Annotated in this window: 65 protein-coding genes and 2 tRNA genes (1 of these 67 only partly in view); 62 read left to right on the top strand and 5 right to left on the bottom strand. The window is 40.5% G+C overall.

The window, feature by feature from the left end:
* From rplP to AC27EF_RS05600, 33 genes are all read left to right on the top strand, one after another.
* Positions 1–204 carry the 3' portion of a 50S ribosomal protein L16 gene (gene rplP, locus AC27EF_RS05760; RefSeq protein ID WP_412232033.1) on the top strand. Its footprint begins 234 nt before the window's first position, so 204 of the gene's 438 nt are visible here — the last part of the coding sequence; its start codon lies beyond the left edge, outside the window; it ends in the stop codon at positions 202–204.
* Complete coding sequence (gene rpmC / locus AC27EF_RS05755; RefSeq protein ID WP_412232032.1) at positions 194–397, top strand: 50S ribosomal protein L29; 204 nt, start codon at positions 194–196, stop codon at positions 395–397. Before rplP ends, rpmC begins: the two co-directional genes overlap by 11 nt.
* 27 nt (positions 398–424) lie before the next feature.
* Positions 425–679, top strand: a complete 255-nt coding sequence (gene rpsQ, locus AC27EF_RS05750) for a 30S ribosomal protein S17 (RefSeq protein ID WP_412232030.1) — start codon at positions 425–427, stop codon at positions 677–679.
* Between the two features lie 30 nt (positions 680–709).
* Positions 710–1,078, top strand: a complete 369-nt coding sequence (rplN, locus tag AC27EF_RS05745; protein WP_412232029.1) for a 50S ribosomal protein L14 — start codon at positions 710–712, stop codon at positions 1,076–1,078.
* 12 nt (positions 1,079–1,090) lie between these two features.
* Complete coding sequence (gene rplX / locus AC27EF_RS05740; protein WP_216436296.1) at positions 1,091–1,402, top strand: 50S ribosomal protein L24; 312 nt, start codon at positions 1,091–1,093, stop codon at positions 1,400–1,402.
* A gap of 22 nt (positions 1,403–1,424) precedes the next feature.
* On the top strand, positions 1,425–1,964 hold the full coding sequence (gene rplE, locus AC27EF_RS05735; protein ID WP_487109507.1) for a 50S ribosomal protein L5: 540 nt from the start codon (positions 1,425–1,427) through the stop codon (positions 1,962–1,964).
* A gap of 11 nt (positions 1,965–1,975) precedes the next feature.
* A complete protein-coding gene (locus AC27EF_RS05730) occupies positions 1,976–2,161 on the top strand; it encodes a type Z 30S ribosomal protein S14 (RefSeq protein WP_008393389.1) in 186 nt (61 codons plus the stop codon).
* Between the two features lie 24 nt (positions 2,162–2,185).
* Positions 2,186–2,587 (top strand): 30S ribosomal protein S8, encoded by a 402-nt coding sequence (rpsH, locus tag AC27EF_RS05725; RefSeq protein ID WP_487109505.1) that lies wholly within the window; start codon positions 2,186–2,188, stop codon positions 2,585–2,587.
* Positions 2,588–2,791: 204 nt separating this feature from the next.
* Positions 2,792–3,334 carry a 50S ribosomal protein L6 gene (gene rplF / locus AC27EF_RS05720; protein WP_487109503.1) on the top strand — a complete coding sequence of 181 codons (543 nt, stop codon included), beginning with the start codon at positions 2,792–2,794 and terminating at the stop codon, positions 3,332–3,334.
* Positions 3,335–3,348: 14 nt separating this feature from the next.
* Positions 3,349–3,717: a 50S ribosomal protein L18 gene (gene rplR / locus AC27EF_RS05715; RefSeq protein ID WP_487109501.1), complete on the top strand. Its 369-nt coding sequence runs from the start codon at positions 3,349–3,351 to the stop codon at positions 3,715–3,717.
* Positions 3,718–3,731: 14 nt separating this feature from the next.
* Complete coding sequence (gene rpsE, locus AC27EF_RS05710) at positions 3,732–4,241, top strand: 30S ribosomal protein S5 (RefSeq protein ID WP_487109499.1); 510 nt, start codon at positions 3,732–3,734, stop codon at positions 4,239–4,241.
* Between the two features lie 13 nt (positions 4,242–4,254).
* Positions 4,255–4,437: a 50S ribosomal protein L30 gene (rpmD, locus tag AC27EF_RS05705; protein WP_487109497.1), complete on the top strand. Its 183-nt coding sequence runs from the start codon at positions 4,255–4,257 to the stop codon at positions 4,435–4,437.
* 26 nt (positions 4,438–4,463) lie between these two features.
* Positions 4,464–4,907, top strand: coding sequence for a 50S ribosomal protein L15 (rplO, locus tag AC27EF_RS05700; protein ID WP_487109495.1), 444 nt, complete (start codon positions 4,464–4,466; stop codon positions 4,905–4,907).
* A 1-nt stretch (position 4,908) separates the two neighbouring features.
* Positions 4,909–6,225, top strand: coding sequence for a preprotein translocase subunit SecY (gene secY / locus AC27EF_RS05695; protein ID WP_487109493.1), 1,317 nt, complete (start codon positions 4,909–4,911; stop codon positions 6,223–6,225).
* An 86-nt stretch (positions 6,226–6,311) separates the two neighbouring features.
* Positions 6,312–6,956: an adenylate kinase gene (locus AC27EF_RS05690; protein ID WP_487109491.1), complete on the top strand. Its 645-nt coding sequence runs from the start codon at positions 6,312–6,314 to the stop codon at positions 6,954–6,956.
* Positions 6,957–6,958: 2 nt separating this feature from the next.
* On the top strand, positions 6,959–7,714 hold the full coding sequence (gene map / locus AC27EF_RS05685) for a type I methionyl aminopeptidase (protein ID WP_487109489.1): 756 nt from the start codon (positions 6,959–6,961) through the stop codon (positions 7,712–7,714).
* Positions 7,715–7,724: 10 nt separating this feature from the next.
* Positions 7,725–7,943: a translation initiation factor IF-1 gene (infA, locus tag AC27EF_RS05680; RefSeq protein WP_006568508.1), complete on the top strand. Its 219-nt coding sequence runs from the start codon at positions 7,725–7,727 to the stop codon at positions 7,941–7,943.
* 70 nt (positions 7,944–8,013) lie between these two features.
* The gene (rpmJ, locus tag AC27EF_RS05675; protein ID WP_075760134.1) at positions 8,014–8,127 is read left to right on the top strand and encodes a 50S ribosomal protein L36; all 114 of its coding nucleotides are present in this window, start codon (positions 8,014–8,016) and stop codon (positions 8,125–8,127) included.
* Between the two features lie 272 nt (positions 8,128–8,399).
* Positions 8,400–8,768 carry a 30S ribosomal protein S13 gene (gene rpsM, locus AC27EF_RS05670; protein ID WP_412232002.1) on the top strand — a complete coding sequence of 123 codons (369 nt, stop codon included), beginning with the start codon at positions 8,400–8,402 and terminating at the stop codon, positions 8,766–8,768.
* A gap of 106 nt (positions 8,769–8,874) precedes the next feature.
* On the top strand, positions 8,875–9,267 hold the full coding sequence (gene rpsK, locus AC27EF_RS05665) for a 30S ribosomal protein S11 (protein ID WP_008393375.1): 393 nt from the start codon (positions 8,875–8,877) through the stop codon (positions 9,265–9,267).
* Between the two features lie 19 nt (positions 9,268–9,286).
* On the top strand, positions 9,287–9,880 hold the full coding sequence (gene rpsD / locus AC27EF_RS05660; protein WP_487109486.1) for a 30S ribosomal protein S4: 594 nt from the start codon (positions 9,287–9,289) through the stop codon (positions 9,878–9,880).
* A gap of 42 nt (positions 9,881–9,922) precedes the next feature.
* Complete coding sequence (locus AC27EF_RS05655) at positions 9,923–10,879, top strand: DNA-directed RNA polymerase subunit alpha (protein ID WP_487109484.1); 957 nt, start codon at positions 9,923–9,925, stop codon at positions 10,877–10,879.
* A gap of 64 nt (positions 10,880–10,943) precedes the next feature.
* A complete protein-coding gene (locus AC27EF_RS05650) occupies positions 10,944–11,480 on the top strand; it encodes a bL17 family ribosomal protein (RefSeq protein ID WP_487109482.1) in 537 nt (178 codons plus the stop codon).
* Positions 11,481–11,660: 180 nt separating this feature from the next.
* Positions 11,661–12,512 (top strand): energy-coupling factor transporter ATPase, encoded by an 852-nt coding sequence (locus AC27EF_RS05645; RefSeq protein WP_487109481.1) that lies wholly within the window; start codon positions 11,661–11,663, stop codon positions 12,510–12,512.
* Positions 12,497–13,360 (top strand): energy-coupling factor transporter ATPase, encoded by an 864-nt coding sequence (locus AC27EF_RS05640; protein ID WP_487109479.1) that lies wholly within the window; start codon positions 12,497–12,499, stop codon positions 13,358–13,360. The genes AC27EF_RS05645 and AC27EF_RS05640 overlap by 16 nt, the downstream gene beginning before the upstream one ends.
* On the top strand, positions 13,353–14,168 hold the full coding sequence (locus AC27EF_RS05635; protein ID WP_487109477.1) for an energy-coupling factor transporter transmembrane component T family protein: 816 nt from the start codon (positions 13,353–13,355) through the stop codon (positions 14,166–14,168). The genes AC27EF_RS05640 and AC27EF_RS05635 overlap by 8 nt, the downstream gene beginning before the upstream one ends.
* Positions 14,165–14,923 (top strand): tRNA pseudouridine(38-40) synthase TruA, encoded by a 759-nt coding sequence (truA, locus tag AC27EF_RS05630; RefSeq protein ID WP_487109476.1) that lies wholly within the window; start codon positions 14,165–14,167, stop codon positions 14,921–14,923. Before AC27EF_RS05635 ends, truA begins: the two co-directional genes overlap by 4 nt.
* Positions 14,913–15,854, top strand: a complete 942-nt coding sequence (locus AC27EF_RS05625; RefSeq protein ID WP_487109475.1) for an AEC family transporter — start codon at positions 14,913–14,915, stop codon at positions 15,852–15,854. The genes truA and AC27EF_RS05625 overlap by 11 nt, the downstream gene beginning before the upstream one ends.
* 159 nt (positions 15,855–16,013) lie before the next feature.
* Complete coding sequence (rplM, locus tag AC27EF_RS05620) at positions 16,014–16,448, top strand: 50S ribosomal protein L13 (protein ID WP_487109474.1); 435 nt, start codon at positions 16,014–16,016, stop codon at positions 16,446–16,448.
* 21 nt (positions 16,449–16,469) lie between these two features.
* Positions 16,470–16,862 (top strand): 30S ribosomal protein S9, encoded by a 393-nt coding sequence (gene rpsI, locus AC27EF_RS05615; RefSeq protein WP_487109473.1) that lies wholly within the window; start codon positions 16,470–16,472, stop codon positions 16,860–16,862.
* 356 nt (positions 16,863–17,218) lie between these two features.
* On the top strand, positions 17,219–18,664 hold the full coding sequence (locus AC27EF_RS05610; protein WP_487109472.1) for a 4Fe-4S dicluster domain-containing protein: 1,446 nt from the start codon (positions 17,219–17,221) through the stop codon (positions 18,662–18,664).
* Positions 18,665–18,817: 153 nt separating this feature from the next.
* The gene (locus AC27EF_RS05605) at positions 18,818–19,981 is read left to right on the top strand and encodes an FprA family A-type flavoprotein (protein WP_487109471.1); all 1,164 of its coding nucleotides are present in this window, start codon (positions 18,818–18,820) and stop codon (positions 19,979–19,981) included.
* A gap of 91 nt (positions 19,982–20,072) precedes the next feature.
* Positions 20,073–20,714, top strand: coding sequence for a CatA-like O-acetyltransferase (locus AC27EF_RS05600; protein WP_487109469.1), 642 nt, complete (start codon positions 20,073–20,075; stop codon positions 20,712–20,714).
* Here the strand turns inward: AC27EF_RS05600 and AC27EF_RS05595 are convergent.
* On the bottom strand, positions 20,694–21,275 hold the full coding sequence (locus AC27EF_RS05595) for a TetR/AcrR family transcriptional regulator (protein ID WP_487109468.1): 582 nt from the start codon (positions 21,273–21,275) through the stop codon (positions 20,694–20,696). The genes AC27EF_RS05600 and AC27EF_RS05595 overlap by 21 nt on opposite strands.
* Positions 21,276–21,421: 146 nt before the next feature.
* On the opposite strand from AC27EF_RS05595, the gene glgB reads away from it, so the two are divergent.
* A complete protein-coding gene (glgB, locus tag AC27EF_RS05590) occupies positions 21,422–23,236 on the top strand; it encodes a 1,4-alpha-glucan branching protein GlgB (protein ID WP_487109466.1) in 1,815 nt (604 codons plus the stop codon).
* 136 nt (positions 23,237–23,372) lie between these two features.
* Here the strand turns inward: glgB and AC27EF_RS05585 are convergent, their stop codons facing one another.
* Positions 23,373–23,999: an SdpI family protein gene (locus AC27EF_RS05585; protein ID WP_487109465.1), complete on the bottom strand. Its 627-nt coding sequence runs from the start codon at positions 23,997–23,999 to the stop codon at positions 23,373–23,375.
* The gene (locus tag AC27EF_RS05580; RefSeq protein WP_487109463.1) at positions 23,983–24,267 is read right to left on the bottom strand and encodes an autorepressor SdpR family transcription factor; all 285 of its coding nucleotides are present in this window, start codon (positions 24,265–24,267) and stop codon (positions 23,983–23,985) included. The genes AC27EF_RS05585 and AC27EF_RS05580 overlap by 17 nt, the downstream gene beginning before the upstream one ends.
* Before the next feature lie 165 nt (positions 24,268–24,432).
* Here AC27EF_RS05580 and trxB point away from each other — a divergent pair, with 165 nt between their 5' ends.
* From trxB to AC27EF_RS05530, 10 genes are all read left to right on the top strand, one after another.
* Entirely contained in the window at positions 24,433–25,353 is a 921-nt protein-coding gene (gene trxB, locus AC27EF_RS05575; protein WP_487109462.1) for a thioredoxin-disulfide reductase, read from the top strand.
* A gap of 373 nt (positions 25,354–25,726) precedes the next feature.
* Positions 25,727–26,257 (top strand): ribosome hibernation-promoting factor, HPF/YfiA family, encoded by a 531-nt coding sequence (gene hpf / locus AC27EF_RS05570; protein ID WP_487109461.1) that lies wholly within the window; start codon positions 25,727–25,729, stop codon positions 26,255–26,257.
* Between the two features lie 269 nt (positions 26,258–26,526).
* The gene (secA, locus tag AC27EF_RS05565; RefSeq protein ID WP_487109460.1) at positions 26,527–29,094 is read left to right on the top strand and encodes a preprotein translocase subunit SecA; all 2,568 of its coding nucleotides are present in this window, start codon (positions 26,527–26,529) and stop codon (positions 29,092–29,094) included.
* 11 nt (positions 29,095–29,105) lie between these two features.
* A complete protein-coding gene (gene prfB, locus AC27EF_RS05560) occupies positions 29,106–30,221 on the top strand; it encodes a peptide chain release factor 2 (RefSeq protein WP_487109459.1) in 1,116 nt (371 codons plus the stop codon).
* A gap of 13 nt (positions 30,222–30,234) precedes the next feature.
* Positions 30,235–30,870: a SanA/YdcF family protein gene (locus AC27EF_RS05555; RefSeq protein ID WP_487109458.1), complete on the top strand. Its 636-nt coding sequence runs from the start codon at positions 30,235–30,237 to the stop codon at positions 30,868–30,870.
* Between the two features lie 105 nt (positions 30,871–30,975).
* Positions 30,976–31,416, top strand: coding sequence for an ACT domain-containing protein (locus tag AC27EF_RS05550; protein ID WP_487109457.1), 441 nt, complete (start codon positions 30,976–30,978; stop codon positions 31,414–31,416).
* Between the two features lie 26 nt (positions 31,417–31,442).
* Positions 31,443–32,645 (top strand): cofactor-independent phosphoglycerate mutase, encoded by a 1,203-nt coding sequence (locus AC27EF_RS05545; RefSeq protein ID WP_487109455.1) that lies wholly within the window; start codon positions 31,443–31,445, stop codon positions 32,643–32,645.
* 88 nt (positions 32,646–32,733) lie between these two features.
* On the top strand, positions 32,734–33,936 hold the full coding sequence (locus AC27EF_RS05540) for an aspartate kinase (protein ID WP_487109454.1): 1,203 nt from the start codon (positions 32,734–32,736) through the stop codon (positions 33,934–33,936).
* Between the two features lie 233 nt (positions 33,937–34,169).
* Entirely contained in the window at positions 34,170–34,649 is a 480-nt protein-coding gene (locus AC27EF_RS05535) for a deoxycytidylate deaminase (protein ID WP_487109453.1), read from the top strand.
* 15 nt (positions 34,650–34,664) lie between these two features.
* On the top strand, positions 34,665–36,824 hold the full coding sequence (locus AC27EF_RS05530; RefSeq protein ID WP_487109452.1) for a Tex family protein: 2,160 nt from the start codon (positions 34,665–34,667) through the stop codon (positions 36,822–36,824).
* A gap of 31 nt (positions 36,825–36,855) precedes the next feature.
* Here AC27EF_RS05530 and ymfI read toward each other — a convergent pair whose 3' ends face one another.
* Entirely contained in the window at positions 36,856–37,584 is a 729-nt protein-coding gene (gene ymfI, locus AC27EF_RS05525) for an elongation factor P 5-aminopentanone reductase (RefSeq protein WP_487109451.1), read from the bottom strand.
* A gap of 146 nt (positions 37,585–37,730) precedes the next feature.
* On the opposite strand from ymfI, the gene AC27EF_RS05520 reads away from it, so the two are divergent.
* From AC27EF_RS05520 to uvrA, 9 genes are all read left to right on the top strand, one after another.
* Entirely contained in the window at positions 37,731–38,981 is a 1,251-nt protein-coding gene (locus AC27EF_RS05520; RefSeq protein ID WP_487109450.1) for an LCP family protein, read from the top strand.
* Positions 38,982–39,060: 79 nt separating this feature from the next.
* A complete protein-coding gene (locus AC27EF_RS05515) occupies positions 39,061–39,888 on the top strand; it encodes a YitT family protein (protein ID WP_487109449.1) in 828 nt (275 codons plus the stop codon).
* 95 nt (positions 39,889–39,983) lie between these two features.
* Complete coding sequence (locus AC27EF_RS05510) at positions 39,984–41,069, top strand: PucR family transcriptional regulator (RefSeq protein ID WP_487109447.1); 1,086 nt, start codon at positions 39,984–39,986, stop codon at positions 41,067–41,069.
* 4 nt (positions 41,070–41,073) lie between these two features.
* Positions 41,074–41,754, top strand: a complete 681-nt coding sequence (gene ftsE / locus AC27EF_RS05505; protein ID WP_487109446.1) for a cell division ATP-binding protein FtsE — start codon at positions 41,074–41,076, stop codon at positions 41,752–41,754.
* The gene (gene ftsX / locus AC27EF_RS05500) at positions 41,744–42,652 is read left to right on the top strand and encodes a permease-like cell division protein FtsX (RefSeq protein WP_487109445.1); all 909 of its coding nucleotides are present in this window, start codon (positions 41,744–41,746) and stop codon (positions 42,650–42,652) included. The genes ftsE and ftsX overlap by 11 nt, the downstream gene beginning before the upstream one ends.
* A gap of 11 nt (positions 42,653–42,663) precedes the next feature.
* Positions 42,664–43,824: a murein hydrolase activator EnvC family protein gene (locus AC27EF_RS05495; RefSeq protein WP_487109443.1), complete on the top strand. Its 1,161-nt coding sequence runs from the start codon at positions 42,664–42,666 to the stop codon at positions 43,822–43,824.
* A 25-nt stretch (positions 43,825–43,849) separates the two neighbouring features.
* A complete protein-coding gene (locus AC27EF_RS05490) occupies positions 43,850–44,983 on the top strand; it encodes a S41 family peptidase (RefSeq protein ID WP_487109442.1) in 1,134 nt (377 codons plus the stop codon).
* A gap of 137 nt (positions 44,984–45,120) precedes the next feature.
* On the top strand, positions 45,121–47,109 hold the full coding sequence (gene uvrB / locus AC27EF_RS05485; protein WP_487109441.1) for an excinuclease ABC subunit UvrB: 1,989 nt from the start codon (positions 45,121–45,123) through the stop codon (positions 47,107–47,109).
* 8 nt (positions 47,110–47,117) lie between these two features.
* On the top strand, positions 47,118–49,976 hold the full coding sequence (gene uvrA / locus AC27EF_RS05480; protein ID WP_487109440.1) for an excinuclease ABC subunit UvrA: 2,859 nt from the start codon (positions 47,118–47,120) through the stop codon (positions 49,974–49,976).
* Positions 49,977–50,073: 97 nt separating this feature from the next.
* Here uvrA and AC27EF_RS05475 read toward each other — a convergent pair whose 3' ends face one another.
* Positions 50,074–50,616: a stage V sporulation T C-terminal domain-containing protein gene (locus AC27EF_RS05475; protein ID WP_487109439.1), complete on the bottom strand. Its 543-nt coding sequence runs from the start codon at positions 50,614–50,616 to the stop codon at positions 50,074–50,076.
* A gap of 116 nt (positions 50,617–50,732) precedes the next feature.
* Here AC27EF_RS05475 and AC27EF_RS05470 point away from each other — a divergent pair, with 116 nt between their 5' ends.
* The 9 genes from AC27EF_RS05470 to AC27EF_RS05430 all read left to right on the top strand — a co-directional run bounded on the left by AC27EF_RS05470 (position 50,733) and on the right by AC27EF_RS05430 (position 56,241).
* Entirely contained in the window at positions 50,733–51,308 is a 576-nt protein-coding gene (locus tag AC27EF_RS05470) for a YcxB family protein (protein ID WP_487109438.1), read from the top strand.
* A gap of 11 nt (positions 51,309–51,319) precedes the next feature.
* A complete protein-coding gene (gene tsaE / locus AC27EF_RS05465; protein ID WP_487109436.1) occupies positions 51,320–51,745 on the top strand; it encodes a tRNA (adenosine(37)-N6)-threonylcarbamoyltransferase complex ATPase subunit type 1 TsaE in 426 nt (141 codons plus the stop codon).
* The gene (gene tsaB / locus AC27EF_RS05460; RefSeq protein WP_487109435.1) at positions 51,746–52,456 is read left to right on the top strand and encodes a tRNA (adenosine(37)-N6)-threonylcarbamoyltransferase complex dimerization subunit type 1 TsaB; all 711 of its coding nucleotides are present in this window, start codon (positions 51,746–51,748) and stop codon (positions 52,454–52,456) included.
* Positions 52,443–53,177, top strand: coding sequence for a ribosomal protein S18-alanine N-acetyltransferase (rimI, locus tag AC27EF_RS05455; RefSeq protein ID WP_487109434.1), 735 nt, complete (start codon positions 52,443–52,445; stop codon positions 53,175–53,177). Before tsaB ends, rimI begins: the two co-directional genes overlap by 14 nt.
* Positions 53,178–53,187: 10 nt before the next feature.
* Positions 53,188–54,102, top strand: a complete 915-nt coding sequence (locus AC27EF_RS05450) for a ribonuclease Z (protein ID WP_487109433.1) — start codon at positions 53,188–53,190, stop codon at positions 54,100–54,102.
* Positions 54,103–54,117: 15 nt separating this feature from the next.
* Complete coding sequence (gene tsaD / locus AC27EF_RS05445) at positions 54,118–55,146, top strand: tRNA (adenosine(37)-N6)-threonylcarbamoyltransferase complex transferase subunit TsaD (protein ID WP_487109432.1); 1,029 nt, start codon at positions 54,118–54,120, stop codon at positions 55,144–55,146.
* Positions 55,147–55,149: 3 nt separating this feature from the next.
* Positions 55,150–55,938, top strand: a complete 789-nt coding sequence (ispD, locus tag AC27EF_RS05440) for a 2-C-methyl-D-erythritol 4-phosphate cytidylyltransferase (RefSeq protein ID WP_487109431.1) — start codon at positions 55,150–55,152, stop codon at positions 55,936–55,938.
* Between the two features lie 101 nt (positions 55,939–56,039).
* Positions 56,040–56,125: transfer RNA gene (locus AC27EF_RS05435), tRNA-Ser, on the top strand.
* Between the two features lie 27 nt (positions 56,126–56,152).
* A tRNA-Ser gene (locus AC27EF_RS05430) sits at positions 56,153–56,241 on the top strand.
* Positions 56,242–56,517: the final 276 nt, after the last annotated feature.

Raw genomic sequence — 56,517 nt, 5'->3', positions numbered from 1 at the left:
GCTGAGACTCGAATGGGTAAAGGTAAAGGTAACTTAGAGTATTGGGTAGCAGTTGTAAAACCAGGACGTGTTATGTTTGAAATTTCCGGTGTAAGTGAAGAAATTGCGAGAGAAGCATTGCGTCTTGCTGTACACAAATTACCAATCAAGTGTAAGATTGTTTCTCGTGAAGCTTTAGAAGGCGGTGACAACAGTGAAAACTAAAGATTTTGTAAAAGAATTAAATAATAAGTCATTAGACGAATTAAACAATGAGCTAGTAGCTGCGAAAAAGGAATTATTCAACTTAAGATTCCAGAATGCAACAAACCAACTTGAGAATACAAGCAGAATTAAAGAAGTAAGAAAAAATATTGCACGTATTCAGGGTGCGATTACAGCAAAGGCAAACGCTTAGCATTAATTTCGAAAGGAGGAATTTGTTGTGGAAAGAAATTTAAGAAAAACCCGTGTAGGGAAAGTTGTTAGTGATAAAATGGATAAGACAATCGTAGTTGCCATCGAAGACAACGTAAAACATCCTTTATATAAGAAGATCGTTAAGAGAACTTACAAATTAAAGGCTCATGATGAGAAAAACGAATGTAACATTGGAGATAGAGTAAAGGTTATGGAAACAAGACCTCTGTCTAAAGATAAGAGATGGAGACTTGTAGAAATTATCGAGAAAGCAAAATAATTTTGCTTGGTTGGAAAGGAGAAGAAAGGCATGATTCAGCAGGAGTCAAGACTTAAAGTAGCCGACAACACAGGAGCAAAAGAAATCCTTTGCATTCGTGTGTTAGGTGGTTCTACCAGAAGATATGCTAACATCGGTGATGTGATTGTCGCTACCGTGAAAGATGCAACACCAGGCGGTGTTGTAAAAAAAGGTGATGTAGTCAGAGCAGTTGTTGTTCGTACAAAGAAAGGTGCCCGTCGTAAAGATGGTTCTTATATTCGATTTGACGAAAATGCTGCTGTAATTATCAAGGATGATATGAATCCAAGAGGAACTCGTATCTTCGGACCAGTGGCAAGAGAGCTTAGAGACAAGAAATTTATGAAGATTGTTTCATTAGCACCAGAAGTATTATAAGGAGGAAACACTGTGTCAGCAATTAGAATTAAAAAAGGCGATTTAGTTAAAATTATCGCTGGAAAAGATAAAGACAAAGAAGGAAAAGTAATTGCTGTTGATCAGAAAAAGGGTACAGTTGTAGTAGAAGGTGCCAATATGATCACAAAGCATACTAAACCGAGTCCTGCCAACCAGCAGGGCGGAATCGTAAGCCAGGAAGGCCCAATGGATGTTTCCAATGTAATGTATGTGCATAATGGAAAAACAACAAAAATTGGCTATAAAGTAGTTGACGGTAAAAAAGTTCGCGTTGCTCGTGCAACAGGCGAAGTAATTGACTAATTGAGAGAGGAGGTTTACGCAGGTGAGTAGATTACATGAACAGTATAGCGATCAGATAAAAGATGCTATGATGAAGAAATTTGAATACAAAAATATTATGCAGGTACCAAAACTCGAGAAGATCGTAATCAATATGGGTGTTGGTGAAGCAAAAGAAAATAAAAAGCTTTTAGAATCTGCAGTTGCTGATCTTGAAAAAATTTCAGGACAGAAGGCTGTTGTAACAAGAGCTAAAAAATCTGTTGCGAACTTTAAGTTAAGAGAAGGTATGCCAATTGGATGTAAAGTGACATTGCGCGGTGAGAGAATGTATGAGTTCGCAGATCGTCTAATTAACTTAGCATTACCTCGAGTACGTGACTTCCGAGGAGTGAATCAGAACTCTTTCGATGGAAGAGGTAACTATGCCTTAGGTATCAAAGAACAGTTAATTTTCCCGGAAATCGAATACGATAAAGTGGATAAGGTCAGAGGAATGGATATCATCTTCGTTACAACTGCGAATACAGATGAAGAAGCTCGTGAATTATTAACTTTATTTGGTATGCCGTTTAAGAAATAAGGAGGTTTCCCATGGCTAAGAAGTCAATGGTTGCAAAACAGAAAAGAAAAGCAAAATTCTCTACAAGAGAATACAGCCGTTGCAGAATCTGCGGACGTCCACATGCGTATTTAAGAAAATATGGTATCTGCAGAGTTTGCTTCCGTGAATTAGCATATAAAGGACAGATTCCAGGTGTCAAAAAGGCAAGCTGGTAAGATTAAGGAAGGAGGAACACAAAAATGACAATGAGCGATCCAATTGCAGATATGCTTACAAGAATCCGTAACGCAAATACTGCGAAACATGATACAGTAGAAATTCCTGCTTCTAAGATGAAGACAGCGATTGCTGAAATCTTATTAAAAGAAGGTTTTATCAAAGCTTATGACATCAAAGAAGAAGGTTCATTCAGCACGATTGTGATCACACTGAAATATGGTGCGGATAAAAATGAAAAGATCATTACAGGACTTAAGAGAATTTCAAAACCAGGTCTTAGAGTTTACGCAGGAGCAGAAGAGCTTCCAAAAGTATTAGGAGGACTTGGAATTGCAATTATCTCAACCAACAAAGGACTGTTAACAGATAAAGAAGCAAGACAACAAAACGTGGGTGGCGAAGTATTAGCATTTGTATGGTAGGCATTGAGCACTTGGCGCGAACGAGTGGAAACGAAGTTCGAGGTTAGTGCGAAAGCCGTTACCGAGACTCAGTGAAAGTGACCGATTAGGGAACTTGAACGCTTAGTCGAGTGTAACTACCTTATAAAACAAGACACTAATATTCACTGTTCTGAAAACAGAGGGGACTTTCCTGTCCCTTCCGACAATTTAAGGAGGTAACCTATGTCTCGTATAGGTAGATTGCCAATCGATATCCCTGCAGGAGTAGAGGTAAAGATTGAAGAAGGAAATAAAGTGACTGTGAAAGGTCCAAAGGGAACATTGGAAAAATGTTTGCCAGCTGAAATGACAATCAAACAGGAAGAAAATCAGATTGTTGTTACAAGACCAAATGATTTAAAGAAAATGAAATCACTGCATGGTCTGACAAGATCATTAATTGCGAATATGATTACTGGAGTATCTGAAGGATACGAAAAGAAGCTTGAAATCAACGGTGTTGGTTACAGAGCACAGAAAAAAGGAAAAGAAATCACTTTTAACCTTGGTTTCTCACATCCAGTTGTTATGACTGATCCAGAAGGAATTGAAACAGTCATGGAAGGTCAGAATGTCATTATTGTAAAAGGTATTGACAAAGAAAAAGTTGGACAGTACGCTGCTGAAATCAGAGAACTTAGAAAACCGGAACCTTATAAAGGAAAAGGTATTAAGTATGCTGATGAAGTTATTAGACGTAAAGTTGGTAAAACCGGGGCAAAATAAAGGAGTGATATAGGATGATTAAAAAAGAATCAAGAAGTAAGATTCGCGCGAAAAAACATTACAAACTTCGCAATCGAATCAATGGAACAAGCGAGAGACCTCGTTTAAGTGTATTTAGAAGTAATGATCATATGTACGCTCAGATTATTGACGACACTGTTGGAAATACATTAGTATCTGCTTCAACAACTCAGAAAGACGTAAAAGCGGAACTTGAGAAAACAAATGATGTTGCCGCAGCCAGCTTCTTAGGAAAAGTAATTGCTGAGAGAGCATTGGCAAAAGGTATTACAGAAGTTGTCTTTGACAGAGGCGGATTTATTTATCATGGTAAAATTGAAGCATTAGCAGATGCAGCTCGTGAAGCTGGTCTGAAATTCTAATAGGAGGAAGTCAAATGAAGCATACACTTATCGATCCTAGTCAGTTAGAGCTGGAAGAAAAAGTTGTATCCATCAAACGTGTCACCAAAGTTGTAAAAGGTGGACGTAATATGAGATTTGCAGCACTGGTTGTTGTAGGAGATAAAAATGGTCATGTAGGTGCCGGGTTAGGAAAAGCTGCTGAAATTCCGGAAGCAATCCGCAAAGGAAGAGAAGCAGCGGCAAAAAGCCTGGTAGAAGTACCGATTGATGAAAAAGGAACAACACCACACGATTTTACCGGTCATTTCGGCGGAGCATCTGTATTATTGAAGACATCTCCAGAAGGTACTGGTATTATCGCCGGAGGACCTTCTCGTGTCGTTCTGGAACTTGCAGGATATACAAACATCCGTTCAAAATCTTTAGGTTCTAACAACAAACAGAATGTTGTATTAGCAACAATCGAAGGATTAAAGAACTTAAAGACTCCGGAACAGGTAGCAAAACTACGTGGTAAATCTGTAGAAGAGCTCTTAGGATAGGAGGAATTTTGAAATGGCAGATAAATTAAAAATTACTTTAGTAAAATCAACAATTGGTGCAATTCCAAAACATAAAAAGACCGTGGAAGCTTTGGGACTTAAAAAGCTTCATAAGTCAGTTGAGCTGCCGGATAATGCAGCAACACGCGGAATGATTCACCAGGTACAGCATTTAGTAAAAGTAGAAGAAATTTAATATATTCGGCAAGGAGGTGTAACGGAATGGAATTATCAAACTTACGCCCTGCAGAAGGATCTAAGCACAGCGATATGTTTAGAAGAGGCCGTGGACATGGTTCAGGAAACGGAAAGACTGCAGGTAAAGGACATAAAGGACAGAAAGCTCGTTCAGGCGGCGGAGTAAGACCTGGATTTGAAGGCGGACAGATGCCTTTATACAGACGTATTCCAAAGAGAGGTTTCACATGCAGAAATTCTAAAGAAATCATTGGAATCAATGTGTCTGCATTGGAAAGATTTGAAGACGGAGCAGAAGTAACGGTAGAAGCTTTAATCGAAGCGGGAATCGTAAAAAATGCCAAAGATGGTGTGAAGATCTTAGGAAATGGTGAATTAACTAAGAAATTAAATGTAAAAGCAAATGCGTTTAGTGCTAGTGCCAAAGAGAAAATCGAAGCACTTGGAGGAAAAGCTGAGGTGATCTAGTATGTCAAACGCTGTAGTTAATGCGTTTAAAAACAAGCAATTAAGAAAAAAGCTGATATTTACGACACTGGTTTTAATTGTTGTACGTTTTGGATCACAGTTGCCGATTCCGGGGATTGACAGCGCTCAGATCAGCGCCTATCTAAAGAGTACATTAGGTGATTCATTTAACCTTCTGAACTCTTTTACCGGAGGCTCCTTCATGCAAATGTCCGTGTTTGCATTAAGTGTTACTCCGTATATTACATCTTCCATTATTATGCAGTTGATGACGATCGTGATTCCTGCATTGGAAGAAATGCAGAAGGACGGAGAAGACGGCCGAAAAAGAATGGCAAAAATTACTCGCTATGTCACGGTTATCCTTGCGGTTATTGAGGGAGCCGGACTGGCGGTCGGTTTTGCCAGACAGGGTGCTTTAGGCACCGATTATACAACGTTTTCCATTGTGACTATGATAATTGCTTTGACCGCAGGAGCAGTCTTAGTTATGTGGCTTGGAGAGCGAATTACAGAGAGTGGAGTTGGAAATGGTATTTCCATCATACTGCTTGTAAATATTGTTTCCGGAATGCCGGGAGACTTTACTTCCCTTTATAATCAATTTATGAAAGGGAAGCAGATTGGTCCCGCATTGATCGCAGGCTGTGTAATTGCGGCGATCATTTTGGCGATGGTATTGTTTGTTATTGTATTATCTGATGCAGAGAGACATATTCCGGTGCAATATTCAAAGAAGATGCAGGGGAGAAAGCTGGTAGGCGGACAATCCAGTAAGATTCCGCTGAAAGTTAACACAGCAGGTGTGATTCCGATCATCTTCGCTTCATCCATTATGCAGTTTCCGATTATGCTGCAAAATGTGCTGAATTATGAGAATAATGGATTTTTCGGAAAAGTATTGACAAGTTTAAACTCATCGACCTGGTTTGATGCATCTCATCCGAAGAGATCTCTGGGACTTTTGATTTATATTGTTCTGGTTGTTCTGTTTGCATATTTCTATACATCGATTACATTTAATCCATTGGAAATCTCAAACAACATGAAAAAGCAGGGAGGCTTTATCCCAGGAATCCGACCGGGAAAACCTACAGTTGATTACTTGAATAAAATATTAAAATATATTATATTTATAGGAGCTGCAGGGCTGACAATTGTGGCGGTTGTACCATTCTTCTTTAACGGAGTATTTGGTGCCAGTGTTTCATTTGGTGGAACTTCAATTATCATCGTAGTTGGAGTTATTCTTGAGACAATTAAGCAAATTAAATCACAGTTGTTGGTACAGAATTATTCTGGTTTTTTAAGTGAGTAAGTATAAGAAAAGCTGTAGTCTGACTACAGCTTTTCTCGCTTATTGCCATAACAATATAATAAATATTCATAAAAGGAGGATTTGTAATGAAAATTATTATGTTAGGAGCTCCGGGAGCCGGGAAAGGCACTCAGGCAAAGCAAATCGCGACAGCCTATCATATTCCGCATATTTCCACAGGTGATATTTTCAGAGCAAATATCAAAGAAGGAACGGAATTAGGGAAAAAGGCTCAGGAATATATGGATCAGGGACTCTTGGTGCCGGATGAACTGGTTTGTGATTTGGTTGTAGACCGCATTCAGAAAGAGGACTGCAAAGAAGGATATATTCTGGATGGTTTTCCGCGTACAATTCCACAGGCCAATGCATTGGATAAGGCGCTTGAAGAAAATGGAGAAAAAATTGAATTTGCAATTGATATTGAAGTTCCGGATGAACATATTATTAAGAGAATGTCCGGGAGACGTTCCTGCAAGGACTGCGGATCAATTTTCCATATTGTATACAATCCTCCGAAGAAAGAAAACCATTGCGATGCCTGCGGCGGAGAACTAGTTTTGCGGGATGACGATAAGGAAGAGACGGTAAAGAAAAGACTGGATGTCTACCATGAGCAGACAGCTCCGTTGATTCAGCATTACAAAGAAGCAGGCTCTTTATATGAGATTGACGGAACACAGGATATTGATGTTGTTTTTGAAAAGATTAAAAATATTTTAGAGGCATAAAAATGGCAGTGACAATAAAATCAAAAAAAGAAATTCAATTCATGCGTGAAGCTGGAAAGATGTTAGAGGATGTGCACAACCGATTGGCAGAGATCATTCAGCCGGGAATTTCTACTTTAGAGATTGATCAGTTTGGGGAGAAGGCAATCCGCGATTTGGGCTGTATTCCGAATTTTTTAAATTACAATGGATATCCGGCGTCAATCTGTGTGTCTGTAAACGATGAAGTCGTACATGGAATTCCTAAGAAAGACCGTATTTTACAGGAAGGCGATATCGTAAGTCTGGATGCAGGACTGATTCATGAGGGATATCACTCCGATGCGGCGAGAACCCATGCGGTTGGAAAGGTATCTGCGGAAGCAGAGCGATTGATTCAAATTACCAGAGAAAGTTTTTTTGAGGGGATTAAGTTTGCCCAGCCTGGAAATCATTTATTTGATATCTCAGAGGCAATTCAAAAGTATGTAGAAAGTCATGGTTATTCTGTGGTAAGAGACTTGGTTGGACATGGAATTGGAACACAGCTCCATGAAGATCCGCAGATTCCAAACTTTAAACAAAGGCGGAAAGGAATCAAGTTAAGACCCGGTATGACGCTTGCCATTGAACCGATGGTAAATGAAGGGGCATATGATGTGGTATGGCTGGACGATGATTGGACCGTTGTTACAGAAGACGGAAGTCTGGCGGCTCATTATGAAAATACGATTGTAATTACAGAAGATGGTTGTGAAATATTGACATTATCTGAATAGGAGGATGAAAATGGCAAAATCAGAGGCAATTGAAGTGGAAGGAATTGTATTGGAGAAACTCCCCAATGCAATGTTTAAAGTAGAAATTGAGGGAGGACACGTGATTTTAGCTCATATCAGCGGGAAACTGAGAATGAACTATATTAAGATTCTTCCTGGGGACAAAGTAACGCTGGCCCTGTCACCGTATGATTTATCCAAAGGAAGAATTATTTGGAGAGATAAGTAAAAAAGTCTTGAAAAATATGAAATAGAGTGATATAATCATATCCGAACGTTTTTTGAAAGGAGATATTCAAGTGAAGGTTAGAGCATCTGTAAAACCAATTTGCGAAAAATGCAAGGTTATTAAAAGAAAAGGATCTATCAGAGTAATCTGTGAAAATCCGAAGCACAAACAGAGACAGGGATAATCACAATATCTTGAATTCAAGAGGACTGTGATGATCCTTTGTTTTGTGTATTGACCTGTTTGTCCAGAGACAAATCAGGTGTGACTTATGGTGTCTGCACATCATAAGCTTATTTTGGCGGCTGCAGTGTGAGTACAGGTACGCTCATGCTGATTATTTATAGATAGAAAAGACAGTTTAAGGGAGAGACATATATATCATTTCACCGTACGCGGATATATGGATTAACCTTAAGAAGCAATGTAATTATTTATTTTGGAGGAAGAAAAAACATGGCTCGTATTTCAGGTGTTGATTTACCAAGAGAAAAGCGTGTAGAGATTGGTCTTACTTATATTTATGGAATCGGTCTTTCCAGCGCAAAACGTATTTTGGCAGAGGCAAATGTAAACCCTGATACCCGTGTTCGCGATTTGACAGATGACGAAGTAAAAAGACTGAGCGCAGTCATCAACGAAACACAGGTTGTAGAAGGTGATTTAAGAAGAGAAATTGCTCTTAATATCAAGAGATTAAAAGAAATTGGATGCTACAGAGGAAAGCGTCATAGACAGGGACTTCCTTGCCGTGGACAGAAAACAAAGACAAATGCAAGAACACGCAAAGGACCGAAGAAAACAGTAGCGAACAAGAAAAAATAAGATAATATATGATACGCCCGGCTGTATGGACAGTCTGGCGGCATAAGATTCGCAGTATCGGCAATCTTTTTGGAATTGAAATGAAGAAAGAAAGGTATACGTAATTATGGCTAAAGTTACAAAGAAAAGTGCAAAAAAACGTGTAAAGAAGAATGTACAGCACGGACAGGCACATATTCAGTCATCTTTTAATAATACAATCGTTACATTAACAGATGCACAGGGAAATGCTCTTTCTTGGGCAAGTGCAGGTGGATTGGGATTCAGAGGATCTAAAAAATCTACACCATATGCAGCGCAGATGGCAGCTGAAACTGCAACAAAAGCAGCATTGGTGCATGGTTTAAAATCCGTCGATGTTATGGTAAAAGGTCCTGGTTCAGGAAGAGAAGCAGCAATCCGCGCTTTATCAGCAGCAGGATTGGAAGTTACAAGCATCAGTGATGTAACACCTGTTCCACATAACGGATGTCGCCCGCCAAAACGCAGAAGAGTCTAATTGAGGAGGATATATAAAGATGGCAGTAGATAGAACTCCAGTCTTAAAGAGATGCAGATCCTTAGGTTTAGATCCTGTCTTTTTAGGAATTGATAAAAAATCAAATAGAAGTTTAAATAGAGCAAACAGAAAGAAAAGTGAGTACGGACTTCAGCTTTGTGAAAAGCAGAAAGCGAAATTTATCTATGGTGTATTAGAGAAACCTTTCCGTAACTACTATGCAAAAGCAGAAAGAATGAAAGGTCAGACTGGTACAAACCTGATGACGTTATTAGAGCTGCGTCTGGATAATGTGTTGTTCCGTCTCGGATATGGAAGAACAAGAAAAGAATGCAGACAGATTGTTGACCATAAGCATGTATTGGTAAATGGAAAACAGGTAAACATCCCTTCTTATCAGGTAAAAGCAGGCGATGTTATTGAAATCAAAGAAAAACACAGAACTTCTCCGAGATACAAAGAGATTTTAGAAGTCACAGACGGAAGAATGGTTCCATCTTGGTTGGAAGCAGATCACGATAATTTTACAGGAACAGTGAAAGAGCTCCCTACAAGAGATGAAATCGACGTACCGGTAAATGAAACATTAATCGTCGAGTTATATTCTAAATAATCATAACCCTCAAGTCAAAACTAAGCCAAAAGGAGGGCACGCATGTTTGAATTTGAAAAACCAAATATTGAGATTAATGAGATTTCAGAAGATAATCGTTATGGACGTTTTGTTGTAGAACCTTTGGAAAGAGGATATGGTACAACTTTGGGCAATTCCCTGAGACGTATCATGCTTTCTTCTCTGCCGGGAGCAGCAGTAAGTTCAGTGAAGATCAAAGGTGTTCTGCATGAATTCAGTTCCATTCCGGGTGTAAAGGAAGATGTACCTGAGATCATCATGAATATCAAATCACTGGCAATTAAAAACAACAGCTCATCCGCTGAATCAAAGCAGGCTTATATTGAGTTTTCAGGAAAGGGTGTTGTTACTGCCGGCGATATCAAAGCGGACAGTGATATTGAGATTTTAAATCCGGAACTTGTAATTGCGACATTAAGCGATGACAGCAGCAAGCTGGATATGGAATTGACGATCACAAATGGACGCGGATATGTGGGCGCCGACAAAGCAGACAAAGAAGGAAAAGCGATTGATGAGATTGCAGTGGATGCAATCTATACGCCGGTAGAACGTGTAAATCTGAAAGTTGAAAATACTCGTGTCGGACAGATCACAGATTATGACAAGCTGACACTGGATGTTTTCACCAATGGAACGCTAACTCCGGATGAGTCTGTCAGTCTGGCAGCAAAAGTATTGTGTGAGCATTTGAACTTATTTGTCGATCTCTCTGAGAATGCCAAAACTGCAGAGGTTATGGTAGAAAAAGAAGATGACGAAAAAGAAAAAGTTCTGGAGATGAGCATTGATGAGCTGGAATTATCCGTTCGCTCTTATAACTGCTTAAAAAGAGCTGGCATTAATACAGTAGAAGAATTAACCAATAAGACATCAGAAGATATGATGAAAGTTCGAAATCTGGGACGTAAGTCTTTAGAAGAAGTATTGGCAAAATTAAGCGAACTGGGATTATCCTTAAGTTCGGGAGACGAATAAATATAGACCCGCCTAGGCTGAAGGAAGAAGTAGGCAAGGCGAAAAAACACAGGAGGTCATTGAAATGGCAAAGTATAGAAAATTAGGAAGAACATCTTCTCAGAGAAAAGCACTGATTCGCGCTGAGGTAACAAATCTTTTGCACTATGGAAAGATTGTTACAACAGAAGCAAAAGCGAAAGAAATCCGCAAAGTTGCTGAAAAACTGATTGCGTTGGCAGTGAGAGAAAAAGATAATTTTGAAACTGTTACAGTAGATGCAAAGGTTGCAAAAAAAGACAGTGATGGAAAACGCGTGAAAGAAGTTGTAGATGGAAAGAAAGTGACTGTATATGAGACAGTTCAGAAAGAAATCAAAAAAGATTTACCATCCCGCTTACATGCAAGAAGACAGATGTTAAAGGTATTATATCCTGTAACAGAAGTTCCTACAGAGATTGCTGGCAAGAAAGCAAATACAAAGAAAATCGACTTAACAGCAAAATTATTTGATGAGTATGCACCAAAATATGCAGAGCGCAACGGTGGCTACACAAGAATCGTTAAAATTGCTCAGCGCAAAGGTGATGCAGCATTAAAAGTTGTTCTTGAGTTAGTATAGGAATGAAACATTCACTCAGAACAAGGAAAAAATATTTCGCAAAATAGAATTCCAAATCGACAACAACAAAAGAAGTCATTTTTCAGAGAAAATATTCTGAAAAATGGCTTTTCTTTTGTTTCTTGCCTGTTGATGTGATTCTTGCTATAATAAGACACAATGAATGGAGGAGCAAGAGCGATGTCCATATTGGAGATAAAAAATTTAATACATAAATATGTTACTTATGATGGCGCGGAAGAAAAAGGGCGGGAGATTGCGGCAATTGATGATTTGAATTTATCTGTGGAAAAAGGTGAGTTTGTCGCAATTCTCGGGAAAAATGGTTCCGGGAAATCGTCTTTGGCAAAACATATCAATGGTTTGTTGATGCCTACGGAGGGAACGGTTTATATCAAAGGGCTGGACACGAAAGATCAAAGAAATCTTCTGAAAATTCGTCAAAGTGCAGGAATTGTTTTTCAAAATCCCGACAATCAGATTGTAGGAACAACCGTAGAAGAAGATACAGCCTTCGGGCCGGAGAATCTGGGAATGGAATCAAAAGATATTTGGGAGCGGATAACCCGGGCATTGGCAGGGGTTAAAATGACAGCGTACCGGCAAGCAAGTCCGAACCATTTATCCGGCGGACAGAAGCAGAGAGTGGCGATTGCGGGGATTCTTGCAATGGAACCGGAATGTATCGTGCTGGATGAACCTACGGCGATGCTGGATCCGGAAGGACGCAGACATGTGTTGTCTCTGGTAAAAGAGCTTCATAAAGAAAAGCATATTACAATCTTAATGGTAACTCATCATATGGAGGAAGTTGTTTTGGCTGACCGGATTATCGTAATGGATCAAGGGAAAATTGTAATGGACGGAGAACCAAAGATGATTTTTTCCAGAGTGAAAGAAATGAAGAACCTGGGACTGGAGGTTCCCTATGCTGCGGAATTGGCTTCAGAGCTTCGGGAAGAGGGGATCAATCTCTCAGACACAATTACAACAAAGGAAGAGCTGGTGAAAGAATTATGTCGATTCGTTTAGAGCATGTGAGCTATGTTTATGAAGATAATTCAAAACAAAAAAATTATGCATTAAAAGATGTGAGTTTGGAAATCAAAAGAAATCAATTTATTGCCATCGTGGGACATACGGGTTCTGGAAAATCCACATTAATTCAGCATTTGAATGCTTTGATTCAGCCGACGTCAGGACATGTATTTTTTAATGAAGAAGATATTTATAAAGACGGATATCCTCTTAGGGAGCTTCGTGGGAAAGTAGGGATCTGTTTTCAATATCCGGAACATCAGTTATTTGAGACAACCATTTTGGACGATGTATGCTTCGGACCAATGAATTTTGGGAAAACAAAGGAAGAGGCGCAGATTCTTGCCCAAAAAGCCTTAGAAGAGGTGGGAATTGAGGAGAGTTTATTTGAAAAATCTCTTTTTGAATTGTCCGGCGGCCAGAAAAGGAGAGTGGCAATTGCAGGGATTCTTGCGATGGAACCGGAGTATTTTATTTTGGATGAGCCAACCGCTGGGCTGGACCCGGCGGGAAAAGACCAGATCCTTTTGCTTTTAAAAAAATTGCATGAAGAAAGGGAAATGACAATTCTTCTTGTATCGCACAGTATGGAAGATACGGCGCAGTATGCGCAGAGAATCATTGTAATGAATCATGGAGAAGTCATGTATGACGGAACTCCAAAAGAAGTTTTTGCCCATGAAAAAGAACTTTACGGAGCAGGATTATCGACGCCGTTTTATTGTCAGCTGGCAGAAGAACTTTCCGATCGGGGCTTTCCGATACGAAAAGATTTATTGACATTGGAGGAAACTAAGGAAGCAATTTTACATGTTTTGAAAAGGAAATCAGACGATGCTTAGAGATATTACAATCGGACAATACTACAAAGAAGATTCCGTGATTCACAGACTGGATCCAAGAGTCAAGTTATTTGCAGTGCTTGTTTATGTTATAACGCTGTTTATGCACAAAGCGCCTGCAACCTACATAATGTCATTGCTGTTTTTGATTTTGACGGTTGGCTTATCAAAAGTTCCGCTGTCTTATATTGTACGAGGATTAAAATCAGTGGCAGTCATTTTACTATTCTCTGTTTTCATCAATATGCTGTTTATTCCGGGGGATCCTTTGATTGAAATTGGATGGATTTCCATTTCAAAAGAAGGAATTATTACTACTGTCTATCTTGGAAGCCGATTGATTATGTTGGTATTGGGAACTTCTTTATTAACTTTTACAACGACACCAAATGAATTAACCGATGGATTGGATAAATCTTTAGGATTTTTAAATAAAGTAAAAGTTCCTGTTCATGAAATTGCTATGATGATGTCCATAGCACTTCGGTTTATTCCGATTTTAACAGAGGAATTAGAAAAAATAATGAAAGCTCAGACAGCGAGGGGGATTGATTTTGAGTCCGGCGGGCTGTTAAAGCGAGTTCGGAGCATGGTACCGATCATCGTTCCTTTGTTTGTTGCGGCGATTCGACGAGCCAGCGATTTGGCAATGGCGATGGAATCCAGATGCTATCATGGCGGTGAAGGCAGGACAAAGCTTTATCCGCTGCGCTATGAAACGAGAGATGTGTGCGCTTATATTTTTTTGATTCTATTTTTTGCAGTGATGGTGTATCTCTCATTTTTCTGTTCTTGGAGGTTTTCATGAAGCGAATGAAACTGGTGGTTGCCTATGACGGGACAAATTATTGCGGATGGCAGATACAGCCTCAGGCAGTTACCATTGAAGGGGTTTTAAATCGGGAGCTGTCTGCGCTTTTGGGGGAAGAGATTCAGGTGATTGGAGCCAGCAGGACCGATTCCGGAGTCCATGCGCTTGGAAATGTAGCAGTTTTTGACACAGAAAGCAGGATTCCGGGAGAAAAAATGGCGAAAGCTCTCAATGCACGTCTTCCGAAAGATATTGTCATTCAAAGTTCAATGGAAGTGCCTCCGGATTATCATCCAAGATTTCAGGATACGAAAAAGATCTACGAGTACACTTTTTATAATGCGCCTTACGACAATCCGGTGACCAGCCGTTATCATCATTTCGTATATGTTCCGCTGGATGTGGATCGCATGAATGAAGCCGCAAAGTATTTTGAGGGAGAGCATTGTTTTATCAGTATGTGCAGCAGTAAGGCTCAGGTTACATCGTATGTGCGGGAGATCTATGAATGTTCTGTGACTCGGCAGAAAAATTATCTTATCATGAGGGTTATGGGAAGCGGATTTCTTTATAATATGGTTCGGTTGATGGCAGGAACACTTTTGGAGATTGGACGGGGAAAAAAAGATCCCATATGGGTAAAACAAATTTTAGACTCCAGGGAGAGAGTAACACCGGGACCGAAGCTTCCCGCAAAAGGATTAACTTTAATACAAATTCAATATCCGGAGGATATGCGAGATGGAGAATAGCTGGATTATTTTTCAAAAACTATTAGTACTGTTCGGATTTATGCTGATTGGGAGTTTTAGTTATCGAAAAAAATGGATTACGGATGCAGGTGCAGGTCAGATATCGGGATTGATTGTGAATATATTTAATCCGGCTTTGATTATATCCGGCGTTACCGGTGCAGAGGGAAAAGGGGACTGGGAGTTGGTTTTAATGAATTTGCTGATGGCAGTTATTTTATTTCTGATTTTGATTGTACTAAGCCCGGTCTTTGTGAGAGTGCTGGGAGTGAAAGAGAATCAAAAAAACATATATTCTGTTATGTTCATTTTCTCTAACCTGGGATTTATGGGGATTCCGTTGATACAGGAATTATACGGAAAAGGAGCTGTTTTTTATGTAGCGTTGTATACTCTGGTTTATAATGTATTATTTTATACTTACGGAATTTATTTATTTGAAAAGGAAAAAGCTTGTCAGGCGGGAGTTGCAGTCAAAATCTCTTTTCAGTGGAGAAAACTGCAAAATCCGGGAGTGGCTGCCTGTTTATTTTCTCTGATTTTATTTGCATCCGGAATTTCGATTCCGGCGCCGGCAGTGGATTTTTTTGATAATCTGGGAAATGCAGCAGTACCGTTGTCTATGATTATGACCGGAGTATCTTTGGCACAGATGCCTTTTCAAACAGTAGTGACAGATTGGAAAATGTATCGGTTTAGTTTTCTGAAAATGCTGGTCATTCCCGCCGGCGCTGCTCTCATTCTCGGACAGATGAATCTTCCTCCTGTATTGTCGGGAATTATGGTGCTGATGTTTGGAATGCCCAATGGAAGTATGCCTGTGATGCTGGCAGTGGATTATGGTCTGGACAGCTCAATATGCAGTCGAGGGATCGCACTGACAACCCTGCTTTCCCTGATTACCCTGCCAGTTGTGACATACCTGATCTGACAGAAAAAAACGATAAAATTCGATGGATTGTATCTTGACACACCCGACTGCGTGTTATATAATATAAAACTGTGACATAAGAGAGAATACTACCCCAAAGCCCCGGTGGGAGTATTTTATATAGACACATTGATTGAGAGAATTTTAAGGAGGAACACCATGAAAAGTTTTATGGCCAGCCCATCAACAATTGAAAGAGAATGGTATGTAGTTGATGCTACAGGACATACATTAGGACGTTTAGCATCTGAGATTGCAAAAATCTTAAGAGGAAAGAATAAACCGATTTACACACCTCATATGGATGCAGGTGATCATGTGATCGTAGTGAATGCTGATAAGATCAAAGTGACAGGAAAGAAAATGGATCAGAAGATCTATTATCATCATTCAGATTATGTTGGCGGAATGAAAGAGCAGACATTAAAAGAAAAATTAGCTAAGAAACCTGAAGATGTTATTTATCTTGCTGTAAAGGGTATGCTTCCAAAAGGTCCTTTAGGAAGAAAGATGATTAAGAAGCTTCATGTATATGCAGGTCCGGAGCATAAGAATCAGGCTCAGCAGCCGAAAGCATTAGAGATCAAATATTAATTTTAGAAGGAGGACGAAGAAGTGGCTACAGCAAAATATTATGGAACTGGTAGAAGAAAACATAGTGTTGCCAGAGTATATTTAGTACCTGGAACAGGTAAAATCACAATCAATAAGAGAGATATTGATGAATATCTTGGATTAGAGACATTAAAAGTAGTAGTACGTCAGCCATTGGTTGCTACAGATACTCTTGATAAATATGATGTGTTGGTAAATGTTCATGGTGGTGGATTTACAGGACAGGCAGGAGCGATCCGTCATGGTATTTCCAGAGCTTTATTACAGGTAGACGGAGATTTCCGTTTAACACTGAAAAAAGCAGGATTCTTAACAAGAGATCCGAGAATGAAAGAAAGAAAGAAACCGGGTCTCAGAAAAGCACGTCGTGCACCACAGTTCTCTAAACGTTAATGCTGCGTTTCGGAACGTACAATTTCAAAAAGAATTTTCCACTCCTCAGGACTTCGGTTCTGGGGAGCTTTGTTATGTAAACCAGAAAACGAATCTATGAGGAATGGAGAGTCATAGCGTGGATGAAGAGAAAATCAGTGGCATTTTCCTTCTGTGTCTTTCTTTTAACAATAACTGTATTTTGTACACGGACAATTGAGGAATATAATGTGGGAATCTATGGAAAAGTTATAAAATTATAAAAATTTTGTACTTTTCTTTGAGCATTGTAGAGAAAAAGATTTTTTTTTGTTATAATGCAGATAGATAAAAAAATAACAATGTGTTAGGCGCGCATAAAAGGAAGGGTAAACATTATGTACGACAAAACAAGTATCAACAGTTTGAAAAAAGATGTATTGTATCTTGTGGCAAGAATGGCTTTTGCCGGAATTCTGGAAGAGGAGCGGGATTTCATTCCGGAACAGATGATTCCAGGACCGACACCGACATTTCGCTGCTGTATTTACAAAGAACGAGAGATTATTCGTCAGAGAATCCGGCTTGCAGAGGGAAAAGCTCCGGGAGCAGAAGATGATGGAAATATTATTCAAGTCATTAAATCTGCCTGTGCAGACTGTCCGATTTCCAGTTATGTTGTAACAAATAATTGTCAGAATTGTCTTGGAAAAGATTGTATCAAGGCCTGCCGCTTTGGCGCAATTGAAGCCGGAAATAAAAAGTCTGAGATTGACGCAGCAAAATGTAAAGAGTGCGGTATGTGTGCAAAGGCTTGTCCGTATCATGCCATTGCGCATCTGTCCAGACCTTGTAAAGACAGTTGCCCGGTAGATGCAATTTCTTATGATGAATACGGTATTACGGTGATTGATGAAGAAAAATGTATTCGCTGTGGGCAGTGTGCGTTAAAATGTCCGTTTGGTGCAATTGGAACAAAGTCATGGATTGTTGATGTTGTGAATGCGCTGAAAGATGGGAAAAGGGTATATGGAATCTTGGCGCCGGCAACAGAGGGACAGTTTGGAAAAGATATTACCATGGAAAGCTGGAGACAGGCTGTGAAAAAAGTAGGATTTGAGGATCTGGTAGAAGCAGGGCTCGGAGGAGATATGACAACCTGCAGTGAAGCAGAAGAATGGCTGGAAGCCTACAGAGCCGGAGAGAAAAAGACAACATCTTGCTGTCCGGGCTTTGTTAACATGATTCGTAAGCATTATCCGGAATTGGCAGATCAGATTTCCACAACCGTATCTCCAATGTGTGCAGTATCCAGAATGATAAAAGCAAAAGATCCGGAAGCAGTTACTGTATTTATCGGACCATGTGTGGCAAAAAAATCCGAAGTTGCGGATCAGAAGATCGAAGGAAATGCAGACTATGCTTTAAATTACAATGAAATTCAGGCAATTTTCCGTGCAAAAGAGGTTGAGTTGGAACCGGCAGAAAATACATATCAGGATTCCAGTATTTTTGGAAAATTCTATGGAAATTCCGGCGGAGTGACAGATTCTGTTTTAGAGTACCTGAAAGAAACCCAACAGGAAGAGGACATAAAAGTGTGCAAAGCTAACGGAGCAGCAGAATGCAAAAAAGCGTTAATGTTCTTAAAGGCAGGAAGACTTCCGGAAGACTTTATTGAAGGAATGGCATGTGAAGGCGGTTGTGTTGGAGGACCGAGCCGGCATGCAGAAATCATAAAATCCAAAAAAGTTCGTGAAAATCTGATTAAGTCTGCCGATGACCGAAAGATCACAGAGAATTTAAAACGTTATGATATGGATAGTTTTTCTATGCATAGATAATATGGAAAGTAAGATCCGCATTGCATAGTAAAAACAATGCGGGTTCTTTTTTGTACAAAAAACAGTAATGATTCCTGCTAGCGTAATCAGAAAAAATATGTTATAGTGAATTTTAGTTGAAAAAAGATAAACAGTGAAGTTGGAGGTATTGAGATGAAAGATCTTATCATTACAGATACAATTAAATATATTGGTACAGATGATCATGACATTGATTTATTTGAGAGCCAGTACATTGTACCAAATGGTGTGTCTTATAATTCCTATGTGATTTTAGATGAAAAAGTAGCCGTGATGGATACGGTTGATAAAAGAAAAACAGACGAATGGATCGGAAACCTTGAGAATGCTTTGGATGGACGGGCAGTAGATTATATTGTAGTTTCTCATATGGAACCGGATCATGCGTCAAGTCTTCAGGTTCTTGCAGAGAAATATCCTGAGGCGCAGATTGTCGGAAATGCTAAAACGTTCCAGATGATTCCGCAGTTTTTTACTTTTGATCTGGAGGAACGCAAGGTTGTCGTAAAAGAAGGAGATACTTTGTCTCTTGGAGAGCATACGCTTCAGTTTTTCATGGCTCCGATGGTTCACTGGCCGGAAGTTATGGTTGCCTACGAGCAGTCAGAGAAAGTTCTTTTTTCTGCCGACGGATTCGGAAAATTTGGTGCTCTGGATGCTGAGGAAGATTGGGCATGCGAGGCAAGACGTTATTATTTCAATATTTGCGGAAAATATGGAGTCCAGGTACAGGCACTGCTGAAAAAGGCAGCGACGCTGGATATTCAGACGATTTGTCCGCTTCATGGACCGATTTTGAAAGAAAATCTTGGGTACTATATCGGATTGTATGATACGTGGAGCAAATATGAGCCGGAAAATGAAGGAATTTTAGTTGCATACGCCTCCATTCATGGAAATACAGCGGAGGCTGCGAAAAAGCTGGCGGCAATTTTAGAAGAAAAAGGTGCGCCGAAAGTTGTGGTTGCCGATTTGTCAAGAGATGATATGGCAGAAGTAATTGAAGATGCATTCCGCTATGACCGTCTGGTTTTGGCAGCGGCAACTTATGATGGAGGAATATTCCCGTGCATGGAAGATTTCTTGCATCATTTGAAAGCAAAGAATTATCAGAAACGAAAAGTTGCGTTCATGGAAAATGGTTCATGGGCTCCGACTGCAGCGAAACAGATGAAGGCTTTGGTGGAAGGCCTGAAACAGATGGAAATTATAGATCCTGTTGTCACAATCAAATCTACAATGAAGGATGACACAGTAAAGGTGATGGAAGAATTAGCCGAAAATCTTCTGGCATAGTTTTTGGGGCTGAATAAAATATAGAAAAAGATGTATCCTTTCAAGAGAAATGGTACATCTTTTTCTCATTTTAAGTAGGAAAGGAGATTTTATGTTTACATTGATAGATCAGGAACAATGGGAAAGAAAGAAGCATTTTGAATATTATAGGGATTGCCTTCCGTGTGGATATACGGTAACGGTACGTTTAGATGTGGAAGATTTATATCAGAAAACAAAAGAGCGTGGGTTAAAATTTTATCCTGCATTTATTTACTGTACAGGCAAGGCAGTCAATGGGATGAAAGAATTTCGCATGGGGCTGGACGATCAGGGAAATCCGGGATTTTATGATGTTATGCATCCCAATTATACGATTTTTCATGAAGATGACAATACCTTTTCGGATCTTTGGAGTTATTTTGAGGAAGATTTTGAGCGATGTTATCAAAATATTGTGACTGATATGGAAACTTACAAAAACTGTAAGGGACCGAAAATAAAAGATGGACAGCCGCCGAATTTCTTTTGCATTTCCTGTGTGCCATGGATGGACTTTACGGGATATAGTACATGGACGACCGAGGGCAGTCCGAACCTATTTCCCATTCTTACTTTTGGAAAATATACAAAGGAGGGGGGAAGAAGAAAACTGTCAGCGGCGCTGACAATTTCTCATGCGGCGGCAGACGGATATCATACCAGTCAGTTCTTTCAGCAGCTTCAGGATATCTTATGTAACACTATTTTTTAAAAAACCATAGACGGTAAGAGAGGAGAGATTTTCCAGAACCTGGGAGATCTCTCTTTCAGATTGTTGAAAGTCCTGAAGAATCCATTGCTCAATAATGGCAATACATCCGCTGACGATATAAGTATGCAGAGCGTCCAGTTTGAAGGAGGAATAGTCTGGATATTTATGCCGCAAAAGAGGAAGTGTCCATTTTCGTGAGGCGGCAATGAGTTTGTTTAAAAAGCCGGGATCACCGTGGGAAGAAAAAAGCAGTCGGATGAGGTCTTTATGGTTTCCGATGTAAGCAATAATGGATGACATAAGCTGTGACAGAGAGTTTTCTTTTTCAAATTGCTGGAGCTCTTGTTCAAGAGTATCTAAAATTTCATCTTCAATGGATTCCAGAAGATCCAGCGTATTTGAGTAATAAGTATAAAATGTACTGCGGTTAATATCAGCTGTTTCACACAGGCGGGAGACGGATATTTTTTGGATTGGATGATCTCGAAGCAGCAGCAGCAGGTTTTCTTTTAACATGCGTTTGGTTCGTAAAATGCGTCGGTCAATTTTTTTTTCAGTCATAAGATTCCCCATTTCTACAAAAAATAAAAGAGTGTTGGATAACCATCAAGACAAGCAGTTTTGGTGGTTGTTCTCTGTTTTTATATTTATTATAATATACATATGAACGAAAAACAACAGTTGTAGGATAAAGGGGGACAAAACACATGAATCGGCAAGAATTTTATGATGGGAAAATGTTTGATGCTTACCGGTATTTAGGCGCACACAGACAGGGAGAACAGATGCGTTTTGTTACCTACGCACCTCGGGCATCGAGTGTTTCTGTGATTGGAGAATTTAATGGATGGAAAGAAGAATTTTTGGAGCAGGATGGTCAGAGTGGATTTTTTTCCTTTGTTTCAGAGAAGGCGCAAGAAGGTCAGATGTATAAGTACTGCATTTATGGACCGGATGGGAGAATGCAGGAGCATTGTGATCCCTATGGATTTGAAATGGAATTGAGACCTGGAGCATGTTCCGTTCTTCGGGATCTGGGCAAGTATGAATTTCATGATGCGGCGTGGATGGAAAGGCGCAGTACGGGGATTTGCGATGCCGTTAATATTTATGAGATGCACATGGGATCTTGGAGAAAAAATCCCAAAGATCAAAATGGATGGTATTCTTATGATGAAATTGCCAAGATGCTTGTTCCGTATTTAAAAGAAAATCATTATACACATGTTGAATTAATGCCTTTGTCGGAACATCCTTTTGACGGGTCATGGGGATATCAGAGCACCGGATTTTTTGCGCCTACCAAACGATATGGGACACCGGATCAATTAAGGGAATTTGTGGATATGCTGCATCAGGAAAATATTGGAGTAATTATGGATTTTGTTCCGGTTCATTTTGCTGTGGATGGATATGGACTAAAGCTTTATGATGGAACACCATTATATGAATATGATCACCGTGATACCGGAGAAAGTGAGTGGGGAAGCTGTAATTTCATTCATTCCAGACGGGAGGTTCAAAGCTTCCTACAGTCAGCTGCAAATTACTGGCTGGAGGAATATCATTTTGATGGAATTCGAGTTGACGCAGTCAGTCGATTGATTTACTGGCAGGGAGATGAACAACGGGGAGTGAATGATGCGGCGATCAAGTTTTTGAAAGATTTGAATTTAGGACTCAAGCAGCGCCACCCGACGGCGATGCTCATCGCGGAGGATTCAACTTCATATCCTGACGTTACAAAGCCAGTGTGGAAGGGCGGACTTGGGTTTGATTATAAATGGGATCTTGGATGGATGCATGATACTCTGGAATATTTTCAGTCTGCTCCAGAATATCGAACCAGAGATTATCACAAGTTAACCTTTTCAATGATGTATTTTTGGAAGGAACACTATCTGTTGGAATTTTCCCATGATGAGGTCGTGCATGGCAAAGCAACGATTTTGCAGAAGATGTATGGAGATTATGAAGATAAGTTTCCGCAGGCAAGAGCCATGTACCTTTATATGATGATGCATCCGGGAAAGAAATTGAATTTTATGGGAAATGAATTTGGACAACTGAGGGAATGGACAGAGAAACAGGAGCAGGACTGGATGATATTGAAATATCCGATTCATGATGCCTTTCATAAATATATGATCCGGCTGAATACAATTTATGAGAGAAAAAAAGAGCTCCATTATGATTATGATCCTCAAAATTTTCAGTGGCTGGATTGTCATCAGGAAGAGCGTTGTATTTATGTGATTGGAAGAAAAAGTGAGGAGCGGATGTTGGCAGGCGTGTTTCATTTTTCAGATCAGGAATGGCAGAATTATGAATTGGAACTGCCGGGTCGGTGGCATCAGACTGTTTTACTTCATACAGACTGGCAGGAATTTGGAGGAAAAGTAGAAAAAGGCAAAGAATTGTGTGAATGGACCATAGAAGGAGATAAAAGTAAATTATCTCTTGTGATTCCGAGATACAGTGGAATTCTTCTGGAATTGAAAAAACTGTCATTGCTTTGCTGACAAAGAAATTATGAGAAAGATCCTCTCTTTTGTTTTCAGGTGAAGAAAACAAAAGAGAGGATCTTAATTTTTTCGATCAGAAAGCTCTTTGTGAACAGAGGAGATCGGGAGAACAAGACGAAGGTGTCCGTTTGGCTTACATTCGATAGATTCGATAGGAATAAAAAATCGGAAGAACCATTAAAAGAATAACAATGATGGAAAATACAATCACGTTGAAATATTTCGGAAGGAACGCAGAGAATGCCATGATCAAACCTCCGGCAAACCAAAGCTTTCCGGCAAGCCGGTGTGTTTTAAACCATACCGTGTCATTGGCGATGGTCCATGGAGTTTTAATTCCAATAAAATAATTTGGTTTGAATTTTGGCATCATATTTCCAATAAATGTGAAAAAAATTCCAACGAGGAAAGGAATCCATCGATCCATTTTAAATTCTATGCCAAAGGCGGCAGATAAAGTAAAAATTTGTATTACCAGTAAAAAGACACAAAAGCCTGTTTTAAAAAGTCGGTATTCCCGGTCAAACATTGCGTAAAATGAACGTCTCGGATCTATCTTTTTCAGCAGATCCATAAGAAACCAGAGAATCAAAATCAAGGCTGGTTCCAGAAAAACCCAAAATTTACTGCCATATCCATCAATGGTGCCGCTTGCATTCCAGTGGATTGGGATCTTAGGATCCAGAAAAGGAAAGGAAGCAATGGCAAGAATGAGTGATAATATAAAAATGATAAGTAATTCTTTATTTTTGATCTTCATAGCGATCCTCCTCCTTGAAATTAGAAAGCCAACTGATGATTTCTTCAAAAACGGAGAGATTCAGTTCATAGTAAAGATATTTCCCCTCTCTGGAAACTGTGATCAAATTGGCTTCTTTTAAAATGTTTAAATGATGAGAAATTGTGGCGGCAGTCATATCAAAATGCTGACCGATCTCTCCGGCAGATAAACGTCCATCTTTTAATAAGTTTAAAATCTGTCTTCGGGTAGAATCAGAGAGTGCCTTAAATGTCTTCTGAAATCCCAAAACACCACCTTCTTTCAAAATAAGATACATCATGAAAAAACAATTAGAAGTTTATCTAAATATAACACTGAAAAAACCAGATGTCAATGAGAGAATGAAAAAATTTCAGGAAAGAAAAATAAAATTAGGATTGCTGTGTTATAATAATACAAAAAGGAGTTTATTATGAAGATTTATGATTTGGCAATTATTGGATCAGGGCCGGCAGGAATGACTGCGGCAATTTATGCGAAACGGGCGATGTTGGACTGTGTTTTATTGGAAAAAGAATATTTGCCGGGAGGACAGGTCATTAAGACTTATGAAGTTGATAATTATCCGGGCATTCCAAAAACCAATGGAATGGAGTTAAGCAGCAAATTTTCAGAGCATGCAAAAGAATTAGGTGTGGAGCGCATTACAGGTGAGGTGCGAAAGATTCAGGCAGATGGTGAAATCAAAGAAATTGAGCTTGGAAGCGGAGAAATCATCCGCACCAGGACCATAATTCTTGCGACAGGAGCCATACATCGGACTCTGGAGGTTCCCGGAGAAGAAAGGCTTACCGGAATGGGAGTGTCTTACTGTGCAACATGCGACGGTGCATTCTTCCGTGATAAAGTAACAGCTGTAGTGGGCGGAGGAGATGTGGCATTGGAAGATGCATTATTTTTAAGCCGAATGTGTAAAAAAGTCTATTTGATCCATCGAAGAGACCAGCTGCGGGGAGCTAAGATCCTTCAGGATCAGGTAAAAAAGAGTGAGAATATAGAGATTCTCTGGGATACGGTGGTAACAGAAATCGAAGGAGAAACAACGGTGGAAAAGGTTCATATAAAAAATGTGAATAACCATGTGGATAACATTTTAAATGTGGACGGAATCTTTGTTGCGGTTGGAACAAAACCGGCGTCAGAATTGTTAAAAGGTCAGCTTGAAATGGATGAGCAGGGATATATTGTTGCCGGGGAAGATGGAATTACAAATATTCCCGGAATTTTCGCCGGTGGAGACGGACGAAGAAAAAAGCTGCGTCAAGTGGTGACAGCTGTTGCGGATGGAGCCAATTGTGTACAGTCAGTGGAGCGGTATCTTCAAAAAATATAATTTTCAGACAATTCGACAAAGTTTTTATTGGTGACTAAAAAAAGAAAAAGCAAGTGTTTTTGTACGATTTGTACGAGTTGTCTAACATTTTTGAATGCAAGTATTTTTTGTAGAAATTTGAAAAAAATACCCACAAAATACTCACAAAGTTATCCACATACCAAAATGGCAGAATTAAGCCAAAAAGTACTTACCCACAGACTTATCCACATTATCCACAATTAATTTGCATAGAGAAACATGAAAAAAAGTTTGTGAAAAACAGGAAAACAAAACGTATGTTTTGTGTAATATTTCTAAAAAGATTTTGTTTCCTTCAAGAATATTATGTGTTATAATGAATACACATAAAAAAGTAAAGGAGATGGGAGCCATGAAATTCATTATTAGTGGAAAGAACATTGAGATCACAGAAGGAATTAGGGCTGCGGTAGAAGAGAAGTTGGGACGTCTCGACAAATATTTGGTCGATGATACGATTGTGAACGTGACTCTTAGTGTTCAGAAGGGAAGACAGAAGATAGAAGTTACCATTCCTATGAAAGGGCACATTATCCGTGCAGAAGAAGGCAGTGAAGACATGTATGTATCCATTGATCTGGTTGTGGATGTCATTGAACGCCAGATCCGCAGATATAAGACAAGGCTTTTGAATCAAAAACATGAAGGAACCAGTTTTCGGCAGGAATTCATGGAGATGGAGGATGAAGTGGAGGATGATGAGATCCGCATTATCCGAAGCAAGAAGTTTGCGATTAAACCGATGGATGTAGAGGAAGCATGTATCCAGATGGAATTGCTAGGACATGACTTTTTTGTATTCCGCAATGCTGATACTTTTGAAGTCAACGTTGTATATAAGAGAAAAGGGAATACATACGGACTGATTGAGCCGGAATTTTAAAAATGCAGAATTTGGGGAAGCCTTTCGGGGTTTCCTTTTTTTGTTTGGCAAAAAATCTTCGATCGAACAAAAACGCTTTGTTTTAATTCATAAGATATGAACAGGAAGGCTGCAATCGCAGACGAGGCGCGGTGGAGAGAAGAGAATATATTTTGAGAAATTTTACAGGCAGTTAACTTGCGCCAATGATTTAGAAGTGTTACAATATCAAAGTCTATAGAAAAATGGGGGATTTCTCCCAGTTCATTATAAATGCAGGAGAATAAGTTATGGGTTTATTTGATAAAGTGTTTGGTTCTCATAGTGACAAAGAGATTAAGAGAATCAGTAAAATTGTAGATAAGATCGAGGCAATGGATGATGATATGCAGAAATTGTCCGATGATGAGTTAAAACAAAAAACAGAAGAGTTTAAAAAACGTCTGGCAGATGGCGAGACGCTGGATGATCTCTTGCCGGAAGCTTTTGCAGTTGTCCGTGAAGCCAGCAGCCGTACGATTGGATTAAAGCATTACCGGGTACAGCTGATTGGAGGAATTATTCTTCATCAGGGACGAATTGCCGAGATGAGAACCGGTGAAGGAAAAACTTTGGTATCTACGCTTCCGGCGTATTTGAACGCTCTGGAAGGAAAGGGTGTTCATATCGTAACGGTCAATGACTACTTGGCAACGCGTGATGCTGAGTGGATGGGAGCGATTCATAATTTTCTTGGAGTTACAGTGGGGGTAGTAACCAATGATATGGAAAATGACGAACGCCGCAGGGCATATCAGTGTGATATTACCTATATTACAAACAACGAGCTTGGATTTGATTATCTGAGAGATAATATGGTGATTGATAAAGAAGATTTGGTGCAGAGAGATCTGCATTATGCCATTGTGGATGAGGTGGACTCCGTTTTGATTGACGAGGCGAGAACTCCTTTGATTATTTCAGGGGAAAGCGGAAAATCTACGGAACTTTATCGTGCCTGTGATATTCTGGCACGTCAGATGGAGAGGGGAAGTTCCGACGGAGAGCTGTCAAAAATGGATATCTTAATGAATGAAGATATTAAAGAGGACGGAGATTTCCTTGTAAATGAAAAGGATAAGCACATCATGCTGACAGCGGAAGGCGTTCAGAAAGTAGAGAAATTCTTCCATATTGAGAACCTTGCAGATCCGGAGAATCTGGCAATTCAGCATAATATTATTCTGGCGCTGCGCGCACATAATTTAATGTTTAAAGATAAAGATTATGTAGTCAAGGACGATGAGGTTTTGATTGTGGATGAATTCACAGGTCGTATTATGCCGGGAAGACGGTATTCGGACGGGCTTCATCAGGCGATTGAGGCGAAGGAACATGTTAAGGTAAAAAGAGAATCCAAAACGCTTGCAACCATTACATTTCAGAATTTCTTTAATAAATATGCCAAAAAGGCAGGTATGACGGGTACTGCACAGACAGAAGAGCAGGAGTTCCGTGAAATTTACGGCATGGACGTTGTTGTGATTCCGACCAATAAACCGGTGATCCGTATCGATCACAATGATGCAATTTACAAAACAAAACATGAGAAGATGAATGCGGTTGTCAATGATATTATAGAATCCCATGAGAAGGGGCAGCCGGTACTGGTTGGTACCATTACCATTGAAATGTCTGAGGAATTAAGCGCCATGCTGAAGAAACGCCGTATCAAACATAATGTATTGAACGCGAAATTCCATGAAAAAGAAGCGGAGATTATTTCTCACGCCGGAGAAATCGGAGCAGTCACCATTGCTACGAATATGGCGGGGCGTGGTACAGACATTGTTTTAGAAGATGGAGTGGCAGATCTTGGAGGTCTGAAAATTATTGGTACAGAGCGTCATGAATCCAGACGTATTGATAACCAGCTTCGCGGACGTGCGGGCCGTCAGGGAGATCCGGGAGAATCAAAATTTTATCTGTCTTTGGAAGACGATTTGATGCGTTTGTTCGGATCTGAAAGAATGATCAGTGTCTATAATGCGCTGGGAATTCCGGAAGGCGAAGAAATTCAGCATAAGACAATTAGTAAAACCATTGAAAGAGCTCAGAAGAAGATTGAAAATAATAACTTTGGAATTCGTAAAAATCTTCTGGATTATGACCGTGTAAATAACGATCAGAGAGAGGTAATCTATAAAGAAAGAAGAAGGGTTCTGGACGGAGATAATATGAAGGGATCTGTTCTGTCTATGATGAAAGAGACAGTAGCAGCCCATGTCAATCAGGTGATCAGTGATGAGCTGCCTCCGGAAGAATGGGATCTGGATACGTTAAATGCAGAACTGCTTCCGATTATACCATTGAAACAGATCAAACTGGAAGAGGGGGAAAAGGCATCCGGAAAAGTGGAAGATCTGATAGAACGTCTTCAAAATGAAACCGTAGCATTGTACGAAGCAAAAGAGGTGGAATTTGAAGATTTTGATCTTCGAGAGATTGAACGAATCATTCTCTTAAAGGTGATTGACCGTAAGTGGATGGATCATATTGATGATATGGATCAGCTGCGGGAAGGAATCGGGTTGCAGGCGTATGGTCAGAGAGATCCGGTGGTTGAGTATCGTATGATTGGATTTGATATGTTTCATGAAATGACCAATGCGATTCAGGAAGAAACAACCGGGGCTTTATTCCATGTTCAGCTTGAGCAAAAAATTGAAAAGGAACAAGTAGCGAAGGTAACAGGAACAAATAAAGACGAAAGCAGTGCAAAGACACCGTACGTAAGAAAAGGGGCAAAGATCGGAAGAAATGACCCATGTCCATGTGGAAGCGGAAAGAAGTATAAAAACTGCTGCGGAAGAAAATAAGGAGTTTCATAGTGATTGAATTAGAACAATTAAAGTATACTTTGAACTCTTTTCAGGAACCACTGGAGAATCTCAGTGGTTCTCTTGCATTAGAGGCAAAGCGTGAGCGGATTGCTCAACTGGAGTTAAATATGGAGGAGCCCGGATTCTGGGATCATGTAGAAACATCTCAGAATGTGATGAAAGAAGTCAAGGGGCTTAAGACCGTTGTAGAAGAATATGAGAGTTTAAAAACGAAATATGAAGATGTGGAGACGCTGCTTGCCATGGCGGAAGAGGACAGCGATGATGAGTTGGTGCAGGAAGCTTGTGATATCATGGAAGAATTTGAAGCGCAATATGATAAGCTGCGGATTTCCACACTGCTGACCGGTGAATACGATCAAAATGATGCAATTTTGACTCTGCATGCGGGAGCAGGAGGAACAGAATCCTGTGACTGGGCGGGGATGTTGTATCGAATGTTTACTCGCTGGGCAAATAAAAAAGGATATGCAACAGAGGTTTTAGACTATCTGGACGGAGATGAGGCGGGAATTAAATCAGTCACGGTAAAAGTAAAAGGAACCAATGCTTTTGGGTATCTCCGCTCAGAAAAAGGAGTTCACCGTTTGGTACGAATTTCACCGTTTAATGCGGCAGGAAAGCGGCAGACTTCGTTTGCATCCTGTGATGTTATGCCGGAGATCGAGGATGATTTGGAAGTTGAAATTGCGGAGGATGAGATTCGGATTGACACGTACCGAGCCAGTGGAGCCGGAGGACAGCATATTAATAAAACAGATTCTGCAATTCGTATTACTCATCTTCCAACCGGAATTGTGGTTCAGTGTCAAAATGAAAGGTCTCAGCATAAAAATAAAGATCAGGCAATGAAAATGTTAAAGACAAAGCTGTATTTATTAAAACAGCAGCAGCATCTGGAAAAATTATCAGATATACGAGGCGACGTAGGGGATAATGGATGGGGAAATCAGATTCGATCCTACGTACTGCAACCATATACCATGGTAAAAGATCACAGAACAAATTTTGAAAGTGGGAATCCATCTGCCGTGTTGGATGGAGATCTGGATGGATTTATGAATGCTTATCTGGCATGGGAAAATCAGGAAAGAAAAGCATAGAAAAGGATAAACGATGAGGACAGGAACAATTTTAAAGAATGCCGCTGCGGCGGTTCTGGTCTTTGGGGGAGCAGGGTTGGCATTTACGATTTTTTGCAATGTAAATCTGAAAACAGATCAGAAGACGTACGATGTAAAAAAGATGGATGAAGTAAGAAATGCAGATTATGTGATTGTGCCGGGATGCCTGGTATATAAAGACGGAACGCCGTCTTATGCTCTGGAAGACCGGTTAAACGGTGCGTTAAAGTTGTATCAGGCAAAAAAGGCAGAAAAAATCATTTTGTCTGGTGCTGCAAGAGAAAATCGGGCGGGGAAACGATTTTTGCTGAAACGTCAGGTACCGGAAGAAGATCTCTGGATGGATGACGGAGGTTTGGATACGTATTCTACAATTTACCGATGCAGCCGAGCGTTTTCAGGGAAAAGATTTCTGATCTGTACACAGCAAAAATATTTTAAGAGAACCGGATTTTTGATGCGGGAGCTGAATATGGATGGGGGATGTGTGAAAATTGATGCGCATACTTATAAAAAAGAAGTTTATGAGAGATTTCGTGATTTCTTTGCCGCAGATAAAGCATGGATTGAGTGTAAAATTACGAAACCAGTCCCGAAATATCGTTTAAAAGATTTGCCAATTCTGTAGGATTTCTTTATTTTCCGCATGTTTTCTATTGCGTCTTCAAGGCTTCTGTGGTAGTATTCTGTAGAAAGACAAGTGTACACCTCGGAAGAACAGAAGGAAGTGTCGATGAAGGAAACAAATTATTATGTAATTAAAAAAAAGGCAGTGCCGGAAGTCCTTTTAAAGGTATTGGAGGTTCAAAAACTTTTAGATTCCAGGAAAGCATTGTCTATTTTAGAAGCTACGGAAATGGTGGGAATCAGCCGAAGCTCTTATTATAAATACAAAGATGATATTTTCCCGTTTTATGCGGGGAAAAAAGGAAGGAATATTACCTTTGTAATTGAAGTGAATGACCAGCCCGGTGTTATGGCGGCAATACTTCAGGCTTTTGCACTGTATGATGCAAATATTTTAACGATTCACCAAAGTATTCCGATTAATGGAAAAGGACTTTTGACAGTGAGCGTTGATATTGCGGCAGGAGAAACGGATGTATCGGCAATGATACAGGATGTAGAGAAGATGCAGGATGTTTCTTATGTAAAGATTATAGCAATGGAATAGAAAAGGATAATTTTTGGGAGGACAGCATGAAATATGTAATTATTTTGGGGGATGGAATGGCAGATGACCCCATTGAGAGCATCGGAGGGAAAACGCCCCTTCAGGCGGCAGAGAAACCGGTGATGGACGCAATGGCAAAAGTATCAGAACAGGGAATTGCATATACGGTGCCGGAAAATCTTCCGGCAGGCAGTGATGTGGCAAATCTGTCAATGTTAGGATATAACCCGCAGCTTTACTACTCTGGGCGATCTCCACTGGAAGCGTTGAGTATCGGAGTTGATATGAAAGACACAGATATTGCACTTCGCTGCAACGTGGTTACAGTGTCAGAAGATGGTGCTTATGAGGAGAAGAAGATTCTGGATCATAGTGCAGGGGAGATTTGTTCTGAGGAGGCTGCTGTTTTAATTGAAGCGGTACGGAAAGAATTGGAGAATGAAGAATATAAGTTTTATCCTGGAGTTAGTTACCGGCATCTTACCATTTGGGATCATGGCCGGGTGGTAGATCTTGTGCCGCCACATGATATTCTGGGCAAAAAAATCGGCGCATATCTTCCGAAAGAGGAAGCGTTAAAAGAGATGATGAGAAAAAGCTTTGATATTTTAAATCATCATCCGATCAATGAGGCGAGAGCCCAAAAAGGATTAAATAAAGCCAACAGCATTTGGTTTTGGGGAGCCGGAACGAAACCTGCGCTGGATGATTTTAAAGAAAAAACCGGAATGGCAGGGGCGATGGTTTCTGCGGTTGATCTGCTCAAGGGAATTGCTGTAGGAGCGAATATGAGAAATCTGGACGTAGAGGGAGCCAATGGAGGATTAGATACAAATTATCGGGGAAAAGCTATGGCAGCCGTGGAAGCTTTACTTGAAAAAAATGATGATTTCGCTTATATTCATGTAGAGGCTCCAGACGAGATGGGACATCAGGGAAGTCTGGAACATAAAATTCAGGCCATTGAGCATTTAGATGCGCAGGTTGTGAAAGTTGTAAAAGAGGAACTGGAAAAATCCGGCGAGGATTTCCGAATTTTAATCGGTCCGGATCATCCGACTCCGATTGCGATTCGGACGCATTCTAAGGATCCGATTCCGTTTATGATTTATGATAGTACGAAAAAGTATTGCGGGCAGGAAGAGTACAGTGAAGCAGCGGCGAAAAATACAGGGCTTGTGGTAGAACATGCCTATGATTTGATGAAACGATTGCTGCAAAGGAAATAGCGGCTGAAGCCAGATGAAACAATGAAATTTTGATGTGAAACTTTGGAACTGTTACCAATATTAAGAGAAATATGTAGGAGGCACAGGGATGCTAGTAGTAAAAAAATTTGGCGGAACTTCCGTAGGGGATAAGGACCGTATCTTAAATGTTGCGAGAAGATGTATTGAGGATTATCGCAAAGGAAATGATGTAGTTGTTGTATTATCTGCCATGGGGAAAATGACAGATGAGTTAATTGCTAAGGCAAAAGAAATAAATCCGAATCCATCCAGAAGAGAAATGGATATGCTTTTGACAACCGGAGAGCAGACATCGGTATCTTTGATGGCAATGGCAATGGACCATCTGGGAGTTCCTGCGGTATCTTTAAACGCATTTCAGGTAGCAATGCATACAACTTCTGCATATAGTAATGCAAGAATCAAAAGAATTGATACAGATCGCATTATCAATGAACTGGAGCAGAGAAAGATTGTCATTGTGACAGGCTTCCAGGGTGTGGATCGATTTGACAATTATACAACCCTGGGCCGCGGAGGTTCTGACACAACAGCCGTTGCACTGGCGGCAGCGCTTCATGCCGATGCATGTGAAATTTATACAGATGTTGATGGTGTTTATACAGCGGATCCGAGAAAAGTGCCGATGGCGAAAAAACTGTCAGAGATTACTTATGATGAAATGCTTGAAATGGCTACTTTGGGAGCCGGAGTTCTTCATAATCGCTCTGTGGAGTTGGCAAAGAAACATGGCGTTTCTCTTGTGGTAAGATCCAGTCTGACCACAGAGGAAGGAACCGTTGTAAAAGAAAATGTAAAGAAAAAGGATGTAGAGATCAGCGGGGTTGCAGGAGACAATGATGCGGCAAGAATCGCAGTTCTCGGAATTCGTGATGTTCCTGGAATGGCATTTAAAATTTTTAATGTTCTGGCAAAGAAAAATGTTAACGTCGATATGATTCTGCAGTCTGTAGGACGTGCAGACAAGAAGGATATCTCATTTACTGTCAAGGAAGAAGATTTGGAGATTGCGGTGAATGCTTTGGAAGACTATCTTCCGGATCGATACTATGAGACGATCAATACCAGCAGGGAAATTGCAAAAGTATCCATTATCGGTGCAGGACTGCGCAATAATTATGGTATGGCAGCCCGGATGTTTCAGGCTCTGTATCAGGCGAATGTAAACATTCGCATGATTTCTACTTCTGAAATTCGTGTAACTGTTCTGGTAAATCGTGCGGATATGGAAAAGGCTATGGTTGCTGCACATGAAGCGTTTAAAATGTAAGGATAGTTTTCGAGAGTTTGTTCTGCGTTGTTGAAAAGTGCGGGCAGGTGAAAATAAAAAAGATCATCCGAAGAAGGTACGTTAAGCGTGCCTTTTTCTTTGTAATATAGGAAAGTTCGAGGCGTACCTGTCCGCTTTGTTTTTCTTTCGGATGAGAAGGTTGTATGATATAATAAACTTCATGCAAGACAGAAGCAAAAATTCGCAGAAGTAAGATAAAAGGGAGATAACAGATGAAACGAACAGATTATATTTCATGGGATCAGTATTTTATGGGAATTGCATTGTTGTCTGCTCAGCGCAGTAAAGACAATCACAGTCAGGTGGGAGCATGTCTGGTAAATGACAAAAATAAAATTTTATCTGTAGGATATAATGGGATGCCCATTGGATGTGATGATGATGATATGCCGTGGGAGAGAGAGGGAAATCCACTGGATACCAAATACTTTTATGTCTGCCACGCAGAGCTGAACGCAATTTTAAATTACAGCGGAGGTTCTTTGGAAGGAGCAAAAGTTTATGTCACATTGTTTCCGTGTAATGAATGTGCCAAAGCGATTATCCAAAGCGGAATGAAAGAAGTGATTTATATGCTGGATAAATATGCAGATACAGATGAAATTATTGCATCAAAAAAGATGTTTGACATGGCGGGTGTTGCTTATCGGCAATTTGTACCAAAAGGACAGGAGATCCAGCTGAAATTATAAGGGGAAGCTAATATTATGGATATAATTCAGATTTTACAGGAAGAGTTAGGAATTCAAAGAAGACAAGTAGAGACAACCATACAGTTGATTGATGAGGGCAATACAATTCCATTTATTGCCAGATACCGAAAGGAAATGACAGGGGCGTTAGATGATGAAACTTTGCGGAATTTTCATGAGCGTCTGCTTTATCTTCGCAATTTGGAAGATCGAAAGGAAACAGTCAAACATAGTATTGAGGAGCAGGGGAAATTAACAAAAGAACTGGAAAAACAAATTGACGAAGCGAAAACCCTGGTGGCAGTGGAAGATTTATATCGGCCATATAAGCAAAAAAAACGAACGAGAGCGATGATAGCCAAGGAGCAGGGACTTTTGCCCTTTGCGAATCTCATACTTTTTCAGAACTTAAATAGACCGGCGGAGCAGGAAGCAGAAGCGTTTCTAAATGAGGAGAAAGGTATCCATACAGCAGAGGATGCCATCAAGGGAGCTAAAGATATTTTAGCAGAGTCTATTTCTGATGATGCAAAATATCGCACATGGATTCGGAAGGCAACCTGGGATTATGGGAAAATCACCTCTACTGCAAAAAAGTCCGAGGAAGCTTCGGTGTTTGAAATGTATTATGACTTTGAAGAACCAATCAAAAAAATTGCGGGGTATCGAATTCTTGCCATGAACCGCGGGGAAAAAGAAGGAATTCTTCAGGTAAAAATTGAGCCTGACAATGCTAAGATTGCTTCATATCTGACCAGACAGATTATTACAAAGAAAAATGAATATACAACAAAAATTTTACTTTCTTCGATCGAGGACAGTTATAAGCGACTGATTGCTCCATCCATCGAGAGAGAAATTCGGAGCGAATTAACGGAACGTGCTTCTGCTGAGGCGATGAAAGTTTTCGGAAAGAATTTAACACAGCTTTTAATGCAGCCTCCGATTGCAGGTCAGGTTGTTCTTGGATGGGATCCGGCGTTTCGAACGGGATGTAAGCTTGCCGTTGTGGATACGACGGGAAAAGTATTGGATACCGTTGTAATTTATCCGACGGCACCGCAGAATAAGGTGGAGGAAGCCAAAAAGGTTGTAAAGAATCTTGTGGAAAAATATGGGATTACTCTGATTTCTATCGGGAACGGAACAGCGTCCAGAGAGTCGGAACAAATTGTTGTTGAAATGATCAAGGAAATGAAAGAGCCGATACAGTATGTTATCACCAATGAAGCCGGAGCGTCTGTTTATTCTGCCAGTAAACTGGCGGCTGAAGAATTTCCGAATTTTGATGTGGGACAAAGAAGTTCGGCTTCGATTGCTAGGCGGGTGCAGGATCCTTTGGCAGAATTGGTGAAAATTGAGCCAAAATCCATTGGTGTCGGTCAATATCAGCACGATATGAATCAAAAACAACTGGCGCAGGTTTTGGGAGGCGTTGTGGAGGCAGCGGTTAACAGAGTCGGCGTAGATTTGAACACAGCTTCGGCATCTTTGTTAGAGTATGTCTCCGGAATTTCTAAGGCCGTGGCAAAAAATATTGTGAAATACCGGGAAGAAAATGGCTCCTTCCAAAATCGTAAGGAACTTTTAAAAGTGCCGAAGCTTGGACCAAAGGCATTTGAGCAGTGCGCGGGATTTTTGCGGGTATTTGGAGGAAATCAGCCGTTGGATGCCACAGCAGTCCATCCGGAAACCTATCAGGAGACGGACAGTCTCTTAGAAAAGCTGGGTTATTCTAAAGAAGGATTATCCAAAGAAGGATTCCGGGGAATTCATCAAAAAATTTCGGATTACTGCCAGCTTTCTGAAGAACTTGGCATCGGAGAGATGACCTTGCGGGATATCGTAAAAGAACTTGAGAAGCCGGGAAGAGATCCAAGGGAAGATCTTCCAAAACCAATTCTTAGAACTGATGTATTGGAAATGGAAGATTTGAAGCCGGGAATGAAGTTAAAAGGAACTGTACGCAACGTCATAGATTTTGGTGCTTTTGTTGATATTGGAGTTCATCAAGACGGATTGGTTCATATTTCTCAGATGGCAGAGCGCTATATTAAACATCCGCTGGAGGTAGTCAGCGTCGGGGATGTGGTGGATGTTACGGTGTTAAGTGTTGATGAGAAGAAAAAAAGAATACAGCTGAGTATGCGTTCTGGAACGGGAAAAAACATGTAGTTTATGGGAATGAAGGAACGGGTTCCATTGGTTATATGTACCAGCCGCCGGAACAGGTAAGAATTTGTCCGGTCATATAGGAAGGAGCTGTGGCAGTATGATAAATCATCTGCGCAGCTTCTTTTGGGCTGGCAATATAGTCTGCAGGGATTTCTTCCCGGATCATGGCTGTTTCTTCCTCATTAAATTCCTGATTCATCTCTGTAGCAATCATTCCAAAGGCAACGGCATTAATTTGTACGTTACTGGGAGCAGCTTCTTTTGCCAAAGCCTTGGTGAATGCATTGACAGCCCCTTTTGTGGCAGAATACAAAGTTTCACAGGAAGCTCCGCGGGCGCCCCAAATGGAGGAAATATTGATAATTTTTCCGGCATGATTCTGTATCATATATGGAAGGATATATCTGCAGGCCGCAAACACCGAGATAAGATTGGTATGAAGGATTTGATCCCAATCCTCGGTGGTGGAGTCGGTAAACAGACCGGTAATGGAGATGGCAGCATTGTTAATCAGACAGTCGATGGAACCAAAGGTGTCAATAGAAGTTTCGATCATCTTTCGGACAAATTGCGGATCGCCAATATCACCTGAGAAAGACAGGATAGAAACATTCATTGCTGACAGTTCCTGTTCCAGCTGGAAAAGCTGATCGGTGTGACGGAATCCGTGGATGATCACATTCCAATGATGTTTGGCAAAAAAAATGGCAGTTTCTCGACCAATCCCCCGGGAACTGCCTGTAATCAATACAGTTTTCATAAAAAATACCTCTTTTTTTTCGTCATAGATTTCAAACTTAAGAAAAGCTTAAGCAGTTTTACATACAATTATAACACAGGGCTATGTTGAAATAAATCGAATAATTTGGTATACTGAACAAAGCTATGAAGGGAAGGAGCAGGGATATGGCAAGCGATAAAAGGAAAACATTAGGGGCGAAAGCCATAATTGCGAGAGTGATTGCAGTGGTTCTGGTGACCGGCATCGGGGCATCTGCAAGTTTTTTTGGCTTTAAAACCTATTTTGCAAATAAGTTAAAAAAAGATAAAAAAGCACAAATTGCCAGGCAATTAAAAGAAGAGAGCAAAGAACGGGTTGATGTGGGAATGGTGCAAGTGGGGAATTCCATTGTAATCCGAATTTACCATAATAAAAATCAGCAGATGATTTTTGTGCCGTTAAGATCCGATTTGGTTCTGACATTGAATGAGGAAGGTAAAAAGGCTGTGGAAGATGCTCTGGGAACGAATGTGGATACTGCCACAGTTTCAGATGTGGTAAAGTCCATGAAAAAAGACGGAAAGCTGATCAAGGAGCAGGTAGAAAAAACTCTTGGAATTTCTATTAATTCCTATGAGACGTTTACTCAGGACAAATTTGTAAAATTAGTAAATGATATTGGAGATGTTCAGGTAGATTTCTCTCAGGATGTTTCTTATACAGATGCTACCGATCAAAGCATTACTTTGGAAGCAGGAGAGAATGTCTTAAATGGCAATGCAGTTTATGCGATTTTAAATGATACGCAAATGTTTGAAGATAAGAATGATCAGGCGGAGATGATTGGTGAGGTGTGTGTCGCTCTTGCGGCAGAAGCAGACTCTAAACCTTTGTCAGATTACCGAGATTTCGTAAAAGATTATTATGAGGCTGCAAGTTCAAATACAAAATATGAGGACATATCCTCCTACTTAAAACGAATGCATGGAATAAAGAAAGATGATTTGAATTTTAAAGTTCTGGACGGAATAGAAAGTGACAGAAACTTCCATTTAGATGCTGCAGAGGCGAAGCGAGTTTTTGATGAGATTTTATCAGAAGAAGGCGATCTGGATTCTGCTCTGAATACTACAGAAGAAAGTACAGAGACTGCAGAGAAAAATTCTTCCAAGGAAATTTCTATTGAGATTCAGAATTCTACAAAAATTTCAGGACTTGCCGGGCAATGGAGAGACAAGCTTGCCAGCGACGGTTATACGGTTGGATCCATTAAAACCAACCGCCAGGGGACTTTGACTCAAACAAAAATTATCATTGCAGAAAAAGGAATGGGTCAGGATCTGAAAAACTATTTTAAAAATCCGGTTTATGAAGTTGGAACGGTGGATAGTGGTGCACAGATTTGTATTATTATCGGAACAGAGGATGAATTGTAAACAGAAAGTGGTTTTAGGATAGAATAAAAGCTGAAAACTTTTCCATACTAATAGAAAAAGAAGTATGGGAGAGTGTATCATGAGGCATTATGTAAAAATTGCAATCGGAACATTTTGTATGGCGGCTGCCACCAACACGGTTTTTATGCCCTTGGGAATTGTCACCGGGGGATTCAGCGGATTGGGCATTATCCTATGGGAGATGTTTCAGATCCCTCTGTGGGTGACAAATGCAGTACTGAATGTTCCGGTTTTTTTTGGCGCTTATTACTATAAGAAAAAAATGTTTTTTTGGAACACACTTTTTGGGGCAGCGGCGCTCTCTCTGTTTTTGGGAATCCTGCCCAGATTTTCTTTTTTTCCAAAAGATTTTTATGTGAATTTAATTTTGGGAAGTCTGCTCATGGGAATCGGCTTGGGAATTATATTGAAGGATGGCAGTTCTACAGGCGGGACCGATTTGCTGGCAACTCTGCTGAAAATTCAGTTTCCTCATGTCAGCATCGCAGTGCTGTTGGGAATTTTGGATGGAATCATTGTGTTTGCGGGAATTTTTGTTTTTGGAATCGAGAAGGTTTGTTATGCGCTGCTCTGTATTTATGGCATCACAAAGATTACCGATGTGGCAGCAGAGGGGCCGGGAATTTCAAAAATGGTACTGATTATCAGCAAGCAGCAGGAAAAAATCTCCCAAGAGATTCTCTATCATCAAGGAAGAGGTGTGACAAAAATTTTATCAGAGGGGGCTTATCATAAGAAACAGATGCCGATGCTTTTGTGCATTGTTTCAAAGAAAGAAATCTCTGAAATAAAGGAAATTGTCCGAAAATATGATCCAAACGCTTTTGTCATTATATCCGATGCAAGGGAGACAATTGGGGAAGGTTTTGTGGAGTTTCCACAATGATGTGTAAAAATAGCTAAATTTTTCTTTTTATTTTGGTGAAAATGCTGTATAGTATAAGAAAGGATTGAACGGTGTATACGAAAGGTTGATGGAGAATGATTTCAAATCAGATTTTACAGGAGACAATTAGTGGAATGAAAGATGTGACGGGAATCGATCTTTGTATTTTAGATTTATCCGGTCATGTCGTAGTAACAACAATGGAAGATCTGGAAGATCTGTCAGAACATGCACAGGAGTTTGCGGATTCTATGGCAGAAAGCCAGGTTGTTGATGGATTTCAGTATTTTAAGATTTTTGATGAGCAGAGATTGGAATATATTTTGCTGGTAAGTGGGATGAGTGAGAATGCATTTACCATTGGAAAGCTGGCAGTGATGCAGATTCAAAATCTTTTAACTGCATATAAGGAACGTTTGGATAAGGAAAATTTTGTAAAAAATTTGCTGCGGGATAATCTGCTTTTGGTGGATATCTATAATCGTTCCAAAAAGTTACATATAGAAGCGGAACAGCGAAGAGTCGCTTTTTTAATTCAGGCGGCGTATGAAAAAGAGCAGAATCTTTTGGAAGCAATGCGGGAAGTTGAGACGACGCAAGAATCCGACTTTATAACGGCTGTCGATGAAAAAAGCATTGTTTTTGTAACGCCGGTTTTGCCTGAAGATACACAAATTCAGTTTATTCTTCATGCAAAAGAGATTCAAAAAGGGTTAAAAGAATATGGAATTAAAGATGTCAAGATTGCCATAGGGAATGTTGCCGAGACGATTAAGGATGTCTCAAGATCTTATAAAGAAGCCCAGATTGCCTTGGATGTCAGCAAAATATTTTATGAGGAAGCGACGGTAATTGCTTACAATCAGTTGGGGATCGGAAGACTGATTTATCAGCTGCCTCTTCCATTATGTAAAATGTTTATTCGGGAAGTTTTTGGAGATTACTCGCCGGATTCCATTGATGCGGAAACCTTGGCGACCATTGATAAGTTTTTTGAAAATAATTTAAATGTCTCCGAAACTTCCAGACAATTATTTATTCATCGAAACACACTGGTTTACCGTCTGGATAAAATTCAAAAAAATACAAATTTAGATCTTCGGAATTTTGAAGATGCAATTGCTTTTAAAATTGCATTGATGGTAGTAAAATATATGAAACATATGGATACAATGGATTGAGGTTATGATTACATTAAATAACGTAACAAAAGAATACAAAAAAGGAAATGTCGGACTTGATCAGATTTCTCTGCAAATTGAGAAGGGAGAGTTTGTCTTTATTGTGGGAAAAAGCGGTTCCGGGAAGACAACGTTAATGAAGCTTCTTCAGAAGGAGCTGGAGCCTACCAGTGGAGAAATTGTTGTCAATGGACAAAATTACAGAAATTTAAAGCAGAGAAAGCTTCCAAAATTCCGGCGTCAGATGGGAATGGTATTTCAGGATTTTCGTCTGCTGAAGGATCGCACAATCTTTGAGAATGTTGCGTTTGCACAAAAGGTTGTTGAGGCGCCGAAACGTCATATGAAACGTCAGGTGATGGAGATGCTGGAGCTTGTGGGGCTAAAAGACCGCGTGAACGCACTGCCCAGTGAGTTGTCCGGAGGGGAGCAGCAAAGGGTGGCAATTGCCAGGGCTCTGGTAAATCATCCAGTGCTGCTGCTGGCAGATGAGCCTACCGGAAATTTAGATCCGGTCACAGCCAGGGAGATTATGAATTTGCTCTCGGATATTAATAAAAGCGGAACTACAGTACTTGTGGTCACTCATAACCGTGAATTGGTCAATGAGATGGGAAAACGCGTGGTGCTGCTGGACGACGGACATATTGAGCAGGACGAGATAAGGGGGTCTTATGATATTTAGAAGATTTGTATATGGAGTCCGAGAAGGAGCAAAAAATATTTTCAGAAATAAGATGTTTTCTCTGGCATCACTGGGAACCATTATTGCCTGTGTCTTTTTGCTTGGTGTTTTTTTATCGGTGATTCTGAATGTCCGTTCCACAGTGAGACAGATGGAGCGGTCGGTGGGAATTTCCGTTTTTTTTGAGGAAGGAATTTCAAAAGAGCGGAAAGAAGAGATCGGGAAAGAGATAAGAGAGAAAGAAGATATTGCCACGATGCGTTATGTGACGGCGGAGGAGGCGTGGGATACTTACAGAAAGGATGTATTTCAAGGAAACGAAGAACTGTTGGAAGGGTTTGAGGGAAAAAATCCTTTGGGGGAATCCGATTCTTATGAAATTACATTAAAAGAAGTCAAATCATATAAAGAGGTAACAGGTCAGCTTGAGAAAATTGACGGAGTCCGCAAAGTGCGCTATTCAGAAGGGGCTGCTGAGGGGATGACGAAGATGAATGTAATGGGAACTTACCTTGCAGCAGCGATTATTCTTATTTTAATGGGGGTTTCCATTTTCCTTGTCAGCAACACCGTATCCGTGGGGGTAGCTGTGCGGGAAGAAGAAATTGCAATTATGAAATTGATTGGAGCCTCCAATGGTTTTGTAAAAGCTCCGTTCCGCGCGGAAGGTATTTTGATTGGAATTTTGGGATCTGTAATTCCTGTCGGCGTTATTTGTGCAGGGTATGAGAGTATCATCACCTGGCTGAATGATAAGTTCCATGTGGTGACAGTGTTTATGAAATTTGTACCGATTCATGAAATTGTGATGTATTTGCTTCCGTTATCTTTGCTTGTAGGACTGGTAATCGGATTACTGGGAAGCTCAATTACAATCAGGAAGTATTTAAACGTATAGAAAGGGGTACCATGAAGAAGAGACATTTTGCAGCAGTTGTTTGTATTCTGACAATCGCAGCGGTGGGAAATCTGAGCTTTTTCGGAACAGTTTTTGCAAAGAATCAAAAGCAGAAGGTGAAGGAAGAAAATAAAGAATTGGCAAGCATTACACAAAAAATGGCGAATGAGGTCAAAGAGCTGGATGAAAAAATGCAAAAACGAAATGAGACTTATGAGAAATATAAGACGGAATTATCTTCTGTTCAAAAGGAACTGAACAAAACAAAAGAAGAGCTTCGGGAAGCAAAAGATTCCAAGCAGAAACAATACAAGATCATGAGCAAAAGAATAAAATTTCTATATGAGAACGGAAATATGGTCTATTTGGAAGCCGTTTTTGAGGCAAAAAATTTTCAGGAATTTCTCACAAGAGCAGAGTATGTATCAAAAATCTCCAAATATGATAGTAACATGTTTGCAAAATTGCAGAAAACAGAGAATAAGATTCAGGCAGAAAAGAAGAACCTCAAAAAAGAATATACAAGTATTGCCAAACTAACGGAGGATGCAAAGGGCGAAAAAGAGAAACTGGATCAGGCAGTGCAGGTAAAGAAACAGAAGATGGCTGAATATCAAAGGAAATTAGCTTCAAATAAAGCATTGTTGGCACAATATGAAGCCCAAGAGCGCCGTCAGGAAGAAATGGATGATGCATCGGCACAAGATTCTTCTTCCGGGGATTCTGCTTCCTCTGCAGATCAGGGAACATCTTCCGGTGGAGGTCATTCCAGTTCTTCGGGAACAGGGAGCTTTACGTGGCCGGTTCCGTCACTGCATAGTATCTCGTCAGGATATGGATATCGAATACATCCGGTGACCGGGGAGAGGAAACTTCACGCGGGGATTGATATTCCGTGTTCCACAGGAACATCCATTGTTGCCGCGGACGGAGGTAGGGTTACTGTAGCAGATTATAATTCCTACAATGGGAATTACATAAAAATCAAGCATGGCAATGGGATGGAAACCATGTATCTGCATTGTTCCAGACTTCTGGTATCTTCGGGGGCAAAAGTCAGCAAGGGGCAGACCATCGCAAAGTCGGGAGCTACCGGTATGGTAAGCGGAGCGCATCTTCATTTTGTGATAAAGAAAAACGGAAGCTATGTCAATCCAATGAACTATTTATAAATGACAGACCGGGAGGAATTTTAGCATGAAGAAGTTTTCAAAAATACTAGTTGGAAGTTTAGCTGTGATATGTCTTGTGGAGGGCTTTTTCTTATTCCGGGCATATGGATTTTCAGATGATTCTTTTTTTATAGCGCGCAAAGTGACTCGCATTGAGCAGATCATTGACCAATATTATAAAGGATCTGTAGATCAGGAAGAATTGGAAAAGGATACTTATCGGGGATTGGTTGCGGGTCTTGGGGATCCGTATTCTGCTTATTATTCAGAAGAAGATTTTGCGGAACTGGAGGAATCTACCAGCGGAGTGTATTACGGCGTTGGAATTTCTTTGACGCAGAATACCAAGACCGGCGTGATTACCGCTGTGAAAACCATAAAGGGAAGCCCGGCAGCCGGGACGGGAATAAAAAAAGGAGATATTTTAACTCAGGTGGATCACCATAAAGTGAAAAATACAGAGAGCCTGGATGAAGTGGTTAAAAAAATCAAAGGGGATGAGGGAACAAAAGTGTCATTAACTTTTCAGAGGGGATCTGCGGTAAAGACCTATTCCCTGACACGAAAGTCTGTGGAGAATCAGACCGTGGAAACAAAAATGCTGAAAAATCATATTGGATATCTTGCGATTGAGGAATTTGATGAGATTACCGTTTCTCAGTTTGAATCAGGATTGGAGAAATTAAAAAAACAGGGGGCAGAATCTTTGATCATTGATTTAAGAGATAATCCGGGAGGATTGTTGAAAAGCGTAACGGAGATTGCAGCCAAAATTCTTCCGAAAGGAACGATTGTTTATACAGAAGACAAAAATGGAAATAAACAATATTATAAAGACAAAGACAATGAGCAGCTTAATATGCCTCTGTGCGTGTTAACCAACGGAAACAGTGCCAGCGCGTCGGAGATTTTGGCGGGAGCTATCAAAGATCGGGGCGCAGGAACTTTAGTGGGTGAGAAAACCTTTGGAAAAGGGATTGTTCAGGGATTCTTTGATGTTGGGGACGGCTCTTATGTGAAATTAACATCTGCATCTTACTATACACCGGCAGGACATAACATTCATAAGAAAGGAATTCAGCCGGATGTAACGGTGAAAGATAATGAAAAAACCAAAACAGATGAACAGCTTCAGAGAGCAGTGGAAATTTTGAAATAGAAAAAATAATAAGATGAATTGATATGACTGGAAATGAAAAGTACAGAACAAACATTCGGTTTTGTTCTGTACTTTTATTTTATATTCTGATATAATGACAACAGAAATAGCAGATAATAGATTCATAGGAGGATTTTATGGATCATTTTGAATTAGTATCAGAATATGCACCGACCGGCGATCAGCCGCAGGCAATCGAAGCTCTGGTCAAAGGGTTTCGGGAAGGAAATCAGTTTGAAACGTTACTGGGAGTCACCGGCTCTGGTAAAACATTTACGATGGCGAACATTATACAGAAGTTAAATAAACCAACATTGATTCTAGCTCATAACAAGACGCTGGCAGCACAGCTGTACAGTGAGTTTAAGGCGTTTTTTCCACATAATGCAGTGGAATATTTCGTGAGCTATTATGATTATTATCAGCCGGAGGCATATGTTCCTTCAACAGATACCTATATTGAAAAAGATTCCTCTGTCAATGATGAGATTGATAAACTGCGCCATAGTGCTACGGCTGCGTTGATTGAGAGGAAGGATGTTATTGTAGTGTCCAGTGTATCCTGCATATACGGAATCGGAAATAAAGAAAGTTATACAGAAATGATGATTTCTTTGCGCCCGGGGATGATGAAGGATAGAGATCAGGTCATTGATGAATTGATTAATATTCAATATGTGCGAAATGAGCTGGATTTTAAGAGAGGAACCTTTCGGGTAAAAGGAGATGTGCTGGAAATTCTTCCGGTATCCACCTTTGAGGATGCCGTGCGCATTGAATTTTTTGGAGATGAGATTGACCGCATTGTGGAATTTGATATTCTGACAGGAGAAGTAAAAAGAAGTTTGAATTTCATTGCGATTTTTCCTGCGTCACATTATGTTGTGCCGCAGGAGCAGATTGAGCGGGCGATTCAGGGAATCAAAAAAGAGCTTGCACAGCAGGTAGAGTATTTTAAGGAACAGGAGCAGTTGATTGAGGCGCAGAGAATTGCGGAGCGAACCAATTTCGACATTGAGATGATGCGGGAGACAGGATTTTGTTCAGGAATTGAAAACTATTCCAGACATTTATCCGGACTTGCTCCGGGAGAGCCTCCGAATACATTGATCGACTTTTTCGGAGATGATTTTTTAATGATTATTGATGAATCGCATATTACAGTGCCCCAGATCGGCGGCATGTATTCCGGCGATCAATCCAGAAAATCCACATTGGTAGATTTCGGATTTCGTTTGCCATCGGCGAAAGATAACCGTCCTTTGGAATTTCAGGAGTTTGAGCAAAAGATCGATCAGATGTTGTTTGTTTCTGCAACGCCGGGGAAGTATGAAGCAGAGCATGAACTTTTAAGAGCAGAGCAGATTATACGCCCGACGGGATTGTTGGACCCATCCATTGATGTTCGGCCGGTGGCAGGACAGATTGATGACCTTCTGTCAGAAATTCACAGAGAGACAGAGAAGGGGCATAAGGTGCTTGTGACAACCCTGACGAAGCGAATGGCGGAAGAACTGACAGATTATATGCGGGAAGTGGGGATTCGTGTGAAATATCTTCATTCAGACATTGATACTTTAGAGCGAATAGAGATTGTCCGTGACCTGCGGATGAATGTATTTGATGTGCTGGTTGGAATTAATCTGCTAAGAGAGGGCTTAGATATACCGGAAATTACGCTTGTTGCAATTTTAGATGCAGACAAAGAAGGATTTCTGCGCTCTGAAACTTCTCTGGTTCAGACGATTGGCCGTGCCGCAAGAAACAGCGAGGGGCATGTTATCATGTATGCAGATACGATAACAGATTCCATGGAGGCTGCCATTTCAGAGACAAATCGAAGGCGGGGGATTCAAGATGATTACAATCGGCAGCATGGAATTATTCCGAAAACGATCCAAAAGGATGTGAGAGATTTGATTAAGATTTCAGATGATCATGAGGAGACTTCTTCCGGTTATGAAAAGGATATGGAATCTATGACCAAAAAGGAACTGAAAGAAATCATAGAGCGACTGACGAAAAAAATGAATCAGGCAGCGGCTGATTTAAACTTCGAGCTTGCCGCAGCACTTCGAGATGAATTAAAGGAATTCAAAATAGCATATAGAGATTATGATAACTAGGAGTAAACATGAAGAAAGAAATGATTCGCATTAAAGGAGCAAAAGAGAATAATTTAAAAAATATTGATCTGGAGATTCCAAGAAATCAATTTGTTGTTTTAACCGGATTAAGCGGTTCCGGAAAGTCTTCTCTGGCATTTGATACTATTTATGCAGAAGGGCAAAGGCGTTATATGGAGTCGCTGTCGTCTTATGCAAGGCAATTTCTGGGACAGATGGAAAAGCCTGATGTGGACAGTATTGAAGGTCTGTCACCGGCAATTTCCATTGATCAGAAATCCACAAATCGAAATCCAAGGTCTACGGTTGGGACCGTCACTGAGATCTATGACTATTTTCGATTATTATATGCGAGAATTGGAATTCCCCATTGTCCTAAATGTGGGAAACCCATTAGCAAGCAAACGGTGGATCAGATGGTAGACCGTCTGATGGAATTGGAAAATGGAACAAGGATTCAAATTTTAGCACCGATTGTCAGAGGAAGAAAAGGAGAGCATGCAAAAGTTTTTCAGACGGCAAAGAGAAGCGGATTTGTGCGCGTTCGTGTGGATGGCAATATCTATGATCTATCGGAAGAGATTCCTATGGAGAAAAATAAGAAGCATAATATTGAGATCGTAGTAGATCGTCTGGTGATCAAAGACGGGATTGAAAAACGAATGACAGATTCCATTGAGACAACGCTGGATTTGGCGGAGGGGCTTATGATGGTGGATGTGATAGGAGGAGAGGTTTTAAATTTCAGTCAAAGTTTTTCCTGTCCGGACTGCGGAGTCAGCATTGACGAGATTGAGCCGAGAAGTTTTTCCTTTAATAATCCGTTTGGTGCATGTCCGGTTTGTCACGGGCTGGGATATAAAATGGAATTTGATGTGGATTTGATGATTCCGGATCCCAAATTAAGTATTGACGAAGGGGCAATTCAGGTTCTTGGCTGGCAGTCTTGTACCGATAAAAAGAGCTATACAAGGGCAATTTTGGATGCTCTTGCAAGAGAATACCAGTTTGATTTGTCGATGCCGTTTCAAGACTATCCCAAAGAGATAAAAGATCTTCTTTTGTACGGAACCGGGGGCAGAGAAGTAAAAGTCCACTATCGAGGACAGAGAGGGGAAGGAGTCTATGATGTAGCCTTTGAGGGAATTATCCGAAATGTAGGAAGGCGGTATCGGGAATCTTCTCAATCTATGAAAGCAGAATATGAGTCTTATATGACAATTACTCCGTGCGAAGAATGTCATGGCCAGCGTTTGAAGGCAGAATCCCTTGCCGTGACGGTTGCAGGAAAGAATATTGCCGAAATGTGCGAGATGTCTGTGGGAACGATGGTGGAGTTTTTGGAGACGATGGAATTGACAGAGCGTCAAAAGTTAATTGGAGAACAGGTATTAAAAGAAATCAGGGCAAGAATCGGCTTTTTAAACGATGTGGGATTGGATTACCTGACTCTGTCAAGAGCGACCGGGACTCTGTCCGGAGGTGAGGCACAGAGAATTCGACTGGCGACACAGATTGGTTCGGGATTGGTCGGAGTTGCTTATATTCTCGATGAACCGAGTATCGGTCTTCATCAAAGAGATAATGATAAGCTCATCCGTACACTGAAAAATTTAAGAGATCTGGGCAATACCTTAATTGTAGTAGAACACGATGAGGATACAATGTTGGCGGCAGATCATATTGTAGATATCGGTCCGATGGCGGGAGAGCATGGCGGGCAGGTGATTGCTCAGGGCACTGCAAAACAGATTATGAAAAATAAGAATTCTATAACAGGAGCATATTTAAGCGGAAGAATTCAAATTCCGGTTCCAAAAGAAAGAAGAAAGCCGAGCGGATTTTTGAAAATTCTGGGAGCAGCGGAAAATAATCTGAAAAATATTGATGTTCAGATACCTTTGGGGATATTTACCTGTGTAACCGGTGTGTCGGGATCGGGAAAAAGTTCCCTTGTAAATCAGATTTTATATAAACGTTTAGCGAAGGAGTTGAATCGTGCAAAGACAAAGCCGGGGGCACACAGGGGAATGGAAGGGTATGAACAGCTGGACAAGATCATTGCCATAGATCAGTCTCCGATTGGGCGTACTCCAAGATCAAATCCGGCAACTTATACCGGCGTATTTGATCAGATACGAGAACTGTTTGCGATGACAAAAGATGCAAAAGCAAAGGGATATCATAAGGGCAGATTTAGTTTTAATAAAAAAGGGGGACGATGCGAGGCTTGTGCCGGAGACGGAATTATTAAAATTGAAATGCATTTTTTGCCGGATGTTTATGTACCCTGTGAGGTCTGCAGCGGAAAGCGATATAATCGTGAAACTCTGGAGGTAAAATACAAAGGAAAGAGTATCTATGATGTATTGAACATGACGGTAGAGGAAGCCTGTGATTTCTTCTCAAACCTTCCGTCGATCAGCCGGAAGATGGAAACCCTGCGGGATGTGGGACTCGGCTATATTCGGCTTGGACAGCCTTCTACAGAATTGTCAGGAGGAGAAGCGCAGAGAATTAAACTGGCTTCCGAACTGAGCAAACGAAGTACCGGAAAAACTATTTACATTTTAGATGAACCGACAACGGGACTTCATTTTGCGGATGTTCATAAACTGGTGGATATTTTAGGAAAATTAACAGAAGGCGGCAACACCGTGATTGTCATTGAGCACAATTTAGAGGTTATAAAAACTGCGGATTATATTATTGATATGGGACCGGAAGGAGGAGATAAAGGAGGAACGGTTGTGACGCAGGGAACTCCTGAGGAGATTGTAAAGACAGAAGCGTCTTATACCGGGCAATATTTGAAAAAATATTTGCAGGATATGTCCATTCGGTCGGAAGAGACCTGTGAGAAATAGAAGCAGGAATTTTTTGGGGAAATACAAAAAAGAGCGCTCCGACCGCTGAAAAAGCAATTGGTTGGGAGCGCTTTTTTGCATAACAAAGGTTAGAATTTTAAGGTTCCATTTGTTTTCCGAGAAAATCGGCACCGATTTTAGTAATCATCAGATCTTGATCGGTCAGTGGTCCTTCATTGGATAAAATGCACATTAATCCAATGGCGTCTCCTTCGGAAATAATTGTAGAAAAGGCAATTTCAACGAATTCTTCCGGGAAGTCAGAGATTAAAGGGAAAAAATCAGAATCTTTGCGCCCGGCAATGAATTGTTTTCGATCGTGCAGGGCTTCTTCCGCTTTTTCGTGAAGTATTTTTCCGATGAGTTTTTTTCCATTTGGCCCTGAGGCGGCAATGATAGAATCCTGGTCGCAAATACATACTGTATGTGGAAGCGACGCGGCGATGGCGTCCGTATACTGTTTTGCAACAACGCCCATCTCCCCGATCGGGGAATATTTTTTCAAAATAATGCTTCCATCTCTTTCAGTAAATATTTCCAAGGGGTCGCTTTCCCGAATATGCATTGTCTTTCGGATTTCTTTTGGAATGACAATTCGACCAAGGTCATCGATTCTTCTTACAATACCTGTAGCTCTCATTCTTATGATCCTCCATCATATTATTTTCGTGTATGAGCATAGTATTTGTAAAAACATTGGTTTTATACTCCAGATTATGCTATAATATCTCATTAATAGAGAAAAGGAGAAGAATTATGAAATTTCATACACAGTTAACTGCCAAAGACATTTTTAAATTCTCTTTGGCGTACACATATCTTGGAATTCCAGGAATTTTACCGGTACTGATTGTGCTTACCGGAATTTATTTAATTGTCACAGGACTGATTCATGGAAATGCATCCAGCAATGTTTTGTTTGGGGTTGTGATGATTGTGTTATTTGCGATTGTGAACCCTGTTATGCTTTATATCAAGGCAAAAAAACAAGCCATCGAAAATCCGATCTATCAGGTAAAGACGTATTATACAATTCAGAAGGAAGGAATTTTCGTAGAGATAGGAGAAGAAAATGCCTTAATTGAATGGAATCGAATCTTAAAAATGAATTATTTTATGGGAATTTATATTTTATATACAGGAGCGAAACAAGCCTTTGTATTTCCGCAGGAGTCTTTGGGGGCTGAAAAAGATCAGATGGTTGAGCAAATGAAAGGATTCATAAAAGAGGCGAGAGGACAAAAGAAAGGTTCCGGTCCGGCTAAGATTTCTAAATATACCAAGATCAGCGATGAAGCGGACGCGTCTGAGGATGTTCGGGAAAAAGAGTAAAGGAGCAGCAGATGATTGTACAGAGTTTTAGCGCCGAAGATACGTTTCGTCTGGGACAAGAAGTCGGCAGAAAAGCAGAGCCCGGGGATATCATTTGTTTATATGGAGATCTCGGTGTTGGAAAAACGGTCTTTACCAAGGGTCTGGCAGAAGGACTTGGAATTTGCGAGCCGATTCAAAGTCCCACATTTACCATTTTGAGAGAATATCATGAAGGAAGGCTTCCTTTCTATCATTTTGACGTATATCGGATTGGTGATCTTGAAGAAATGGATGAGATTGGATATGAGGATTACGTTTATGGAGATGGAATTTGTCTGATTGAGTGGGCGAATCTCATTGATGAAATTTTGCCGGAGCATTATCTGAAAATTACAATTCAAAAGGATTTGGAACGGGGCTTTGATTATCGTGAAATTGAGATGGAGGAGTTATAGATGAAATTATTGGTATTAGACAGCTCCGGTCTGGTAGCTTCTGTGGCATTGATTGAGGATGATCGACTAATTGCAGAGTATACCACCGGAAATAAACTGACTCATTCTCAGACGCTTTTGCCCATGCTGAATGAAGTGATCAGACGGACATCGTTTGAGATGGAAGAAATTGATGCAGTTGCCGTTGCGATGGGACCAGGATCTTTTACGGGACTGCGAATCGGAGCTGCCACAGCGAAGGGACTTGGATTGGCGTTCAAGAAACCGGTGATTCCAGTTCCGACGGTGGACGGACTTGCTTACCAGCTTTTTGGAGTCACAAATTTGATTTGCCCGATGATGGATGCTCGTCGAAAGCAGATTTATACAGGATTTTATCGGTTTGAGGGGTCTGAGATGAAAGTTCTCAAGGAACAGTGTGCTCAAAGCGTAGAAGATACTTTGATCCAATTAAAAGAGTATGGGGAACCGGTTATTTTTTTAGGCGATGGAGTTCCTGTGTATCGGTCAGAAATTGAAACCTGTATGAAGGATCTGGCTATCTTTGCCCCTGCTCATGCAAACCGACAGAGAGCCGGAGCAGTAGGCGCGCTGGCAGAAATATATTTTCAAAAGGGAAAATACATGGATGCAGATCAATTTGTTCCGGAGTATTTAAGAAAATCGCAGGCAGAGCGGGAAAGAGAAGAGAGAATTCATGGACAAGGCTAAGGCGACTGCAAGAGAATGGCATGTACATAAGGCGCTGCCGGAGGAGCTGCCTATGGTTGCGGAAATTGAGAAGCTTTCTTTTCATAAACCGTGGAGTCTGCTGAGTATCGAATCGTTCTATCGAAAGAAAACCAGTGATATTTTTGTTTGGAGAGATCGAAACCGAATTAGCGGTTATATTATGGCAGAACATGTTTTGGAGCAAGCTGAAATTCAGAGAATTGCGATTGTTCCGTTTATTCGGAAGATGGGAATCGGGACGCTTTTATTTGAGGAATTCAGAAAAAGATACCGGGCGCTTGGTGTAGAAACAATTTATCTCGAGGTTCGGAAATCAAATATTGCTGCGAGAAATTTTTACAAAAAATGTGGATTTGAAGAATACGGGCAAAGACCTAAATATTATACAGACCCAATTGAGGACGCGGTTCTGATGTTTTGGGATGACCCAAATCCGGGCCAATCATTACCAGTGGATTTTTGTAATCCTGCTCTTTATAATGAGGATTGTAAGGAGGAGAATGAGATGAAGTGTAATGTGTGTGGAAGTCCATTAAACGAAAAAACAGATTTTATTGCAGTAGAAAAAGAGTGGGGATATTTTTCTGAAAAAGATACGGAAATTCATAAATTTAAAATTTGCGAAAAATGCTATGATCGTATCCGGAAAGAATTTAAAATTCCCCCGATTGTAACTGAAAAAAATGAAGTGTTATCATAAAGGATGATTTATGTTAGATGTATGTTTGTTGGGGACCGGGGGCATGATGCCCCTTCCATATCGAAAGTTAACAGCGTGTATGACAAGATTTAACGGGCATAGCCTTTTGATTGATTGTGGGGAAGGAACACAAGTGGGGATCAAAGAGCGAGGATGGAGTGTAAAGCCGTTGGACGCCATTTGCTTGACGCATTTTCATGCGGATCATGTCAGCGGTTTGCCGGGATTGCTTTTAACCCTGGGGAATGCAGAGCGAACAGAGCCTCTGTTGGTGATCGGACCAAAAGGTGTAAGAAATGTTGTGAATTCTTTAAGGATTATAGCGCCTGAACTTCCGTTTTCCATTGAATTTTATGAGTTGACAAAAAAGGAACATACGATTGAAATGAATGGATATCGTCTGGAGGCTTTTCAGGTGAAGCATAATGTGCCCTGCTATGGATATAGTATGGTGATACCCCGTGCAGGCAAATTTGATCCTGAAAAGGCTAAGGCGAATAATATTCCTATGAAATATTGGAACCGTCTGCAAAAAGGAGAGACTTTGAAAGACGAAACCGGGCGCATTTTAACCAGTGATTTGATTTTGGGCGAGCCGCGGCAGGGAATTAAATTGACGTATTGTACAGATACAAGACCTGTTCCGGCAATTTCCGAGCATGCAGCCGGAGCAGATCTCTTTATCTGTGAGGGAATGTATGGTGAGGATGGCAAGGAGAAAAAGGCAAGGGAATATAAGCATATGACATTTTATGAGGCAGCCTGTCTTGCAAAAGAGGCCAAGGTCAAAAAACTTTGGCTGACGCATTACAGTCCGTCCTTGATTCGCCCCGAAGAATTTATGGAGAAGGTTCGTAATATTTTTCCGAGAGCGGCAGCCGGAAAAGACGGAAAGACAGTGACTTTGGATTTTTATGAGGAATAGGAGTAGGAGTACGGAATGGAAGGTAGAATTAAAATTTTAGCAATTGAGTCTTCCTGTGATGAAACTGCAGCAGCAGTTGTTGAAAATGGAAGGACTGTAAAGTCTAATATAATTTCATCTCAGATCGAACTGCATAAACTCTATGGTGGTGTTGTTCCGGAGATTGCATCCAGAAAACATGTAGAGAAGATAAATTATGTCATAAAAGAGGCATTGACAGAAGCGGGAGAAACACTGGATACTATAGATGCCGTTGCAGTAACCTATGGTCCCGGACTGGTTGGCGCACTGTTGGTGGGAGTGGCAGAGGCAAAAGCAATTGCATTTGCAAAACAAAAACCGTTGGTTGGAGTGCATCATATTGAAGGGCATATTTGTGCAAACTATATAGAACACCCGGATCTGGAACCACCGTTTTTATGTTTGGTTGTTTCAGGAGGACATACTCATTTAGTTGATGTGAAAGCGTATGGAACCTATGAGATTATTGGATGCACAAGAGATGATGCGGCGGGTGAAGCTTTTGATAAAGTGGCGCGTGCAATTGGTCTTGGATATCCGGGAGGACCTAAAATAGAAGCCCTCGCAAAAGAAGGAGACAAAGAGGCGATTGCCTTTCCAAGGGCAAAAGTAAACGATTCTAAGATGGATTTTAGTTTTAGCGGGCTAAAATCAGCAGTATTAAATTATTTAAATCATTGTGAAATGAAGGGGGAAACTGTAAAGAAAGCAGATGTGGCTGCATCTTTTCAGGAGGCAGTGGTAGATGTTTTAAGTTCTCATGCAGTGGAAGCGGCGAATGAACTGGGCTATCAAAAACTGGCAATTGCAGGAGGAGTAGCTTCCAACGGGGCATTTCGCGATAAAATGAAAGAGCGCTGTCAGAGAGCAGGAATTCAGTTTTATCACCCCTCTCCTATTTTTTGTACAGATAATGCAGCCATGATCGGGGTATGCGGATATTATGATTATATCAATGGTGTAAGAAGCGGTTGGGAATTAAATGCGGTGCCTGGATTAAAAATCGGGACCAGACAGGGGTAAGCTATGAGAGAAAAGATTGTAGCCATTGTTCTTGCTGCCGGGGAAGGAAAAAGAATGGGCAGCGGAATTCCAAAGCAATATATGCTGATCAAATCACGGCCGTTGGTGTATTATGCTTTAAAGGCGTTTGAGGAGAGTCCGGTTGACGAGGTAATTCTTGTCACAGGCGGGGATGAAATTGATTATTGCAAAAAATATATTGTAGAGCGCTACCATTTTGATAAGGTGACAAAAATTATAGCGGGCGGATCTGAGCGTTATGAATCAGTTCATTGCGGACTGCAGGCGATTGATCAGGCGGATTATGTATTGATTCATGATGGGGCACGTCCGATGATTCATGTTCATCTGGTCCGAAAGTGCATTCGTTATGTAAGGGAATACCGGGCGTGTGTGGTAGGAATGCCGTCAAAAGATACAATCAAGGTTGTCGATGAGGAGCAATATGCCATTCGGACTCCGGAACGAAAGCTGTTATGGCAGGTTCAGACTCCGCAATGCTTTGAATTCGACCTGGTAAAAAAAGCTTATGAGAAATGCATAGAATGTGGAGATACAACCGTTACAGATGATGCAATGGTTGTTGAAACTTATGCAAAGGTTCCAGTAAAATTATTTGAAGGCGGATATGATAATATTAAGATTACGACACCGGAAGACATGAGAATTGCAGGAAGTCTTGTCAAGGCGCGTAAAGTGTTGAGAGTGCTCCATACAATCCATGATAAAATGATTTATGTGCAGATGAAACTATATCAGAGGCACTATAAAACAAAAAAAGTAGAAAAATAAAAAAAGTTTGAAAAACATGTTGACAAATAGTTTCTGTCTTGGTATTATATACAAGTCGTCGCAAGAGAGACGGAAGCAATGACAACATATATTTATTGTCTGGAGAGGTATCGAAGTGGTCATAACGAGGCGGTCTTGAAAACCGTTTGTCCGCAAGGGCGCGTGGGTTCGAATCCCACCCTCTCCGTTTATCATGGAAATGATATCAACCCTTGGAGAAGTACCCAAGTGGCTGAAGGGGCTCGCCTGGAAAGTGAGTAGGTCGTTAATAGCGGCGCGAGGGTTCAAATCCCTCCTTCTCCGTTTGGATATGATCCATAGCTGCGAGAAAGTTCTTGACAAGTTGAGAAAAAAGAAGTAAGATATAAAAGTTGCTGTCGCTTGGGAAAGTTGAACAGGACAAAATATCGAAAAAAGTTCTTGACAAACAAAGAACGAAGTGGTAAAATAAGGAAGCTTCTTATCAGAAGCGGACGAAAAGATGGCGAAGGATGCTTTGCTTCATGCCATCTGCCAAAGGAACTTTGACAACTAAACAATAAGACAACCTTGAAAATTCTAAGAGATTTTCAGATCGGT

It is taken from the genome of Anaerostipes stercorihominis (assembly GCF_057535655.1).
This window is presented reverse-complemented; position numbering and strand designations above follow the sequence as displayed.

Excerpts from the sequence above, each read along its gene's own strand:
- AC27EF_RS05470 (WP_487109438.1), top strand. The coding sequence starts at position 50,733 with ATGAAATTTCATACACAGTTAACTGCCAAAGACATTTTTAAATTCTCT.
- rpmD (WP_487109497.1), top strand. The coding sequence starts at position 4,255 with ATGGCAGATAAATTAAAAATTACTTTAGTAAAATCAACAATTGGTGCA.
- AC27EF_RS05550 (WP_487109457.1), top strand. The coding sequence starts at position 30,976 with ATGAAGGAAACAAATTATTATGTAATTAAAAAAAAGGCAGTGCCGGAA.
- AC27EF_RS05520 (WP_487109450.1), top strand. The coding sequence starts at position 37,731 with ATGGCAAGCGATAAAAGGAAAACATTAGGGGCGAAAGCCATAATTGCG.
- AC27EF_RS05490 (WP_487109442.1), top strand. The coding sequence starts at position 43,850 with ATGAAGAAGTTTTCAAAAATACTAGTTGGAAGTTTAGCTGTGATATGT.
- AC27EF_RS05635 (WP_487109477.1), top strand. The coding sequence starts at position 13,353 with ATGCTTAGAGATATTACAATCGGACAATACTACAAAGAAGATTCCGTG.
- ftsE (WP_487109446.1), top strand. The coding sequence starts at position 41,074 with ATGATTACATTAAATAACGTAACAAAAGAATACAAAAAAGGAAATGTC.
- AC27EF_RS05535 (WP_487109453.1), top strand. The coding sequence starts at position 34,170 with ATGAAACGAACAGATTATATTTCATGGGATCAGTATTTTATGGGAATT.
- AC27EF_RS05600 (WP_487109469.1), top strand. The coding sequence starts at position 20,073 with ATGTTTACATTGATAGATCAGGAACAATGGGAAAGAAAGAAGCATTTT.
- rplO (WP_487109495.1), top strand. The coding sequence starts at position 4,464 with ATGGAATTATCAAACTTACGCCCTGCAGAAGGATCTAAGCACAGCGAT.
- ymfI (WP_487109451.1), bottom strand. The coding sequence starts at position 37,584 with ATGAAAACTGTATTGATTACAGGCAGTTCCCGGGGGATTGGTCGAGAA.
- rpsM (WP_412232002.1), top strand. The coding sequence starts at position 8,400 with ATGGCTCGTATTTCAGGTGTTGATTTACCAAGAGAAAAGCGTGTAGAG.
- AC27EF_RS05545 (WP_487109455.1), top strand. The coding sequence starts at position 31,443 with ATGAAATATGTAATTATTTTGGGGGATGGAATGGCAGATGACCCCATT.
- rpsK (WP_008393375.1), top strand. The coding sequence starts at position 8,875 with ATGGCTAAAGTTACAAAGAAAAGTGCAAAAAAACGTGTAAAGAAGAAT.
- ftsX (WP_487109445.1), top strand. The coding sequence starts at position 41,744 with ATGATATTTAGAAGATTTGTATATGGAGTCCGAGAAGGAGCAAAAAAT.
- glgB (WP_487109466.1), top strand. The coding sequence starts at position 21,422 with ATGAATCGGCAAGAATTTTATGATGGGAAAATGTTTGATGCTTACCGG.
- AC27EF_RS05625 (WP_487109475.1), top strand. The coding sequence starts at position 14,913 with ATGGAGAATAGCTGGATTATTTTTCAAAAACTATTAGTACTGTTCGGA.
- AC27EF_RS05495 (WP_487109443.1), top strand. The coding sequence starts at position 42,664 with ATGAAGAAGAGACATTTTGCAGCAGTTGTTTGTATTCTGACAATCGCA.
- tsaD (WP_487109432.1), top strand. The coding sequence starts at position 54,118 with ATGGAAGGTAGAATTAAAATTTTAGCAATTGAGTCTTCCTGTGATGAA.
- tsaE (WP_487109436.1), top strand. The coding sequence starts at position 51,320 with ATGATTGTACAGAGTTTTAGCGCCGAAGATACGTTTCGTCTGGGACAA.
- rplR (WP_487109501.1), top strand. The coding sequence starts at position 3,349 with ATGATTAAAAAAGAATCAAGAAGTAAGATTCGCGCGAAAAAACATTAC.
- AC27EF_RS05645 (WP_487109481.1), top strand. The coding sequence starts at position 11,661 with ATGTCCATATTGGAGATAAAAAATTTAATACATAAATATGTTACTTAT.
- trxB (WP_487109462.1), top strand. The coding sequence starts at position 24,433 with ATGAAGATTTATGATTTGGCAATTATTGGATCAGGGCCGGCAGGAATG.
- rplM (WP_487109474.1), top strand. The coding sequence starts at position 16,014 with ATGAAAAGTTTTATGGCCAGCCCATCAACAATTGAAAGAGAATGGTAT.
- map (WP_487109489.1), top strand. The coding sequence starts at position 6,959 with ATGGCAGTGACAATAAAATCAAAAAAAGAAATTCAATTCATGCGTGAA.
- infA (WP_006568508.1), top strand. The coding sequence starts at position 7,725 with ATGGCAAAATCAGAGGCAATTGAAGTGGAAGGAATTGTATTGGAGAAA.
- AC27EF_RS05595 (WP_487109468.1), bottom strand. The coding sequence starts at position 21,275 with ATGACTGAAAAAAAAATTGACCGACGCATTTTACGAACCAAACGCATG.
- rpsD (WP_487109486.1), top strand. The coding sequence starts at position 9,287 with ATGGCAGTAGATAGAACTCCAGTCTTAAAGAGATGCAGATCCTTAGGT.
- AC27EF_RS05450 (WP_487109433.1), top strand. The coding sequence starts at position 53,188 with ATGTTAGATGTATGTTTGTTGGGGACCGGGGGCATGATGCCCCTTCCA.
- tsaB (WP_487109435.1), top strand. The coding sequence starts at position 51,746 with ATGAAATTATTGGTATTAGACAGCTCCGGTCTGGTAGCTTCTGTGGCA.
- AC27EF_RS05650 (WP_487109482.1), top strand. The coding sequence starts at position 10,944 with ATGGCAAAGTATAGAAAATTAGGAAGAACATCTTCTCAGAGAAAAGCA.
- uvrA (WP_487109440.1), top strand. The coding sequence starts at position 47,118 with ATGAAGAAAGAAATGATTCGCATTAAAGGAGCAAAAGAGAATAATTTA.
- rplN (WP_412232029.1), top strand. The coding sequence starts at position 710 with ATGATTCAGCAGGAGTCAAGACTTAAAGTAGCCGACAACACAGGAGCA.
- hpf (WP_487109461.1), top strand. The coding sequence starts at position 25,727 with ATGAAATTCATTATTAGTGGAAAGAACATTGAGATCACAGAAGGAATT.
- rplF (WP_487109503.1), top strand. The coding sequence starts at position 2,792 with ATGTCTCGTATAGGTAGATTGCCAATCGATATCCCTGCAGGAGTAGAG.
- AC27EF_RS05585 (WP_487109465.1), bottom strand. The coding sequence starts at position 23,999 with ATGAAGATCAAAAATAAAGAATTACTTATCATTTTTATATTATCACTC.
- AC27EF_RS05640 (WP_487109479.1), top strand. The coding sequence starts at position 12,497 with ATGTCGATTCGTTTAGAGCATGTGAGCTATGTTTATGAAGATAATTCA.
- rimI (WP_487109434.1), top strand. The coding sequence starts at position 52,443 with ATGGACAAGGCTAAGGCGACTGCAAGAGAATGGCATGTACATAAGGCG.
- rpsE (WP_487109499.1), top strand. The coding sequence starts at position 3,732 with ATGAAGCATACACTTATCGATCCTAGTCAGTTAGAGCTGGAAGAAAAA.
- AC27EF_RS05530 (WP_487109452.1), top strand. The coding sequence starts at position 34,665 with ATGGATATAATTCAGATTTTACAGGAAGAGTTAGGAATTCAAAGAAGA.
- AC27EF_RS05510 (WP_487109447.1), top strand. The coding sequence starts at position 39,984 with ATGATTTCAAATCAGATTTTACAGGAGACAATTAGTGGAATGAAAGAT.
- AC27EF_RS05730 (WP_008393389.1), top strand. The coding sequence starts at position 1,976 with ATGGCTAAGAAGTCAATGGTTGCAAAACAGAAAAGAAAAGCAAAATTC.
- secY (WP_487109493.1), top strand. The coding sequence starts at position 4,909 with ATGTCAAACGCTGTAGTTAATGCGTTTAAAAACAAGCAATTAAGAAAA.
- AC27EF_RS05605 (WP_487109471.1), top strand. The coding sequence starts at position 18,818 with ATGAAAGATCTTATCATTACAGATACAATTAAATATATTGGTACAGAT.
- truA (WP_487109476.1), top strand. The coding sequence starts at position 14,165 with ATGAAGCGAATGAAACTGGTGGTTGCCTATGACGGGACAAATTATTGC.
- AC27EF_RS05690 (WP_487109491.1), top strand. The coding sequence starts at position 6,312 with ATGAAAATTATTATGTTAGGAGCTCCGGGAGCCGGGAAAGGCACTCAG.
- AC27EF_RS05475 (WP_487109439.1), bottom strand. The coding sequence starts at position 50,616 with ATGAGAGCTACAGGTATTGTAAGAAGAATCGATGACCTTGGTCGAATT.
- rpsH (WP_487109505.1), top strand. The coding sequence starts at position 2,186 with ATGACAATGAGCGATCCAATTGCAGATATGCTTACAAGAATCCGTAAC.
- secA (WP_487109460.1), top strand. The coding sequence starts at position 26,527 with ATGGGTTTATTTGATAAAGTGTTTGGTTCTCATAGTGACAAAGAGATT.
- AC27EF_RS05540 (WP_487109454.1), top strand. The coding sequence starts at position 32,734 with ATGCTAGTAGTAAAAAAATTTGGCGGAACTTCCGTAGGGGATAAGGAC.
- ispD (WP_487109431.1), top strand. The coding sequence starts at position 55,150 with ATGAGAGAAAAGATTGTAGCCATTGTTCTTGCTGCCGGGGAAGGAAAA.
- AC27EF_RS05655 (WP_487109484.1), top strand. The coding sequence starts at position 9,923 with ATGTTTGAATTTGAAAAACCAAATATTGAGATTAATGAGATTTCAGAA.
- AC27EF_RS05515 (WP_487109449.1), top strand. The coding sequence starts at position 39,061 with ATGAGGCATTATGTAAAAATTGCAATCGGAACATTTTGTATGGCGGCT.
- AC27EF_RS05610 (WP_487109472.1), top strand. The coding sequence starts at position 17,219 with ATGTACGACAAAACAAGTATCAACAGTTTGAAAAAAGATGTATTGTAT.
- uvrB (WP_487109441.1), top strand. The coding sequence starts at position 45,121 with ATGGATCATTTTGAATTAGTATCAGAATATGCACCGACCGGCGATCAG.
- AC27EF_RS05555 (WP_487109458.1), top strand. The coding sequence starts at position 30,235 with ATGAGGACAGGAACAATTTTAAAGAATGCCGCTGCGGCGGTTCTGGTC.